This window comes from Terasakiella sp. SH-1 (assembly GCF_004564135.1).
Lineage (GTDB): Bacteria > Pseudomonadota > Alphaproteobacteria > Rhodospirillales > Terasakiellaceae > Terasakiella.
Window position 1 is genome coordinate 2,020,514 of record NZ_CP038255.1, and the last position, 57,671, is coordinate 2,078,184.

42 protein-coding genes (1 of these 42 cut by a window edge) are annotated in these 57,671 nt (G+C 47.7%); 29 read left to right on the top strand and 13 right to left on the bottom strand.

Features of this window, described 5'->3' with window-relative positions; genetic code table 11:
• The first annotated feature begins 589 nt into the window (after positions 1 to 589).
• The 4 genes from E4K71_RS09350 (at position 590) to E4K71_RS09365 (ending at position 5,929) form a co-directional block, all read left to right on the top strand.
• Positions 590 to 1,678 (top strand): tripartite tricarboxylate transporter substrate-binding protein, encoded by a 1,089-nt coding sequence (locus E4K71_RS09350; RefSeq protein WP_206201889.1) that lies wholly within the window; start codon positions 590 to 592, stop codon positions 1,676 to 1,678.
• Between the two features lie 135 nt (positions 1,679 to 1,813).
• Complete coding sequence (locus E4K71_RS09355; protein WP_135078917.1) at positions 1,814 to 3,793, top strand: tripartite tricarboxylate transporter permease; 1,980 nt, start codon at positions 1,814 to 1,816, stop codon at positions 3,791 to 3,793.
• Between the two features lie 13 nt (positions 3,794 to 3,806).
• Positions 3,807 to 4,901, top strand: coding sequence for a 4-oxalomesaconate tautomerase (locus tag E4K71_RS09360; protein ID WP_135078919.1), 1,095 nt, complete (start codon positions 3,807 to 3,809; stop codon positions 4,899 to 4,901).
• 74 nt (positions 4,902 to 4,975) lie between these two features.
• Entirely contained in the window at positions 4,976 to 5,929 is a 954-nt protein-coding gene (locus tag E4K71_RS09365; RefSeq protein WP_167730414.1) for an AbrB family transcriptional regulator, read from the top strand.
• A 48-nt stretch (positions 5,930 to 5,977) separates the two neighbouring features.
• Here E4K71_RS09365 and tcuB read toward each other — a convergent pair whose 3' ends face one another.
• The gene (tcuB, locus tag E4K71_RS09370; RefSeq protein WP_135078923.1) at positions 5,978 to 7,090 is read right to left on the bottom strand and encodes a tricarballylate utilization 4Fe-4S protein TcuB; all 1,113 of its coding nucleotides are present in this window, start codon (positions 7,088 to 7,090) and stop codon (positions 5,978 to 5,980) included.
• Complete coding sequence (gene tcuA, locus E4K71_RS09375) at positions 7,074 to 8,465, bottom strand: FAD-dependent tricarballylate dehydrogenase TcuA (protein ID WP_135078925.1); 1,392 nt, start codon at positions 8,463 to 8,465, stop codon at positions 7,074 to 7,076. Before tcuA ends, tcuB begins: the two co-directional genes overlap by 17 nt.
• Before the next feature lie 118 nt (positions 8,466 to 8,583).
• On the opposite strand from tcuA, the gene E4K71_RS09380 reads away from it, so the two are divergent.
• Positions 8,584 to 9,252 carry a GntR family transcriptional regulator gene (locus tag E4K71_RS09380; protein WP_206201890.1) on the top strand — a complete coding sequence of 223 codons (669 nt, stop codon included), beginning with the start codon at positions 8,584 to 8,586 and terminating at the stop codon, positions 9,250 to 9,252.
• A gap of 111 nt (positions 9,253 to 9,363) precedes the next feature.
• Positions 9,364 to 10,347 carry a zinc-dependent alcohol dehydrogenase family protein gene (locus E4K71_RS09385; protein WP_135078929.1) on the top strand — a complete coding sequence of 328 codons (984 nt, stop codon included), beginning with the start codon at positions 9,364 to 9,366 and terminating at the stop codon, positions 10,345 to 10,347.
• A gap of 64 nt (positions 10,348 to 10,411) precedes the next feature.
• Here the strand turns inward: E4K71_RS09385 and E4K71_RS09390 are convergent, their stop codons facing one another.
• The 5 genes from E4K71_RS09390 to E4K71_RS09410 all read right to left on the bottom strand — a co-directional run bounded on the left by E4K71_RS09390 (position 10,412) and on the right by E4K71_RS09410 (position 15,272).
• Positions 10,412 to 11,434: a transketolase C-terminal domain-containing protein gene (locus tag E4K71_RS09390; protein ID WP_240796782.1), complete on the bottom strand. Its 1,023-nt coding sequence runs from the start codon at positions 11,432 to 11,434 to the stop codon at positions 10,412 to 10,414.
• The gene (locus E4K71_RS09395; RefSeq protein ID WP_135078931.1) at positions 11,434 to 12,285 is read right to left on the bottom strand and encodes a transketolase; all 852 of its coding nucleotides are present in this window, start codon (positions 12,283 to 12,285) and stop codon (positions 11,434 to 11,436) included. Before E4K71_RS09395 ends, E4K71_RS09390 begins: the two co-directional genes overlap by 1 nt.
• A 99-nt stretch (positions 12,286 to 12,384) precedes the next feature.
• Positions 12,385 to 13,653, bottom strand: coding sequence for a TRAP transporter large permease (locus E4K71_RS09400; protein WP_135078933.1), 1,269 nt, complete (start codon positions 13,651 to 13,653; stop codon positions 12,385 to 12,387).
• A gap of 27 nt (positions 13,654 to 13,680) precedes the next feature.
• On the bottom strand, positions 13,681 to 14,262 hold the full coding sequence (locus E4K71_RS09405) for a TRAP transporter small permease (protein WP_135078935.1): 582 nt from the start codon (positions 14,260 to 14,262) through the stop codon (positions 13,681 to 13,683).
• Between the two features lie 11 nt (positions 14,263 to 14,273).
• The gene (locus tag E4K71_RS09410) at positions 14,274 to 15,272 is read right to left on the bottom strand and encodes a TRAP transporter substrate-binding protein (RefSeq protein ID WP_206201891.1); all 999 of its coding nucleotides are present in this window, start codon (positions 15,270 to 15,272) and stop codon (positions 14,274 to 14,276) included.
• A gap of 258 nt (positions 15,273 to 15,530) precedes the next feature.
• On the opposite strand from E4K71_RS09410, the gene E4K71_RS09415 reads away from it, so the two are divergent.
• From E4K71_RS09415 to pyk, 9 genes are all read left to right on the top strand, one after another.
• A complete protein-coding gene (locus tag E4K71_RS09415; RefSeq protein WP_135078937.1) occupies positions 15,531 to 16,484 on the top strand; it encodes a LysR substrate-binding domain-containing protein in 954 nt (317 codons plus the stop codon).
• A gap of 121 nt (positions 16,485 to 16,605) precedes the next feature.
• A complete protein-coding gene (locus tag E4K71_RS09420; RefSeq protein ID WP_135078939.1) occupies positions 16,606 to 17,460 on the top strand; it encodes a transketolase in 855 nt (284 codons plus the stop codon).
• Positions 17,457 to 18,479, top strand: a complete 1,023-nt coding sequence (locus tag E4K71_RS09425) for a transketolase family protein (RefSeq protein WP_135078941.1) — start codon at positions 17,457 to 17,459, stop codon at positions 18,477 to 18,479. Before E4K71_RS09420 ends, E4K71_RS09425 begins: the two co-directional genes overlap by 4 nt.
• A 13-nt stretch (positions 18,480 to 18,492) precedes the next feature.
• On the top strand, positions 18,493 to 19,398 hold the full coding sequence (ltnD, locus tag E4K71_RS09430; protein ID WP_135078943.1) for an L-threonate dehydrogenase: 906 nt from the start codon (positions 18,493 to 18,495) through the stop codon (positions 19,396 to 19,398).
• Positions 19,399 to 19,413: 15 nt separating this feature from the next.
• Positions 19,414 to 20,376, top strand: a complete 963-nt coding sequence (locus tag E4K71_RS09435; RefSeq protein ID WP_135078945.1) for a D-2-hydroxyacid dehydrogenase — start codon at positions 19,414 to 19,416, stop codon at positions 20,374 to 20,376.
• Complete coding sequence (locus tag E4K71_RS09440; RefSeq protein WP_135078947.1) at positions 20,366 to 21,631, top strand: glycerate kinase; 1,266 nt, start codon at positions 20,366 to 20,368, stop codon at positions 21,629 to 21,631. Before E4K71_RS09435 ends, E4K71_RS09440 begins: the two co-directional genes overlap by 11 nt.
• Before the next feature lie 30 nt (positions 21,632 to 21,661).
• Complete coding sequence (locus E4K71_RS09445; protein WP_135078949.1) at positions 21,662 to 23,785, top strand: methyl-accepting chemotaxis protein; 2,124 nt, start codon at positions 21,662 to 21,664, stop codon at positions 23,783 to 23,785.
• A 35-nt stretch (positions 23,786 to 23,820) separates the two neighbouring features.
• Positions 23,821 to 24,111, top strand: coding sequence for a putative quinol monooxygenase (locus tag E4K71_RS09450; protein ID WP_135078951.1), 291 nt, complete (start codon positions 23,821 to 23,823; stop codon positions 24,109 to 24,111).
• Between the two features lie 3 nt (positions 24,112 to 24,114).
• Positions 24,115 to 25,536, top strand: coding sequence for a pyruvate kinase (pyk, locus tag E4K71_RS09455; RefSeq protein ID WP_135078953.1), 1,422 nt, complete (start codon positions 24,115 to 24,117; stop codon positions 25,534 to 25,536).
• A gap of 349 nt (positions 25,537 to 25,885) precedes the next feature.
• Here pyk and E4K71_RS09460 read toward each other — a convergent pair whose 3' ends face one another.
• Entirely contained in the window at positions 25,886 to 27,868 is a 1,983-nt protein-coding gene (locus E4K71_RS09460; protein WP_135078955.1) for a 4Fe-4S binding protein, read from the bottom strand.
• Between the two features lie 150 nt (positions 27,869 to 28,018).
• Here E4K71_RS09460 and E4K71_RS09465 point away from each other — a divergent pair, with 150 nt between their 5' ends.
• The 9 genes from E4K71_RS09465 to E4K71_RS09505 all read left to right on the top strand — a co-directional run bounded on the left by E4K71_RS09465 (position 28,019) and on the right by E4K71_RS09505 (position 37,747).
• Positions 28,019 to 28,528, top strand: coding sequence for a DUF3305 domain-containing protein (locus E4K71_RS09465; protein ID WP_167730416.1), 510 nt, complete (start codon positions 28,019 to 28,021; stop codon positions 28,526 to 28,528).
• Complete coding sequence (locus E4K71_RS09470; protein ID WP_135078959.1) at positions 28,525 to 29,046, top strand: DUF3306 domain-containing protein; 522 nt, start codon at positions 28,525 to 28,527, stop codon at positions 29,044 to 29,046. The genes E4K71_RS09465 and E4K71_RS09470 overlap by 4 nt, the downstream gene beginning before the upstream one ends.
• Positions 29,047 to 29,177: 131 nt before the next feature.
• On the top strand, positions 29,178 to 29,786 hold the full coding sequence (locus tag E4K71_RS09475; protein WP_206201892.1) for a molecular chaperone TorD family protein: 609 nt from the start codon (positions 29,178 to 29,180) through the stop codon (positions 29,784 to 29,786).
• A gap of 41 nt (positions 29,787 to 29,827) precedes the next feature.
• Entirely contained in the window at positions 29,828 to 30,028 is a 201-nt protein-coding gene (locus E4K71_RS09480) for a twin-arginine translocation signal domain-containing protein (protein WP_135078961.1), read from the top strand.
• 25 nt (positions 30,029 to 30,053) lie between these two features.
• Complete coding sequence (locus tag E4K71_RS09485; protein ID WP_135078963.1) at positions 30,054 to 32,927, top strand: formate dehydrogenase subunit alpha; 2,874 nt, start codon at positions 30,054 to 30,056, stop codon at positions 32,925 to 32,927.
• A 14-nt stretch (positions 32,928 to 32,941) separates the two neighbouring features.
• Positions 32,942 to 33,541, top strand: a complete 600-nt coding sequence (fdh3B, locus tag E4K71_RS09490) for a formate dehydrogenase FDH3 subunit beta (protein ID WP_135078965.1) — start codon at positions 32,942 to 32,944, stop codon at positions 33,539 to 33,541.
• Positions 33,542 to 33,623: 82 nt separating this feature from the next.
• The gene (locus E4K71_RS09495; protein ID WP_135078967.1) at positions 33,624 to 34,658 is read left to right on the top strand and encodes a formate dehydrogenase subunit gamma; all 1,035 of its coding nucleotides are present in this window, start codon (positions 33,624 to 33,626) and stop codon (positions 34,656 to 34,658) included.
• Complete coding sequence (gene fdhD, locus E4K71_RS09500) at positions 34,655 to 35,536, top strand: formate dehydrogenase accessory sulfurtransferase FdhD (protein WP_240796783.1); 882 nt, start codon at positions 34,655 to 34,657, stop codon at positions 35,534 to 35,536. Before E4K71_RS09495 ends, fdhD begins: the two co-directional genes overlap by 4 nt.
• A 72-nt stretch (positions 35,537 to 35,608) precedes the next feature.
• Entirely contained in the window at positions 35,609 to 37,747 is a 2,139-nt protein-coding gene (locus tag E4K71_RS09505; protein ID WP_167730418.1) for a NahK/ErcS family hybrid sensor histidine kinase/response regulator, read from the top strand.
• Here E4K71_RS09505 and E4K71_RS09510 read toward each other — a convergent pair.
• The 3 genes from E4K71_RS09510 to E4K71_RS09520 form a co-directional block, all read right to left on the bottom strand.
• The gene (locus E4K71_RS09510) at positions 37,744 to 38,388 is read right to left on the bottom strand and encodes a response regulator transcription factor (RefSeq protein ID WP_135078971.1); all 645 of its coding nucleotides are present in this window, start codon (positions 38,386 to 38,388) and stop codon (positions 37,744 to 37,746) included. The genes E4K71_RS09505 and E4K71_RS09510 overlap by 4 nt on opposite strands.
• A gap of 131 nt (positions 38,389 to 38,519) precedes the next feature.
• Complete coding sequence (locus tag E4K71_RS09515) at positions 38,520 to 39,875, bottom strand: HAMP domain-containing sensor histidine kinase (RefSeq protein ID WP_135078973.1); 1,356 nt, start codon at positions 39,873 to 39,875, stop codon at positions 38,520 to 38,522.
• 11 nt (positions 39,876 to 39,886) lie between these two features.
• Positions 39,887 to 40,585 (bottom strand): response regulator transcription factor, encoded by a 699-nt coding sequence (locus E4K71_RS09520; protein WP_135078975.1) that lies wholly within the window; start codon positions 40,583 to 40,585, stop codon positions 39,887 to 39,889.
• Positions 40,586 to 40,917: 332 nt separating this feature from the next.
• Between E4K71_RS09520 and E4K71_RS09525 the strand changes: the two genes are divergently transcribed.
• Genes E4K71_RS09525 through E4K71_RS09545 form a run of 5 tightly spaced genes read left to right on the top strand, consistent with a single transcriptional unit; the run spans position 40,918 to position 52,533 of the window.
• Positions 40,918 to 46,701 carry a DUF4347 domain-containing protein gene (locus E4K71_RS09525; RefSeq protein WP_135078977.1) on the top strand — a complete coding sequence of 1,928 codons (5,784 nt, stop codon included), beginning with the start codon at positions 40,918 to 40,920 and terminating at the stop codon, positions 46,699 to 46,701.
• A gap of 15 nt (positions 46,702 to 46,716) precedes the next feature.
• Positions 46,717 to 48,417 carry a TolC family protein gene (locus tag E4K71_RS09530; protein ID WP_135078979.1) on the top strand — a complete coding sequence of 567 codons (1,701 nt, stop codon included), beginning with the start codon at positions 46,717 to 46,719 and terminating at the stop codon, positions 48,415 to 48,417.
• A complete protein-coding gene (locus E4K71_RS09535; RefSeq protein WP_135078981.1) occupies positions 48,392 to 49,132 on the top strand; it encodes an efflux RND transporter periplasmic adaptor subunit in 741 nt (246 codons plus the stop codon). Before E4K71_RS09530 ends, E4K71_RS09535 begins: the two co-directional genes overlap by 26 nt.
• Positions 49,129 to 50,433: an HlyD family efflux transporter periplasmic adaptor subunit gene (locus E4K71_RS09540; protein ID WP_135078983.1), complete on the top strand. Its 1,305-nt coding sequence runs from the start codon at positions 49,129 to 49,131 to the stop codon at positions 50,431 to 50,433. The genes E4K71_RS09535 and E4K71_RS09540 overlap by 4 nt, the downstream gene beginning before the upstream one ends.
• A gap of 3 nt (positions 50,434 to 50,436) precedes the next feature.
• Positions 50,437 to 52,533, top strand: a complete 2,097-nt coding sequence (locus E4K71_RS09545) for a biotin/lipoyl-binding protein (protein WP_135078985.1) — start codon at positions 50,437 to 50,439, stop codon at positions 52,531 to 52,533.
• Position 52,534: 1 nt separating this feature from the next.
• Here E4K71_RS09545 and E4K71_RS09550 read toward each other — a convergent pair whose 3' ends face one another.
• Together E4K71_RS09550 and E4K71_RS09555 are read right to left on the bottom strand one after the other, a co-directional pair.
• Positions 52,535 to 53,389, bottom strand: coding sequence for a hypothetical protein (locus E4K71_RS09550; protein WP_135078987.1), 855 nt, complete (start codon positions 53,387 to 53,389; stop codon positions 52,535 to 52,537).
• Between the two features lie 28 nt (positions 53,390 to 53,417).
• A protein-coding gene (locus tag E4K71_RS09555) for a transporter substrate-binding domain-containing protein (protein WP_135078989.1) crosses the window boundary here: on the bottom strand, positions 53,418 to 57,671 show its 3' portion. It continues 1,560 nt past the right edge of the window; 4,254 of the gene's 5,814 nt are visible here — the last part of the coding sequence; its start codon lies beyond the right edge, outside the window; the stop codon is at positions 53,418 to 53,420.

Below are 57,671 nucleotides of genomic sequence, written 5' to 3' on the forward strand. Positions count from 1 at the left end.
GTCTGTTGGGCACAGTATAGGGAAACGGGAAAAAAGGAGGTAATGCTGGCTCAACAGCCAAGTCATCGCATTTGAGCATGACTGATTTTGGCATCCCCCACATCGCGCAATAGCATGACCTGCTTTGAAAATTTCTGCTATGATACCTAGGGTCTGGACCGATTAGTTTATTGTGTTTGGTTTGTAAAAAATGCCGCAAGGCAAGAAAATGACTTGCAGGAAGAGTATTCTCTTTCAAAAGTTATTGACGTGGCCCTTGCGTCATTTTCTACAAATCCCGGAGGGACGGGCTAAAAATAAAGGTGGCTCGCGTTATAAAACTCTTGCAGTGGAAGGCACTGCGGCGAGTTTCATGCCTAATCCACCTTTATTTTTAGCTCCGCCAAACTCAGTAAACTAATCGGTCCAGACCCTAAACTGAAAGAAAACGATCAAAACTGAAAGCTGACTGAAAGGTAGCGCACGTAATGTCTCCTTAAGGACGGGTTGAACAACCTGTTTGGAGCGGGAGAAAGCCGGGGATCACTTCAAGAATCCCCCAAAAAGAAAAAGCCACTCTCGACAGTGTTTCTTAATGGAGGTTTTAGTAATGTTTCCGAAGACGTTTAAAAAGTTTTCTATGATGCTAGCAGGTATCGCTGGCGCTGCAACAATCGCAGGGGCGGCTGAGGCTGCTGATTTTTCCGGCAAGCGTATCGAATGGATCATCCCTTTTAAAGAAGGTGGCGGGTCAGACCGCTGGGCACGTTTTTACGCGCCACTTCTCAGTGAAGCCCTGCCCGGCAAGCCTGTCGTTGTTGTGAAAAATGTCCCAGGTGGTGGGTCGACAAAAGGGGCAAACCAGTTTGCCATGCGTGCCAAGACAGATGGTACACAAATTCTGGGCACATCCGGTTCCACACAGTTCCCTTACCTGTTAGGTGATAAGCGCGTCCAGTATGATTATAAAGACTGGAACGTCGTTCTGGCTTCTGCAACAGGCGGTGTGTTCTACGTAAACCCGAAACTGGGCGTTACATCAGCCAAAGATATCGGCAAACTGCGCAGTCAGGATCTGAAATATGGTTCACAACGCGCAACCTCACTGGATCTGATCCCGATCCTGTCCATGAAAATGCTCGACATTGATGTGAAAGTCGTCTTCGGCATGAAAGGTCGCGGCGCGGGCCGTCTGGCGTTTGAACGCGGCGAAGTCAACACCGATTATCAAACCTCTTCTGCTTACCTGAAAAAATCCATGCCTTTGGTGAAAGAGGGTAAAGCCGTTCCCCTGATGGCATGGGGCGCACTGGATGAAAACGGTCATGTTGTACGTGATCCAAACTTCCCCAACCTGCCAAGCTTCCCTGAAGTCTATGAAATGGTTCATGGTGAAAAGCCATCCGGTGAAGAATGGGATGCGTGGAAAGCCTTTTTCACAGCAGGTTTCCCTGGTCAAAAAATGGTCTTCCTGCCTAAAGGTGCCTCACAAGACGTGATCGACACCTACACAGAAGCCTTCCGCAAAATCGTAACAGCCCCGGATTTTGCACAAAAAGCACAAAAGACATTGGGCACATACCCGCAATCAACGGGTAAAGATGCACAAGCTGTCAAAGATATCGCAACGACTGTACCTGCCAAGGCACAAAACTTTGTACGCGGCTGGCTGACTGACGCTTACCAAGTCAAATTCTAACCAGACTTCGGGCGGGTTCACCACGGCGTGTTCCCGCCCGAATTGTATCTAAATCAAACTTTTAAAAAGTATTACTGAGCGTTTCCCCCTCAAACGCGCAAACGCTCCGACTCACCTTATTTTTAGGATTTCACCATGTTAGACGCTTTAATGATGGCCTTAACGACCGTCGCAAGCGGCACCCATTTACTTTACCTTGTCGGTGGCGTTTTGCTCGGTCTGACCGTAGGCATTTTCCCAGGGTTAGGCGGTATTGTCGGCCTGTCCCTCTGTCTTCCCTTCCTGTACGGAATGGACCCTATTTCCGCCCTTGCCATGTTGATTGGCCTGGTCGCAGTTATCCCGACATCTGATACCTTTACCTCTGTCTTGATGGGTATTCCCGGTTCTTCGGCCTCCCAAGCCACCGTTCTGGATGGCTTTCCACTGGCAAAAAAAGGCCACGCGGCCCGCGCTCTTGGCGCGGCTTTCACAGCATCACTTTTCGGCGGTCTGTTCGGGGCTGTTGTTCTGACAGGTTTTGTCCTGATCGCCCGCCCGGTGATCCTTGCCTTTGGTTCTGCTGAACTCTTCATGCTGGCTGTTCTTGGCCTGTCCATGGTCGGTGTTCTGGCAGGTAACAGCCTGTCAAAAGGTTTAGCGGCCTGTGGCATGGGCTTGTTACTTGGTTCCATCGGTGGTGCCCCTGCCACAGGTGAATACCGCATGACCATGGATGTGTTTTACCTGATGGATGGTCTCAAGCTGGTGATCGTTGGCCTTGGTATCTTTGCGATCCCTGAGATTATCGATCTTGCGCGTCAAAACCGGGCAATTTCCAAGTCTGCCTCTCTTGGGTCTGGCTGGCTTGATGGAGCCAAAGACATGATCCGTCACAAATGGCTGTGCCTGCGTTGTGCCGTTGCGGGCTGTCTTGTCGGTGCCCTGCCCGGCCTTGGTGGTTCCGTTGTGGACTGGATTGCCTATGGTCACGCCGTTCAATCCACCAAAGACAAATCCAACTTTGGTAAAGGTGAAATCCGTGGTGTTCTCGCCCCGGAAAGTGCCAATAACGCCAAAGAAGGCGGTGGCCTGATCCCCACCTTGTTATTTGGGATTCCGGGCTCTGGCTCCATGGCAGTTTTCATTGGCGGCATGATCCTGATCGGTATGGAACCCGGCCCAGCCCTTGTTGGGAGCGAACTGAACATCACCTACACAATCGTTTGGTCTTTGGCCTTGGCAAACGTGGTTGGGGCGGGCCTGTGTCTTTTCCTTTCCCCGGCTGTGGCACGCCTGACAACCATTCCTTATTCCTATCTTGCACCGTTCATGATCACGGTCATTTGTTTTGCCGCTTTTCAGGCCACACGTGACCTGAATGACCTGCTCGCCCTGCTGGGTGTCAGCTTGCTCGGTATCGCGATGAAACGTTTTGGCTGGCCGCGTCCGGCTTTCCTGATCGGTTTCGTTCTGGCAGGTACGGCAGAAACTTATCTCTATCAAGCCATTCAGTTCTATGGTTGGGAATTCCTGAGCCGGCCCGGCGTCATGATCATCGGTGGTTTGATTGCCCTGTCTCTGTGGGTCAGCATGCGCAAGAAACCGGAAAACCCCGTCGAAGAAGAAGACGAAAAAGTATCCCATGCGACAAACCTGAAACCACAAGCGATCTTTGCCGGTCTGGTCGTGCTGTTCTTCGCCTTTGGTTTGCTGGATGCCACCAATCAGTCATTCCTTGGTGGTGTGTTTAGCGGTGGCGTCTCTGCCGTCATGCTGATCTTTAGTGGGATTGTTTTCTACAAACTTGCCACCAATCAGGTCGATGACCCGGCCAACTACGATCACGAACATGTCGGTGAGCATGTCGGCATGGAAGATGTGCAAAGCACCAGCCATTACCTGTTCTGGTTTGTCGGCTTCATCGCCGGGATCGCCCTGCTTGGCTTCCTGCCAGCCCTTGCGATTTTCATGTCCGCCTATCTGCGTACCAAGGCCAAAGCTTCCTGGGGGCGTGTCGCCCTGTTGGTTGCCTGCACATTAGGTGGCCTGAGCGCCCTTGCCCATATCATGGTTCTGGATTTCCCGCGTGGATACCTCCAGCACCTGATCGAACTGCCCTGGCCGATTGGATAAGGAGAATCATATCATGACAAAACAACGTGCTATCCCCTGCGTACTTATGCGCGGGGGGACTTCGAAAGCTCCTTTTTTCAAGCTGGGCGACCTGCCCCAAAAAGAAGAACGCCGTGATGCCATCTTACTTGCAGCCATGGGATCGCCAGACCCACTGCAAATCAATGGGGTTGGCGGGGCGCAGGCTGTCACCAGCAAGGTTGCCATGATTTCCCCCTCCCCTGTTGAAGGGGTTGATGTGGATTATCTATTCGCCCAAGTCTCCATTGATCAGGGGGTTGTCGATACCAGTCCTTCCTGTGGCAACATTCTGTCCGGTGTCGGCCCCTTTGCCATTGAAGAAGGGCTGGTGATGCCCAAAGACGGGGAAACCATGGTGCGCATTCGCAATGTCAATACCGACAGCCGCATTGATGCCGTGATCCAAACCCCCGATGGACAAGTTGAATATGATGGGGAGGCATCCATTGACGGTGTACCGGGAACAGCCGCCCCAATCATGTTGCGTTTCATGGGGGTTGATGGTTCAAAAACCGGGGCCATTCTGCCCACAGGTAAAGTCAAGGAAGAAATCAACGGTATTGAGGTCACTTGCCTTGATGTTGCCGTCCCCATGGTGATGATGCGGGCAACCGATTTTGGCCTGAAAGGGAATGAAACCAAGGCAGAACTGGATGGAAATGCCGACCTGCTGGAAAAAATCGAAGCCATTCGCCGGATTGCAGGGGAACGTATGGGACTGGGCGATGTCACCAACAAAGTCATCCCTAAAATTGGCCTCCTGTCACAACCGACACAAGGCGGGGCAATTACCTCGCGCTATTTTGTTCCCCAAAACTGTCACCCGACCCATGCGGTTACAGGGGCACAATGTGTTGCTGTTTGCGCTGTCATGAAAGGCAGTATCGCAGAAGGTTTCAGTCAGGTGGAGCGCCGTGATGTGGAAAACATCATCATTGAGCATCCATCAGGCAAGATTGATGTGGAACTGTCCGTAACCGGTCATAACACTGACATGCGCTTCAATTATGCAGGTATTCTGCGCACAGCACGCCGCCTTTTCCAGGGTGAAGTCCTTGTCTCAGAAGATATCTGGAGCAAACACTGATCAAGCACCATCTGCAAAAACTCCCGGCTCTTTTACTGGGATGTGTCGGCGGTTCCTCCTTTGCCTGTATGGGGGTGCCGCTGGCATGGCTTTTAGGGGCAATGACCATCTGCCTGATTGCCACTTTTGCAGGAATGAAACTAAGCAAACCCGGCGCCATCACCCTTGCCATGCGCGCCATTTTAGGCGTTGCTGTGGGCAGTGCCTTCACACCAGAACTGAATGAGCGCCTGATCGGGCTATCTTTCAGTCTGGCTTTCTTGTTGCCTTATTGCCTGATCACAGCCTTATGTGGCTATTATTTTTTCAAAAAAATCGGCCGATTTGATAGGCCAACCGCCTTTTATTCTGCCATGCCCGGCGGCTTTCAGGATATGGTGGCCTTTGGTGAAGAGGCCGGGGCAAAACTCCAGCCCCTTGCCCTTGTCCATGCCACCCGCATTATCATACTTGTCTTCACCCTGCCCTTTTTAGTCAGCTGGATTGAAGGTTTTTCCGTTGATCGAAACGCCCCTTATACCTGGCCTGCCCATCAGGATTTAGCCATCCTGTTTGCCTGCGGTGCGGGCGGCTGGTTTATTGCCAAAATGCTACGTATCAGCGGGGCGGCCATCGTCGGCCCCATGATTGCCAGCGGTATTGTCCATTATCTTGGCATCACCGAGGCAACAGCCCCCCGGCTTTTCATGGAACTGGCCCAGCTTATCATCGGTGTCCATATCGGCTGTCAATATCAAGGCATGAAGCTGAAAGAAATGGGCTATGTCATGGCCTTGTCTTTGGCGTATTTATGTGTACTGGGCATTATTACGGTCTTTTTTGTTTTCTGTGCCTCTTTTTTTGCTACAGCCGATCCAATCGCCGCTCTTCTGGCCTTTTCACCGGGGGGACAGGCCGAAATGAACCTGATTGCCTTTGCCATGGATATAGATATGACCTACGTCGCCCTGCATCACCTGATACGTATGGTCATTGTCATTGTTGGTGCCCAAGTGATGTTTAAACTCCTGACATCTTTTATCAAATAAAAAGAAAGAGGCCCCTTTCCAATAGATAGGAAAGAGGGCCTTGTTTCTTTATTCAGTACCGACAACAGGCTTATGACGTTGTTTTTCCACAGCAAATGCGATCAAAGCGATCAGGCGATAAAAGCCATGGACAAATTTGCCATAAGGCATAGATAAAAACAGCGTCATGACAATACCAAGATGAAGACTCAAAACCGGACCGACATAGACTGTCTTGCTGACAAACATCAAAACCAATCCGCTCAGGCTTGTAAAAAACAACAGCATCAGAAATGTCACATCCATCCCCTTGTTGCTTTTGCCTTTCACATCAGCAGTCGCGCCAACTTTAATCCCCAACAATCCTGCCGGACCAATCAACAGGCCAAGCCCACCCAGCGTGCCAAGAATTTTGGGCAAGGTGATAAAGTCATACGGCGCTTCCATGGCAAACCCATAGTGCATAACCGTCCCCACAGAGGTTGCTGCAAAACACAGCATAAATCCCCAGAATGTCAACTGATGGAACCAACGCCGTGCCATGGATGGGGTTTCATTGGGATAAGAACAGCCTTGTCCGTTCCCACCATCCAGGTATTTCAAGGTCAGGGCATCTTTCACCCCTTGCAAGACACGTCCCCAGTCCAGTGCCAGCGGATTGCCAAGCTGCATGGTTTTCCAGAATTTTATCACAGACATCAACAAGGCCAACGCGACAAATCCGCCAACAAGGCCAAAGATTGCGGCCAGATCATTATGGGAAAGAACACCATAAAAACCATTTTCATGGGCCAGCATGAAATTCTCCCCCGCTTTCATAGACGTCATCAGGAAAAAGCCTGCAATAACCAGAATGGAAAGAAGGCTGACCCACAGGCCATTATTGGCAAACAATTTCCCCATAAAACCCGGCCATGCAAAAATACCGTAATTTTCCTGGCGCAATTCAGCCATTGCTGCGGGGACATTCAAGTTAAACTCGTGAGGGGGGGCATATTGGCAATTGTGATAACAAGCCCCACAATTGTGACACAGGTTCGCCATGTAATCGAGATTATCGGCATTAAATTCAAGGCGAAGTTCCATAGCCTGAAACACGGCACAATGACCTTCACAATAGCGACACGCATTACAAATCGTTAGTACACGTGCGGCTTCTTCTACTTTATCTGTTAAGCGCATGGTCTGCTGCCTCACTTCCTGCAATTCTTCCAAAAATATTTCCGATCGTCATGCCAATTCCGGCCAGATAGCCTTGGCCCAACACGTTGCCAGCCATAATCTCACCAGCAGCAAAAACGTTAGGAGCAAGACGACCATCAGCCATTTTCATCTGTGCCTGATCGGTGACTTCCACCCCAAGATAGGTAAAGGTAATTCCCGGACGCAGGCAGTAGGCCCGAAATGGCGCTTTATCAATAGTTCGCGCCCAATTGGTTTTATTCACCTCAAGGCCATCTGTATGCACGCCATCCAGTTCAGTATGATCAAACTCACCGGGCTGTACGGCCGCGTTATAGTCATTAATCGTTGTCTCTAAGACTGTTGGGTCAAGGCCAATTTTGCGGGCGAGTTCAGGAATGGTATCGGCTGTTTCTGCCGGGAAAACAGGCGGCATGAAAGAGCCAATCGCCTTGTCATCAATAATCACATGGGCCACCTGGTCAGGCTGACCGGCAACCAAACGCCCCCAGATGGCATATCGTTTCGGCCAGAAGTCTTCACCTTCATCATAAAAACGTTCTGCATTCTTATTGACCACCACGCCCAGAGATACGCAATCCACACGGGTGCAAATGCCACCGTCATATTTAGGCGCACGCCCATCAATCGCCACAGCATGACATTGATCCGGCTCACCAATTTTTTGTGCACCATTATTCAGCAAAAGCTTCAACAACCCGCCTTTGTTATAAGGGGTACCGCGAATAAGGAAATTTTCAGCAATCTCCCCCCAGCCTTCTTTCAGCCATTCAATATTGGCTTCAAAACCACCGGCTGCGGCCACAAAAGATTTGGCAGCAAAGATACGGCCATCAGAAATGGTCACATTCTTGAAATGCCCGTCCTCAAACTCAATATCTTCGACCATGGCATCATAATGGATTTCGATCCCCAGCTTTTCAGCATGACGATAGAGCGCATTGAGCAACTGCTTGCCCCCGCCCATGAAAAAGGCATTGGTACGCCCTAAATGCAGGGTTCCCCCCAATGGGGGCTGAAACTGCACGCCGCGTTCTTCAAGCCAGCCAACAGCCTCCGTCGATTTACGAAGGGTCATACGAGCCAGATGCTCGTTTGTCTTGCCCTTGGTAACGCGCATCAAATCATCCCAATATTCCTCTTCATCATAGGTTCCGCTGAGAACCGACAGTGGCCCAACATGCATGGGGCGAAGGTTGCGGGTATGACGGGTGTTACCGCCCCGATGTGTTCTGGGTGCCCCTTCCAACACACAGGTACGGGCACCTTTTTCAGCGGCAACAATCGCGGCAATGATACCAGCCTGTCCGCCACCTGCGACGAGAACGTCAAATTCTTTCTGGTCTGTAGACATTGAAGAAAATCCTTAATGTATATTATTGCGTACTTTTGTATACAATTGTTCTTTACCTTGCCTACACGTTTGTTTTATGTCAAGGTCCAGACAAGAAAAAATAATGAAAGCGTGCCTAATGACTAAGGATTCCAAGGAAAACCAGCCCCGTGGTGAAGTTGCCTATCAGAAACTTCTCAGCGCGATTCAACATGGGGAACTCAAACCGGGAACACGAATCAGGGAGGTCGAAGTTGCCGAAAAATTCGGAATTAGCCGCACGCCTGTACGTGATGCCATCCGTCGACTGGAAAGTGATGGGCTGCTGATCCATATCCCCCGTCAAGGGGCGGTTATCAAAAAACTTGACCACCGTGAAGTCATCGAACTTTATGAAATTCGTGAAGTGCTGGAAGGCACCGCAGCCCGTTATGCCGCCCGTCATGCCTCCGAACTGGAAATATTGGAACTGGAAGACCTCAATGAAATCATGTTGAAGCATCATGATGACCCGGTCAAAGTGGCCGAAGCCAACAAGCTGTTTCACAAGTCCCTTTATCGGTCTGCCAACAACCGTTATTTGATTGATGCCTTGAATAATCTGGCAAATTCCATGGCCTTACTTGGGGGCACAACATTAAAAGTCGATGACCGCACCGATACGGCCTATCAGGAACATCAAGAAATTATCGCAGGGATCAGAGAACCAGATGCCGAACGTGCCGATCGCGCCGCACGCAACCATATCCGCAGTGCCCAACGCATCCGCATCCGCCTGTTCCGCGAAGCCCAACAGGATGACGCCTGAACAATTATATACATTTTATAAAAACTGATTTCACTTATAAGCCATTTATATATTTTTTAAATAACATATCTTCAAAGGCAAGCAACACTTTACCCCTTTAGGAGATATCTTATGAAAGCCGTCACATTAAACGCCTATGGTGAAAATGCAGAATTTCAGGTCAGCGAAATGGCACAACCAGAAACCAAAGCTGGTCATGTACTGATTCGCATTGCCGCCAGCAGCGTAAATACCGTCGACACGATGATCAAAAACATGGGCAAAGACTTACCACTTTCCCCAGACCTGCCTGCTGTTCTGGGTATGGATTTCGCTGGAACCGTTGAAGCCATTGGCGAAGGGGTGACTGATTTTTCAATTGGTGATGAGGTCTTTGGTTGTGCTGGTGGACTGGCCGACCTTCAAGGGGCCTTGGCTGAATATATGGTTGCCGATGCCAAACTCATTGCCAAAAAACCGAAAAACCTGACCATGCGCGAAGCTGCGGCCCTCCCCCTTGTTGGGATTACCGCTTATGAAGGGCTGCAACGTGCCCAAGTCACCTCAGGCCAAAAAGTGCTGGTGCATGGCGGGGCTGGCGGTGTTGGCCATGTAGCTGTTCAACTGGCCAAACATTTTGGTGCCCAGGTTTATTCTACGGGGTCAACCAAACAGCAAGAGATCCTGACAGGCTATGGCGCCACGGCCATTGATTATACGACAGAAGCGGTCTCAGATTATGTCGCCCAACATACAGATGGTGCTGGTTTTGATGTGGTCTTTGACTCAGTTGGCGGTGCGAATATGACCAATTCTTTTGAAGCTGCGGCTTTAAACGGGCATGTTGCCTCTACCGTTTCATTGGTTGAACTGGATCTGAGCACAGCCCATTTTAAAGGACTTTCACTTCATGTGGTCTTCATGCTTATCCCCATGCTTTATGACCATAAACGCGAAGAACACGGTGCCATTTTGGCAAAACTTGCCGAAATCGCAGAAGCAGGAGCCCTTACCCCTCTCGTTGATGAACGCAAATTCACCATGGATAATGTAGACGAAGCCTATACTCTGCTCAGCACTGGTCAGGCCATTGGTAAAGTTGTTATCGAAATCTAAAATCTGTTCCCTACCAATTGCAATAAAGAGGCAAGGCGATCTATTCACCTTGCCTCTTCCTACATTAAAGCCACGCTTTAATTTGTGTACAAATCGCCTCAACAGACAAGCCATATCGGTTATGCAAAGTCTGAAGGGTTCCAGCATCGACAAAAAGGTCAGGTATACCAATTTTGCGAAAACCATTGGGCATCACTTGATTTTCCATAAGGGCAGAAGCAACCGCATCACCCAGCCCGCCAATAACCGTATGGTTTTCAGCCGTGACAACCATGCGCCCTGATTTGCGACATGCCTCGACAATTGTTTCCGTATCAAGCGGTTTAATGGTCGGGACATGCAAAACAGCACAATCAATGTTCTCTTTTTCCAAAGCTTGCGCGGCCAAAAGGGCACGGGTTGTCATTAAGCCTGTGGAAATGAAAAGAACATCATTCCCCTCACGGATCATTTTGGCTTTTCCAAGCTCAAACTCATAGCCATAGTCATCAAGGATGACAGGGGCATGAAAGCGCGGGATGCGCATATAGACCGGACCTTTATATTCAGCAATTGCCCTGGTTGCCTGTTCCGTATCCAGCGCATCGCATGGGTCAACGATTGTAAAATCGGGAATGGCACGAAAGGCAGCAATGTCTTCCGCCGCCATATGGGTGGGGCCATACCCGGTTGTAAGGCCCGGTACCGCACCAATGATTTTCACATCCAATTGTTCTTCAACAACGGCCTGATAAATAAAGTCATAGGCACGACGCGATGCAAAAGCAGCATAGGTGGTGGCAAAAACCGTATCCCCTTCCCGCGCCATACCGGCTGCTGCACAGGCCATGGCTTGTTCAGAAATACCCATTTGATGGAAACGGTCCGGAAATTCTTCAACAAATTGATTAAGGTCCGTCACGTTATAAAGGTCAGCAGTTACCGCAACGACATTTTCACGCTGACGCGCAATTTCACATAGGGCACGACCAAGGGGGGCTGGTCTTGTCGGCAAGCCTTCAGATTCAAATTCTTCCAGCGACATGGTGGACAGGCCCGGCCCTGGGATGCGTTTTTGGTAAACGGATTGTTGTCTTGCGGGTCTCATTATTCGCTCCTGTAACCTAGTTCTTCATAAGCCTTGGCAAAATCATCTGGTGTCCAGGCTGTCATATGTGTTTGTTTTTCGCGATGTTCGATAAAGGACACGCCCTTGCCCATTTGCGTATCACAAATAATCATGCGGGGTTTATCGACAGTGGAGTTGCGGGCATTGTCAAAAGCTTCGCAAAGGGCATCCAGATCGTTGCCATCTATGCGCTGCACCGACCAGCCAAAGGCTTCCCATTTTTCGAACATAGGCTCCGGATCACTGACTTCACGTGACGGGCCGTCATTCTGCATATTATTGTTATCCAGAATGCCAATGATATTACTTAGTTTCTGCGTACCGGCAATCATCGCAGCTTCCCAGGTTGAGCCTTCGTTCATCTCCCCATCAGAAACCACACAATAGACAAAGGAGTCTTTCTTTTGTCGGCGCATGGAAATCGCAGACCCCACAGCAATGCCCAAACCATGCCCCAAAGACCCGCCTGAAATTTCAATACCGGGTGTATAGGCCGGTTGCGCTGAAATCGGAAAACGGCTGTCATCAAGTCCATACGTCCCGATTTCATCTTCCGGTAGGACGCCAGCTTCAATCAACGCACCATACTGCGCACATCCAAGATGCCCTGGTGACAGGAAGAAGCGGTCACGCCCATCCCATTCCAGATCATTCACCTTATAGTTCAGTGCGTAAAAATAAACGACAGCCAGCCAATCTGCCATAGCAAGCGTTTGACCAATATAGCCTTTTCCCGGTGTTTCCAGAATTCTGAGGCCATTAATGCGTATTCGCCTTGCACGTTCTTTGAGCGATACATTCGAAAGCTCATGTTGTTTTTGTTCAGACATTCATTTTACTCCATTATTGTACTTATTGAGCGCACTTCCCCTGCCTGTAGAAAATCTGAGAACAGATTTCCTACAGTTTCTAGCTCGGAAAAATCAGGGTTAGAGGAATATGGTTGTAACTGCGGGGAAATAACTGACCAGTCCTAATACGGCCAAGGCAACCAGATAAAATGGCATGAGATACAAGACCACTTTCCCCATAGGTACCCGTTCAATTGCGACCGAAACAAACAAGGTTGTTCCAACAGGCGGGGTGTAAAGGCCAATCGCCAGATTGACGACCATCATGACACCAAGCTGGACTTCGTTTAGTCCTACCTGGGTTGCGACCCCTAAAAAGATCGGTGCCAAAAGAAGAACCGCTGCAGGCAAGTCCAAAAAGGTCCCAATCATGATCATCACAAGGTTCATCGCCAAAATAATGAGCCAGGGTGATTCAAGGGTTGTCAGCAACCATGTTGCAAGATTTTCCGGAACACTTTCCGCAGATAAAATCCATTGCAGAACACTTGACCCCATAATGACCATCATAATCACACCAGTCATCATGCCGGTTGTCAGGATACAGCGCGCAATGATTTGAAAATTCAAGTCACGATAAATAGCAAAACCAACCAACAAGGCATAACAAACAGCAAAAACACTGATCTCAGTCGGCGTTACCACACCACCACGGGCCATGACAACAACAAGAACAGGCATTAATAAAGCTGGAAATGCATGAAGAAGCTGGGATTTGAAGGCACTAAACCCACCCGGAAGCGGGGAACGTTGCAAATTCAGTCGACGACCAATTGTATAGGTCAAAACAAACATACTAACCGTCAGCATGACACCCGGCACAATCCCGGCAAGGAAAAGCTTAGGAATTGATGCTTCCGTCACCAAACCATACAAAATCAGCGGAATGGATGGTGGGATCAGAACTGAGATTGTCGAAGAAGCTGCGTTAACTGCAGCTGAATAGCCATCAGGATAGTTTTCTTTTTTCTGTACAGGGATCAACGCATTACCGACGGCAGACGCATCCGCCACGGCAGAACCGGATACCCCGCCAAAAAAGAGAGAACCAAGTACACTCACTTGTGACAGGCCACCCTTCATGCGCCCGACAAGAAGCTTGGTAAATGAGATAAGATATTCCCCAAAGCGCCCAGACATCATCAGGTCGCCAGCTAAAATAAAAAAGGGAATTGCCAACATCGGGAAACTTTGTGTTGGATCGTAAAGTGAAATAATGGTTTGGCCTAGCAGGTATGATTTATCCGACGCAATCATGGAAGCGCCACCTGCAACAAAAAGGGCATGGGCAACCGGTGTTGCCAGTAATAACAAACCAATAAAGAATAATGCAGCGAGTGCAGACATTCGAACCTCCCGTTCGATAGAGGGAGCCTAAAGCTCTTCTTTTTTATTGCTTACAATAACTTCGTCTTCGAGACCTTCTACACTTACGGGAAGGACTTCCCCCATGTAGAGGCGGTAAAGGGTGGTGAGTGCCGTAATCGCCAAGAGGCTATAGCCCACAACGAGTGAGGCATAACTAACAGCCTGAGAGACACCGATCAGGGTAAAATAGGTCCCCCGTTCAAACATGGTCACTTCATATCCGTACCAAACGACAATCACACATGCCGCAATAACAATTAACTGTACGACCCCCTTAAGGGCTTTGGCTACGCTATCAGGCAACAAGGAGACAAACAGTTCGACACCAATATGTCGATTGTGTTGTGCCGCCAGAACCGCACCTGCCATAATAAACCAGGGAAAGACCAGTTGAATGACTTGCTCAGACCAGACAAGGCTACTGTCCGTTGTATATCGTAAAAAAGCATTCAAAAACGTGGGAATCAGCATGGCCGCAAAAACACCCCACAAAACGACAGCGCTCGCATAACGAATAACTGTGTCGGTAAGGGTAACTACGGGACCCAATGGCCCCGTAGCTTTGTTTGCGCTAAGTAAATGGCGCATCGCAATTACCCCTATTTGCCAGAGGCTGCAGCAGCAGCTTTCTGGATTTGCGGGACGATATCACCGATTTGCTTGGCCCATTTGTCATACACACCAGCCGTTGCTTTCTTAAAGGCAGCAGAGTCAACTTCGTTGAGTTTTGCACCTTCTTCTTTCAATGTCTGCTCCAGTTGAACATCATTGATCAGGAAAAGACCGCGGTTATACCATGTGGCTGCATCCGCAGCGTCTTGGATGATCTTTTTGTCAGCATCAGACAGCGCATCAAACCAACGTTTAGAAGCCAGTACAGGCGTCATTTCGTATTTGTGGTTTGACTTGGCAATGTAGGGTGTCAGCTCGTGAAGCTTGGAAGAATAGATGTTTGCCAGCGGGTTTTCCTGACCTTCAAACACGCCACTTTGCAAGGCAGCTGGAAGCTCAGAGAATGCTAGAGGAGCCGGGTTTGCACCAAGTGCCTGGAATGCATCAATTGTCACTTGAGACTGCGGTGTACGAATTTTCATACCCTTGATATCAGCAGGTGTTTTGATCGGCTTGGATGTGTGGGTAATTTTACGGATACCGTTGTCCCACCATGCCAGTACTTTGTAGCCTTTAGCTTCCAGTTTCTTAGCAAGGTCGTCGCCGATCGGGCCATCCAGCACTTCCCAGGCAGCAGGCAGATTATCGAACAGGTAAGGGAGGCCGAAGGCGTTCAAATCAGGGAGGATTTCAGCAACCGGACCGTCGGAGTTAACGGTAATGTGCATGGAGCCTACACGCACAGATTTCAGCATCTGGCGGTCATCACCAAGTGTTGCAGAATGCGCAACCTTGACAGAATGCTCACCACGAGAGCGCTGTGCAACAAGAAGTCCAAACATTTCTGCTGCTGTAACTTTTGGATTGCCCGGCTTACCATTTGTACCAACAACAATTTCGTCAGCAAAAGCAGGCATGATAGAGGAAAGTGCAATGCCCGCGCCAATAGCTGTGGCCATTACCGCTTTTTTAAACGGCTTTTTCATAAGAAATCTCCTAAAATCTTAAAACGTGATTAATTCCCAACGCGTTGGTTACACCATTCAACGATAAGCTTGGATCAAGTTTATCAATAATAATAGCAGCAAAATATTTTCAACTGCGTGTGGCTTCCCTGTAAACACTTTTGTTTTTTTCGTGCTTTGCGTCACAAACAATAACACCAAAAACCCTGAGGCTTTTCAAATTCGAATAAGTAAAGTAAAGTTTAGCAAATCTTAACAAGTAAAGAGAGGAACTCCAAAATGTCTCGCCTTCCTCCCATGAATGCTATTACCTATTTCGAAGCTGTCGCACGCCATTCACGCATTACGAAAGCAGCAGAAGAACTGCTGGTGACACCTTCCGCAATCAGCCAACAAATCAAAATTCTTGAAGAATCACTAGGCGTTAGCCTCTTTCGGCGCGTCAAAAGAAGGTTGATCTTAACAGAAGAAGGTGAACGTCTTTATACCTCAGCCTCCCAAGCTTTGGACCTGATCAAGCAGGCAGAACGAACCATTGGGCGTAGCTCAGGCTATCGAAAACTAACCATCCGGGTGTCGCCCACTTTTGGCACCAGATGGCTTATGCCTCGTCTCCACAAGTTTGTGCATGCACACCCAACCATTGATTTACATGTGGATGCAACGACAGACCTCACTGATTTTGAAAGAGAAAATGTCGACCTGGAAATTCGCTATGGACGGGAAAACAGAGTCGGCCTGACATCCGAACTGCTTGCAAAAGACACTGTTTTGCCCATGTGTTCGCCTAAGTATCTCTCAGAACATGATGCATCTAATATTCACAAATGCCTCTCAAATGTACGCTTTATTCATTCTGTGAAAGCATTAGTTTCATGGGAAGAATGGCTATCAAAAAATCATATTGAAGATATTGATACGAATGCGGGTCTTAGATTTGATCGTTCCGTAATGGCCCTGCAACTCGCACAAGATAGCGCAGGCGTTACATTGGAAAGTACCAATAATGCCTTTCACGAACTGGAATCCCAATTGCTGGTTCCCATGTTCCCCAAGATGGAACCCATTGAATTTGAAGCTTATTGGCTCATTTGTCCAAGCCGCCATTTAAAAAGGCGCGCTGTTCAGGAGTTTCGCGGCTGGCTTTTGGCAGAAATCGCAGACCATGAAAAAAAGCTGAAAAACCTGCACAAAAAAATACTCACCCACCCCCCGGAAAGAAAAGATGATTAGTTTTTCTTAACAAATCATTATTCTTTCGAAATTGTATTGCACAGGCATGTTTGGTCTCATAGTTGGCGAGCACCTCCTGTTCGTCAGGAGAAGAACAACCAGATCAACTAAAGGCTTCAAGATGTCTTCATCCCAAACAAGTCACCCATCAAATGTCAGTCTGGAAGAACGCGCCTATAACATTCGCCGCTATGCATTGCGCATGGGCGAAGTTCAGGGTCAAGGTTATGTCGGGCAAGCGCTCGGCTTTGCAGACGTTCTTGCCACGACCTATTTTCACGCTATTAAAAACCGCCCGGAAGACCCGCTTTGGGAAGGCCGTGATCGTGTTTATCTTTCCATCGGTCACTATGCGATTGCCCTTTATGCGGCCTTAATCGAAGCCGGCGTTCTTCCAGAAGAAGAACTGGAGACTTACGGGTCTGATGACAGCCGTTTGCCCATGTCTGGAATGGCAGCCTATACCCCCGGTATGGAAATCACCGGTGGCTCCCTTGGTCACGGCCTTGGTATTGCCGTTGGTGCCTGCATGGGTCTCAAGCTGAAAAAGGCTGATAACTTTATTTACAACCTGCTTTCTGATGGTGAACTTGGTGAAGGTTCCACTTGGGAAGCGGCCATGGCAGCCAGCCACCACAAACTGGATAATCTGATTGCCATTGTTGATTTCAATAACCTGCAAGCTGATGGTGCCTCAACTGAGATCATGAGTTCCGAACCAGTTGACGCGAAATTTGAATCCTTTGGCTGGTATACACAGCGTGTGGACGGCAATGACATGGAGGCCCTTGTTCAGGCTTTCGATAATGCCCGTAACCACACGGAAGAAAAACCCCGTGTCATCATTTGCGATACCCTGGTGGGTAAAGGTGTTCCGTTCCTGGAGCAACGCGACAAAAACCACTTTATCCGTGTTGAAGCGGATGAATGGCAACTCGCACTTGAAGCACTTGATAACGGGAGAGCAAACCAATGAAATTCGATAAATGGACACCACGGCTACCAGACCCAAGCAAGCCGAAACTAAAAACATCTGCAATGATTGCCTCATTGGGGGCTGAAGGTCTGGAAACAGTTTCTGCACCATTTGGGCATGCCCTGAATGAAGTGGCTGCAAAGAATGACAAAGTTGTCGGCATGACCGCTGACCTTGGCAAATATACAGACCTGCATATTTTTGCACAGAAAAACCCTGATCGCTATTTCCAGATGGGCATGGCAGAACAGAACCTGATGATGAGTGCCGCCGGTATGGCGCGTGAAGGATTTCAGGTTTGGGCAACCACTTATGCGGTGTTTGCGTCTCGTCGTGCCTATGACTTTATTTGTCTGGCCATTGCCGAAGAAGATCTGGATGTCAAAATCGTCTGTGCCCTCCCCGGCCTGACAACAGGTTACGGCCCAAGCCACCAGGCTTCTGAAGATATTGCCATGTTCCGTGGCTGTCCAAACCTGACCATCATTGATCCATGTGATGCAACCGATGTCATGCAGGCAACACATGCTATTGCTGAACATCGCGGCCCGGTCTATATGCGCCTGCCACGTGGTAAAGTGCCAAATGTTCTGGGTGAGTATGATTATGAATTCAAACTCGGCAAAGCCCAAGTGGTTCGCGGTGGTAATGATGTGCTGTTTATTTCAACCGGCCTAATGACCATGCGGACACTGGATGCGGCAAAAGAACTTGCAAAAGATAATGTCGATTGCGCTGTTCTTCACGTACCGACCATCAAGCCGCTGGATACAGACACGATCATTAAAGAAGCCCAGCAATCAGGGCGCATGGTTGTGGTGGCAGAAAACCACACGGTCAATGGTGGCCTGGGCGAAGCTGTTGCTCGCACGTTGCTTGAAAACGATCTGGCACCGAAGTTCCGTCATATCGGTCTTCCTGATGAGTTCCTCGGGGCTGGTGCCCTGCCGACACTGCATGATCAGTATGGTTTATCTACCGACAAGGTATGTCAGCAAGTTAAAGGCTGGTTAGGCTAAAAGGAGCAATAGGATGAAAGTAGGATTTATCGGTCTTGGCGCCATGGGAATGGGCATGGCGCAAAATATTCTGAAAGCCGGTCACGAGGTCACAGGTTTCGATATTTCAGATGTTGCCCGTCAGGCATTAGATGAAATTGGCGGCACAGGTGTCGCTGATGCACAGGATGCGGCCAAAAATGCAGACCTCCTTGTTGTGATGGTGGTCAATGCTTCTCAGGCTAGAAACGTATTGTTTGAACGCGGGGCAGCTGATGCCCTGCCCACAGGCAGTATTGTCCTGATGTGCCCAACGATTGAGCCAGAAGATGCACGTGATATCGGCCACCAACTGGAAGAAAAGGGCCTTCGCGTTCTAGACTCCCCGGTCAGCGGAGGCAAAACTGGTGCTGATTCTGGCGGATTAAGCCTGATGCTTTCCGGCACAACAGAAACATTGGAAGAGGCACGCCCCGTATTGGATGCCATCTCCAACAAAATCTACCATGTGGGTGAAGAAGTCGGGCTTGGGTCAACTTATAAAGTCGTTCATCAGCTTGCAGCAGGTGCGCACCTTGCTATCATGGGTGAACTCATGACTTTTGGTGTTCGTGCAGGCTGTAAAGCAGAAACACTTTATGAGATCGTCAGCAATTCTGCGGGTTCTTCGTGGATGTTTAATGATCGTGTGCCCTATCTGCTGAAAAACGATTATGCCCCGCGTAGCGCCATTGATATTTTTGTTAAAGACATGAGCCTTGTTTTGAAAACAGGTGAAAATGTCCGCATGCCCCTGCCCATGGCGGCGGCTGCCCAACAACTGTTTCTGGCGGCATCGGGTTCTGGCTATGGCCGTTTAAATGACGCTGCTGTCGTAAAAGTTTATGAAGACCTGACTGGCGCAAATGTCGCTGAAAACAAGTCTGGTAGAGAAGACTAAAAAGGAGATTTTTTGATGCGTATTGTTTTTTTGGATCGCGCAACAATTGGCCCAAGTGTGGAAGTCATCCGCCCCAAATTTGACCATGACTGGGTAGAATATGACCGCACAAACCCTGAACAGGTGGCCGAACGAATTGCAGAAGCCGATATTGTCATCACCAACAAGGCCCCCATCGGCCCAAAGGAATTGGAAGCAGCCCCGCGACTGAAAATGATTTCCGTTGCTGCAACGGGCTATGACGTTATTAATGTGGATGCCTGTAAGGCACGCAATGTCATCGTTTCCAACGTTCGTGGCTATGCGATCAACACAGTTCCAGAACATGCCTTCTCCCTTATCTTATCCCTGCGTCGTTCTGTTTCGGCCTATCATCAGGATGTCATGAAAGGTGAATGGCAAAAAGCAGCTCAATTCTGTTTCTTCAACCACCCGATTGACGATCTGCGCAACAGTCGCCTTGGTGTGATTGGTGAAGGTGTCATCGGCCAATCCGTTGCCAATATCGCGAAAAACGGCTTCGGTATGGAAGTTGTCTTTCTCGATCATGATTACGTCAGTGATGAAGCCCGTGCCAAAGACACATTTGTTTCCATGGACGAACTGCTGGAAACATCCGATGTGATTTCCCTGCACTGTCCGCTGATGCCTGCAACGGCTGGCATGTTTGGCCTTGAGCAATTCAAGAAGATGAAGTCCTCAGCCATTCTGGTCAATACATCACGCGGTGGACTGGTTCAGGAAGAAGCGCTGGTAACAGCCCTTCAGGAAGGAATGATCGGTGGTGCTGGTATTGATGTTCTGGCAGTGGAACCCCCTGCAGATGATCACCCCTATTTTGGCCTGATGGATCAGCCGAACTTTATTCTGACACCACATGTTGCCTGGGCGAGTAAAGAAGCCATGCAGACCCTGTGGAATCAGGTTATTGAACATGTTGAAAACTTCGAAAAAGGAAGCCCTTCAAATGTCCTCTGACAACAAAGAGCTTCTCCATCGCCTGTTTCGGGCAGCCGTTTCCTCGGCTGTCCCGGATCAAGTCATCAAGCAGCACCTTCCAGAACCGCCCAAAGGGCGCACCATCGTACTGGGGGCTGGTAAAGCCTCTGCGGCGATGGCACGGGCCTTTGAACAGGCATGGGAACACCCACTGGAAGGGCTGGTTGTTACCCGCTATGGCTATGAAGTCCCCTGTGACCATATTGAAATCATTCAGGCATCACACCCCGTACCGGATGAAGCCAGCGAAATCGCAGCCACCCGCATTCTGGAATATGCAGAAACGGCAGGGCCTGATGATCTGGTCATTTTCCTGATCTCTGGTGGCGGGTCTGCATTGCTGGTAAAACCCGCAGGCCCTCTTACACTTGAGGATAAGCAGGATATCAATCAACAATTGCTCAGCTGTGGGGCAACGATTGATGAAATGAACTGTGTACGCAAACATCTCTCTGCCATTAAGGGCGGACGTCTGGCTCAAGCAGCCGCACCGGCTAAAGTCGTTACCTTAACCATTTCTGATGTTCCCGGTGATGACCCCGCAGTCATTGCGTCTGGACCAACAGTTCCGGACCCAACAACGCGTCAAGATGCCTTGGCATTGTTGGAACGTTATGACATCCAATTGCCCGACCACGTTATGAACTGGTTGCAAGATGATGCCTGCGAAACACCGAAAGAAAACGACCCTGCCTTTCAAAATGTCGACCTCCGTATGGTCGCGACCCCACAAATGGCCTTGCTGGCTGCTGCCAAAGAACTCAATGCCTTTTCAGCGACCCCATACATTCTTGGGGATTCGATCGAAGGTGAAGCTCGTGATGTAGCACTGGTTCATGCCGGGATTGCCAAACAAGTCGTCAAATGGGACCAGCCTTTTGAAGTGCCCTGCGTGCTGTTATCTGGTGGCGAAACCACTGTAACCCTGCGCGGTCAAGGTCGAGGCGGGCGAAATGTTGAATTCCTGCTGGCCCTGGCAATCGCCCTGGATGGTCAAAAAGGTGTCTATGCTATTGCTGGTGATACAGATGGTGTGGACGGCGCAGAAGAAATCGCCGGAGCCATTATTACGCCCGATACATTGGAACGCGCACGCGCCCTGGGGTTAAACCCGCAGGCTGAACTGGATAACAACAATGCCCATGAATTCTTTGAAAAACTTGGTGATCAGGTCATTACAGGGCCGACACTGACCAATGTGAACGATTTCCGCGCCATCCTAATAGAAAAATAATAACGGCGCTTGGGAGGGGAAGAATAAATCATGAAACTGAAGTTTAAAGTGCCCATTGTGGCCGTGCTATTTTGCGCTATTTCATGCGTGAGTGTCGGAACGCTTTCTTACATTCAAAGTAAGGATGCCATGGAAGTCAGCACCCTGAAACGGCTTCAAGATATTGCTTTTACAAAAGCAAGAGAACTGAAACGAAATATGGAAGAGGCAAGAAGCAGCCTTAATGGCCTTGCCGGTACGGTTGCCAGTTTCAGGGCCATTGAAGCCCTGCAAATGGCCTATTCCGTTGACCAGAAACAAGAGATTCAGAAAATTTATGCTGACCCTGCCAAAAAACCGAAAGAAAGGGCTGCAATATCAGGGACAGGTCTGAAAGACATGTATTCCTGGCGCCATAGCGGCTTGCATTCAACATTTGAGGTCGCCTGGCGAACAGCTGAATTATCGGATATCTACATTGTCTCTGCACAGGGTGAATTCATTTACTCTGTCACGAAGTCCGATGCCTTTCTCAAAACGCTTGATGATTTAGCCGACACACCCCTTGCAAAAATCGCCAAGGATGCCTTTAAGCTTAAGCAGAATGAAGCGACTTTTGTCAATTTCACCCCGTATGACAGCGGCTATGACAAGGTTTCTGCTTTTTGGGCACAACCTGTTTATCCTCAGTTTATAAACAAGAACACCAAGCCAATCGCCGTTGTTATTTACAGGATGTCCTCAGCACAGGTTTCTAAAATGCTGAGTGATAAGGAAGATGACGGTAGCCTGCAGGATAATTTTCTGATCGCCAGTGATGGGAAGTTACGGTCTAACCGGCTCAAAAAGGATGGCCCCCTTGCCCTTTCTTATAAGCTCGAAGACAACCTTGTTAAGGAAATGACGGAGCAGAAGAAAGGCAACCTGACGTTCAACGTCCCAACAGGCAAGGAAATTGCAGCTTACGAAGGTTTTATTGCTGAAAACATCCCTTACTTTGTCATTGCTGCGCAGACAGAAGAACAAGCCCTGGCTGCTATTCATAAAATGGGAAGGTCCATATTGCTGGTCGGCCTGTTCTCCATGCTGGTTATTGCAATCACAATGGTATACCTCGGCCTGCGCCTGACCCGCCCGATTGAAGCATTGGCAGGTGCTGTCGACCAACTGGCACACAATGATTTTAGTATTGAAGTCCCTGGTGTTGATCGCGCAGATGAAATTGCCGATATCGCAAAATCAATTGATGTCTTTAAAGAAAATTCAATCCGGATGCGTCAGCTGGAAACGGAACATGAAGAAGCGGAAAAAAGAACAGCCCTTGAGAAAAAGCAGTTAATGGATGAACTTGCCGGTAAATTTGAACAAGAAGTCGGCTCCCTGATTAAAAGCTTATCAGCACAGGTTGGAAATGTACGCGATCAGGTCGAAGACATTTCCAGTCAGGCAGATAAAATTCAGTCCGAAGCGCAAGTGGTTAATCAGGTTTCTGATCATTCCAGCACCAGTGTAGATGCGGTTTCTGCTGCAACTGAGGAACTGGTCGCCACCGTTCAGGAAATCGGCCATCAAATTTCACGAACAAGTGAAGCCTCTCAAAAAGCAAGTCTGGAAGCCCAGCGTGGTGAAGAACAAGTCAAGGCACTGGCAAATATGGCCTCAGAAGTTGGCAATGTCATTATCCTCATTCAGGATATTGCAGAACAGACAAACCTTCTGGCCCTGAACGCCACAATTGAAGCTCAACGTGCCGGTGAGGCAGGCAAAGGCTTTGCCGTCGTTGCCTCTGAAGTGAAGAAACTTGCCAGTCAAACCGCAGATGCAACAGATGGTATTCGAAAAAATATCACCAAAATTCAACAAGCCAGTGACGATGTTGTCGGTGTGATCAGCTTGATATCAAAAACGGTTCAATCCCTGGATGAAATGAATGCAACTGTGGCTTCCGCTATTGAAGAACAGGCCGCCACAACGCAAGAAATTTCACGCAATACACAAGAGACTGCAACCAGCGCCCAACAAGTCTCAGACGGTATGTCACAAGTGACCTTAGCCTCTGAAAAAACAGCCAAAAATGTTGGAAACGTATTGGGCCGCTGTGGTGATCTCACAGACTCAACTGCCGTGCTGGAACGTGAAGTTTCCAGTTTTGTCGAACGTGTTCGCGCAAGCTAAAAACAGGACCTAGCGTCCAATTGAGGAGAGTAAAAATGTTTGCCGTACTGGTAGATTTTATCATTGCAGATGGCATGGAAGACAAATTCCATGATGCAATTCAGGCCCATGCAAAGAATTCGCGTGAAAAAGAAACCGGATGCCTTCTTTTTGATGCCTGCGTCAATCCTGAAAGCCCACATGAAGTCTTTTTATATGAGCTTTATACAGATGAGGCCGCCTTTAAGGCCCATCAGGCTTCCGAACATTTTGCCCAATTTGAAGAACGCGCGGGTGCCTGGATCACCTCTAAAACTGTACGTCTATTTACGAAGCTGGAGAGCTGAGACATGAGCAATTTATCGTCTAAACAAGTTAAAATCGTTGCCACCCTTGGACCGTCGTCTTCCTCTGTTGAAAAGATTTTGGACCTTGCAAAGGCGGGGGCCAATGTCTTTCGTCTCAATTTCTCACATGGCGACTATGAAGAACACGCAGCACGCATTGAGGCTGTTCGTCAGGCTGAAAAAGAACTTGGTCGGCCTTTGGGCTTATTCATGGACTTGCAAGGCCCAAAGTTTCGCCTTGGGACTTTTGGAGATAAGAAAGTCCACTTAAAAGCAGGTGATGTTTTCCGCTTTGATCTGTGTGATGAGCCGGGGACAACAGAACGTGTTTACCTCCCCCACCCTGAAATTATTCACGCCTTGTCCGTCGGCAACCGCCTGCTGATTGACGATGGGAAAATGATTATGGAAGTCACTGAAATCGGTGATGGATACGTTATGACACGTGCACAGGTCGATGGCTATTTATCAGACAGAAAAGGTGTCAGCCTTCCAGATGCTGAGATCAAGGTATCAGCCATGACAGACAAGGATAAACGAGATCTGGCCTTTGGTTTGGAGCAAGGCATTGGAAGTGTCGCGCTTTCTTTTGTTCAACGCCCCGAAGACCTGCAAGAACTCAGAGAAATTGCAAAAAAAAGAATACAGGTTATCGCCAAAATCGAAAAACCAAATGCGGTTGACCACCTGGCCTCCATTATTGAAGAAACCGATGCCGTCATGGTTGCCCGTGGTGATCTTGGGGTTGAGCTTCCCCCGGAAAAAGTCCCGGCTATTCAGAAAAAAATCATCTCCTATGCCCGAAACCGTGGTCGTCCTGTCATTGTGGCAACACAAATGCTGGAAACCATGATCCATACCCCAACGCCAACACGGGCCGAAGCCTCTGACGTGGCAACAGCGGTGTACGATGGCGTGGATGCGGTCATGCTTTCCGCAGAAACCGCCGCCGGTGATTATCCGGTTGAGGCCGTATCCTTAATGTCGCGTATTATTCGTGAAGTCGAAGCGGATCCTTTACACCGTTCCCTAATGGATGCGTCGCGTAACAAAACAGAAAACACAAAAACAGATGCTATTAGTGCTGCGGCCCGTCAGGTCGCCTCAACCATCGAGGCAAAGGCCGTCATTTGTTATTCCACCTCAGGAAAAACCGCATTAAGGGCTGCACGCGAACGCCCGGAAGCCCCTGTCATCGCCCTCACCCACGACACACAGATTGCAAGATCACTTTGTCTGGGATGGGGCATTTCAGCAATCGTCTGTAACGATGCAACCGATGTGCGCGAAATGGTCCAGATCGCCCTTAAGGTCGTTCAGGATAAAGGGTTTGTTGAAACAGGCGATAGCGTTGTCATCACCGCTGGTGTCCCCTTTGGTAGTGCAGGTACAACCAATATTTTACGTATTGCCGAGGTTGAGTAAAAAACTTGAAATTCAGCAAGAACCTCTGGTCATCTAGCTCCAGAACTCTTGCTGGAATGCCCCTGTGTCAGGATATCCGGTGCCTCCTCATCCTGACACAGGGTCCCTCATAAAAATTCTTTCAATGTCAAATTGCGTGCGTGGAAGGGCGATATGGCATTGATTGAAATCCGGGGGGAAGAATGTTTGAGCCTTCCCCCTGGAGCCCTAATTAAAATGGCTTTCAGGCCATTTTAACCGCTTAGCTCCCTGTGTTGTATCGTCTCCCTAGAACCGAGAACACAGGCAACTTGCCCCTCGGGCTTGACCCGTGATCCCGAGGGGCCTTTTTTTTATTCAACACGACACCCTAATTCAGATAATCATCTGTTGTGCGGGGTTTGGGGCGTTGGCCAAAGTCAAACGGATCGCGTTGTTTTGCTATAGCGCTCACTCGACAATCTTCACATTTACGCAAGTTATCCAGCATTTCCGGATTTGAGAACTGGGGCATATTGGATAGTTTGTCCACTACTTTATCGACAGAACTTTGCGTGCCAAATGTTTTCCCACATTCCGGGCAAACGGCTGGCTGATCTTCCTTCAAGACCGCAGGGCTTGCCGCCATCTTATCCAGATTAAGTTGTGGTACAAGCCCAATGGCTTTTTCCGGACAAGTTGAGGCACAGATGCCACATTGTACGCAATCTTGTTCTAAAAAGGAAAGAATCGGTGCATCGTTATTGGCACGAAGGGCCGTTGTCGGACAGGCCCCCACACAAGACATACACATGGAACAAGCTGCGACATCCACCTGCACCTGACCATAAGGTGCCCCTTTTTCCAAGGCGATTGTTTGCTCAGAACTATTGTTGAGATGAGAGAAGACCATATGAGCCCGTTGACGTTTATGACCAACGGCAAGCCCTTCCATCGCCTCTATGGCGTTAGCGAACGACATGGTACTCAATTCACTGGTGATAAAATCGGGTGTAACGTGATCAATCACTTTGAAACGATTATCATCCTGTTCAAAGCCTTTCAGCAAAGATTGAGCAAAAGCGATTTCGTGACGTGTGGTCGGTGCCGTTTCATAATGGGATGCGGGGGCCAGAATAACAACGCCACTTGCCCCATAAGCCAAAGCAGCCAGAAGAAGACTGTGATCAAAAATCGAAACAGATTGTACAGCAAACGGAATAACCTGCGCCGGAAGACCATCCCCGACCTGCCCCAAAACATTTAAGGCTTCTTCACCCGTTTGTGTGTCATGGATCAACAAAACAGGGGCTGAACCACCCGCTTTTTTATAAATGGACAAAAGCTTCTGCATACGGCGATGCATATGTTCCTGTGACGGCATGGCATAGGCAATAGCCCCTGTGGGGCAAACAGCAGAACAATCTCCACAGCTTGCACAAAGATAAGGGTCAATCGCCACATAATCGCCCGCAGACTGAATGGCAGAAGATCCGCATGAATCAATACAATTTTGACACCCGGCAATACGATTGCGCGAATGGGCACATCTGGCTTCATCAACCTGCGCATAACGTGGCTTGGAAAATTCCCCGATCATATCGGAAAGTTCAAACAGGGCCTTAAATTGCCCAGCCTTATCCGTTGAAGCCACTTTTACATAGCCGTCCACCTTATGGTTTGAGGGCAACAATGGGTTTCCATCACTTAAATCCAAAATCAAATCAAACTGTTCTGTAATCTGATTTTGCGTTTCTGTGAATGTCAGCCCCCCTTTAGATGAAGGATGAAGCGGGGCAAAAAGGTCAAAGGTGACTTCAAACTGCCCTAAATGGCCTGATGCCTGTACAGTACGGCCTGTAAAAATAGGAAGATCACAGACTTGAGGGGCAAGGACATCTGTACTGTGATTTAAAACAACAACAGGAGAAAGCCGACCACGCAACATTTGGGCAGCGTCCATCACCACATCACCTGCACCATAAATCAAAATAGTCCCTTCTGACTTGAGCGGAACCGTTTCCACAAGATCAGGGCTCAGGGTAGCTTCGGCCAGCAGGGCTGCGATCTTGGCAGATGCTTTTTTACCTTCTGTTCCCCATCCGGCTTTTTCCCGGATATCCACATAGGAAACGCTAGGGGCATGTTCACCCATCTCTACGCGTAATTCTTCAAAAAGCGGGGCTTCACGGCCACAGGCAACCAGCAAGTCACCTTCTTGTAAGGCTTTTTGGAATTCAGGCTGTTGGGAACGACATAATTGAGAGTGAACAAAGGGTTCGTCTTGATCAAATGTTTTTGCAATGGCCTTGGCATCCAATTCCATGCTGCCTTCACAGGAACATAATAAAACGCGTTTTTCATTCAATTTCATCTGTGCTCACTCCCTTGATCATTGCTTCATTAATATAGGGAGTGAGCAGGGGCGACGAGATAATAATTTTCATCTCCTACTAAAGATGGACTATCGTCCCCATGTAAGATGAGGTTGAATCAAGCAGGTTTTAGCAGGCGGATTAAGAACATGCAGATACAAGAAACAATGCCTCTTGGGGTATTGGTCGAAAGACGCAAGATTGACCACCCATGGCAGGAATTTGCCTGGCATGTTTTTGGTGTTTTACCCGGTGCGCGCGATGATGCCGATTGGGAAACCATCAGCATGGAAGAAAAACAAGCCGTCTATCTGGCGAAAACCATGAATGTTGATCTTTATCAACGTGAAACCGAAGGCTATAAAAATAATCTGGAAAGTGGACAACCCGCCATCTTTGTTGTGCTGCGCCAAGGTGAGGAAGAAGACGAGCATGAAGTCGACCCCTTCCTGATCACCGCCTGCCCCTATGAAGCGGCAGACTACCTGGAAAGCGGTGAAGAAATCGTAGAGGCCGTCCCCATGCCGGATGGGGTGCGTATCTGGGTGGAAAATTTTGTGCGTGAACATCACGTGGAACAGAAATTCAAAAAACGCCGCCTGCGTCGACAGGAAGACGGACTTGCACGACGCATCCCTGTACGGGGAGGACGCGCATGAGTCGTGAAGGTTTTTTAAGTCGCTGGTCACGGCGCAAAACAGAAACAGAAACAAAAGAAGAGGTCCACCCTGTTGAAGCGCCTGCTGTTCAATGTGTTGAAGAAACTGCTGAAGCTCAGTCCCTTGCACCGATAGAGGAAATTCCGGCTGAAGAGCAAGAAGCCATTGTTGCAGACCTGCCCGATATTGAAAGCCTGACAGAAGAGTCTGATTTCAGTGCCTTCATGAAACAGGGGGTGCCGGAAGAATTGCAGAAACTGGCGTTACGTAAGCTTTGGAAATCAAGCCCGATCTTTGCCAATTTGGACGGGCTGAATGATTATGATGAAGATTTTTCCATCATCACGCCCTTGGCCGAAGGCGTGGCCGAAGAGCTTCAAAAGCTCATGAAAGAAAACAGCCGCACAGAACCTGAGCTGGAAGAAGAGGGCGAGAGGGAACCCAATGAACCCGCTGAAGCAGTCGAAGAACCAAACGAAGAAGACGACCATGACGTTGGCGAAGGCGAAGACGGCTGATTCCCCTATAAAAAGAGCTGACATTGAAATATTATTACAGCCATCTCCTACCATAGGGGGAGATCATTTTAAACGCATGCACCGTATCATAGAAAAATCCGGTAATTTCGCTGGGTTTTGGGAGGGAAAGAATGTCAGAAACTGTTGTTGCCACCTGTTCTCTTGAGGAAGAACAACGTGCAAGGGCTGGAATGTATGGGCTGATTGCCCGTCTTTTAAGTGCATTTCCAAATGCTGACTCATTAAAAGAAATCTCTGACTTTCCTGCAGATGACACCCCCATTGGCACCGCCATTGGGGAATTGTCTGAAATGGCAGGAAAGACATCTGTTGATGACGTTGAGCAGGAATACAACGATCTGTTTATCGGTGTCGCTGAAGGTGAACTGATTCCTTTTGCATCTCATTATCTCACGGGATTTTTGAATGAAAAGCCACTGTCTGATGTACGTGACGACCTCAACCGTCTGGGCATTGAACGTGTGGACGATATCAAAGAACCGGAAGACCATATCGCATTTCTGTTTGATGTCATGCTGGGACTGATTACCAAGCAATTTGGTGATGACTGTACACCAGAAGAAGAACAGGCATTCTTTGAAAAACATATCGCGCCCTGGGCCGAACAATTTTTCAGCGATTTGGAAAAAGCAGAAAGTGCCAGGTTCTATGCTCCCGTAGGGAAACTGGGACGGTGTTTTCTGGATGTAGAAACCAAGGGGTTCAGGATCGCAGCATAATTGGTGATCTAACCCCTTTTTTGTTTTTAAGGAGTCTAGGAATGGACCAAAAGGAAGACAAGGCCGACATGGGACGCCGTGGTTTTCTGAAAGTTGCCACAGTCGGTGCCGCAGCCGGTGCTGCTGTGATTGCAACTTCGAAAACAGCACAAGCTGCCGACCTGTCTGCTGATGCAGACAAGGCAAGCGGTTACGCTGAAACGGATCATGTTGCCAAGTATTACGAATTGGCTAATTTCTAAATAATCTACCTATGGGGAGAAAACGATGCTGACAAAAGTCAACAGCGGGGTTGCGAATGGCCCCCGTCTGTCGAAAGCATTGTCGGGCGTTATTGGTGAGGCGATTAATCGTCGTACCTTCTTCAAACGTACCGGTCTGACAGCTGCGGGTATTGCAGCTGCTTCGACAGTCTCTTTGGTTCGCACGAAAAAAGCACAAGCTGCTGTAAGTGCGGATGCCGGAGACGTTAAAAAGGTAACTTCCGTCTGTACTCACTGTTCTGTGGGCTGTGGTGTTATCGCAGAAGTGAAAAACGGTGTCTGGGTTGGTCAGGAAGCTGACTTTGACAGCCCGATTAACCTGGGTGGCCACTGTGCCAAAGGGGCCTCTGTTCGCGAGCACGCCATTGGGGAGCGCCGCGTTAAATATCCAATGAAGCTGGAAGGCGGCAAATGGAAGCGCATGAGCTGGGAAGATGCCATCAACGAAGTTGGTGATCGTCTTGGCAAAATCCGTGAAAGCTTAGGCCCGGATTCAGTTTACTGGCTGGGTAGTGCGAAACATAACAACGAGCAGGCCTACCTGTTCCGTAAATTCGCAGCCTTCTGGGGTACAAACAACGTTGACCACCAGGCGCGTATTTGTCACTCCACCACAGTAGCAGGTGTGGCAAACACCTGGGGCTATGGGGCGATGACCAACAGCTTCAACGACATCCATAATTCCAAAGCGATGTTCCTGATCGGGTCCAACCCGGCAGAAGCCCACCCGGTTGCCGTTCAGCATATCCTGAAAGCCAAAGAAAAGAACAATGCGCCCTTGATCGTGTGTGACCCGCGTTTCACACGTACAGCTGCGCATGCAGACGAATATGTTCGTTTTCGGTCTGGTTCTGACGTGGCTTTGATCTGGGGTATCATCTGGCATATCTTCAAAAATAAATGGGAAGATACAAAGTTCATCCAGCAACGTGTTTACGGTATCGAAGATATCCGCACAGAAGTTGCCAAATGGACACCGGAAGAAACTGAACGTGTCACAGGCGTTCCCGGTAAACAGCTGGAACGCGTTGCCCGCCTGATGGCGAAAAACCGTCCGGGCACTGTTGTTTGGTGTATGGGTGGTACGCAGCACACCAATGGTAACAACAACACACGTGCTTACTGTATCCTTCAGCTTGTTCTTGGTAACATGGGCGTATCAGGCGGCGGAACAAACATTTTCCGTGGTCACGATAACGTACAGGGCGCAACTGATATGTGCGTACTGTCTCACTCTCTACCGGGTTATTATGGCCTGAAGACAGGTTCTTGGAAGCACTGGTCACGCGTTTGGGGTGTAGATTACGATTACATGTTGTCTCGCTTTAAAACGAAGAAGCTAATGGAATCCAAAGGTATTCCTGTTTCTCGTTGGATTGACGGTGTTCTTATTCCTAAGGACAAGATCGATCAGCCTGAGAACGTTAAAGGTATGGTCTTCTGGGGTCACGCACCGAACTCTCAAACCCGTTTGCCTGAAATGAAAAAGGCAATGGAACAGCTTGATACAATGGTGATCATTGACCCGTATCCGACTGTTTCTGCTGTCCTTTCTGATCGTACAGACGGTGTTTACCTGCTGCCCGCAGCAACACAGTTTGAAACATACGGTTCTGTAACGGCATCTAACCGTTCCCTACAATGGCGTGACAAAATCGTTGAGCCCCTGTTTGAATCAAAGCCTGATCACGAGATCATGTACCTCTTTGCGAAGAAATTCGGTTTCGACGCTGAGATGTTCAAGCAGATCAAAGTGAACGGCACTGAGCCATTTATCGAAGACATCACACGTGAATTTAACGGTGGTATGTGGACAATCGGTTATACTGGTCAATCACCAGAGCGTATCCGTAAACACATGAAATATCGTCACACGTTTGACAAGACCACATTGAAAGCCAATGGCGGCCCATGTGATGGTGAAACATTCGGTCTACCATGGCCATGTTGGGGTACACCTGAAATGGGTCACCCAGGTACACACATCCTTTATGATCCATCCAAGCCAGTGGCTGAAGGTGGTTTGAACTTCCGTGCCCGTTTTGGTGTGGAACATGAAGGTAACAACCTATTGGCTGAAGGCTCTTACCCAGTTAATTCTGAAATCAAAGATGGATATCCTGAATTTACCATGGCCATGCTGAAAAAGCTTGGCTGGGATAAAGATCTGACAGCTGAAGAACGTGCCGCAATTGAGAAAGTTGCAGGTGACAAGACAAACTGGAAAACCGACCTTTCCGGCGGTATCCAGCGTGTGGCCATTAAACATGGCTGTTCACCGTTCGGTAATGCAAAAGCGCGTGCAAAAGTCTGGACCTTCCCGGATCCGGTTCCACTGCATCGCGAGCCGTTATATGCACCGGATCGTAGCCTTGTTAAAGACTATCCGACATATAAGGATAAGCAGGCTTATCGTCTTCCGACCATGTATGAATCCATTCAGAAAAATGATTTCTCTAAAGAGTTCCCAATCATTTTGACATCTGGTCGACTGGTTGAATATGAAGGCGGTGGTGAGGAAACACGTTCCAACCCATGGCTGGCTGAACTGCAACAGGACATGTTTGCTGAGATTAACCCGTTTGATGCCAACAACGCCAATATCCGCGCTGATGACATGATCTGGGTCCATTCTCCAGAAGGCGGCAAGGTCAAGGTGAAAGCCTTGATTACAGAACGCGTCGGTCGTGGCGTTGTCTTCATGCCGTTCCATTTCGGTGGTGTTTTCCAAGGCAAAGACCTGCGTAGCAAATATCCGGAACATGCCGATCCTTATGTGATCGGGGAATCTTCTAACACTTGTGGCACATACGGCTACGACTCGGTTACCCAAATGCAGGAAACCAAAGTCACCCTGTGTCGTATTGAGCGAGCTTAAGGAGCGCAAAGATTATGGCAAGAATGAAGTTTCTTTGTGATACGGAACGTTGCACTGAATGTAACGGTTGTGTCACAGCATGTAAGAACGAACATGAAGTGCCTTGGGGCGTAAACCGTCGCCGTGTTGTCACCCTTAATGATGGTGAACCTGGTGAGCGTAGCCTTTCGGTTTCATGTATGCACTGTTCAGATGCGCCTTGTATGGCGGTTTGTCCGGTGGATGCGTTCTATCAGACGGGCGATGGTGTGGTTCTTCACTCCAAAGACATCTGTATTGGTTGTGGGTATTGCCTGTTTGCGTGTCCGTTTGGCGCGCCACAGTTCCCGCAGGACGGTTTCTTTGGTTCACGGGGCAAAATGGACAAATGTACATTCTGCTCAGGTGGCCCTGAAGAAGATCATTCCGATACGGAATATAAAAAGTATGGCAGCAACCGTTTGGCGGAAGGCAAACTCCCTGCATGTGCAGAGATGTGTTCCACCAAGGCATTGTTGGCAGGTGACGGCGACAAAGTTTCCGACATCTACCGCGATCGTGCTGCCGGGCGTGGTTTCGGCTCCGGTGCATGGGGCTGGGGGACTGCGTACGGTCTGAAAAACAAAGAAGGCTGATGGAAAAAAGGGAGGGCCGTTTTTCTAGCTGCGGCCTTCCCACCTTCTTTCACCTTTCATTAACAAAAAGAGGGGGTCTCTCATGAGGTCCAAACTTTTGAACAAACTGTTTTTCGCTATCTTAGCGGTTCTTATCGGTACAGCTGTACTGAGCTCAGGCATGCCTGAAGCTCAAGCACAAAATGTATCTGTCAATCCGGGCCTGTCCGGTCTTGGCAGTTCGTCTGATATCTGGCGTGAGATCAAGCAAGGCAAGCAGGGCAACACCTCCTTGCCAGATAAAAGTAAAGGCTTTCTGATCCGTAATAACGGTGAAGAATGGCGAAATGTGCGCAACAACATGGTATTTATCTATGGTGCCATGGGAATGGTGGGCATGATTGCTGCTTTGGCCCTCTTTTATCTTGTGCGTGGTCGCATCAATCTGGACGATGAACTTTCAGGTCGAAAAATCCTGCGTTTCAAGGCAATTGAACGGTATAACCATTGGACAATGGCAGCGAGCTTTATCCTGCTTGGTTTATCGGGATTGAATATGCTTTATGGCCGTGCGGTTCTTTTACCACTGCTTGGCCCTGAAGGGTTTTCAGCTCTCGCAGGTGTTGGTAAATTCATTCACAACAACATTGCGTGGTTGTTTATGATTTCCCTGTGCCTGACGTTTATCTTTTGGGCGCGTGACAACCTGTGGGACCGCTATGATTTGAACTGGATTTTAAAAGGGGGTGGCCTGTTCTCCAAAGGGGTACACCCACCATCTGCGAAATTCAATTTTGGTGAAAAAACAATGTTCTGGCTGGTGATCCTTGGCGGCGCTGCTGTCAGCTTCACTGGTTTGACACTCTTATTCCCGTACTTGTTCGGCACATTACCATTTATGCAATTGATGCAAATTATCCACGCAGTTCTTGCATTGGTGATGGTTATTGCCATTTTCGGCCATATCTATATCGGTACCATTGGTATGGAAGGCGCGATTGACGGCATGAAAACCGGATATGTGGACGAAACCTGGGCAAAAGAACATCACGCCGCCTGGGCGGAAAGCCACGGTATTAAAGTTGAGCATAAAGATTCTGATGAAGAACATGTTGCTCAAGGAGGTATTGCAGAATGAACATCTATAACCCTGATCGAGAGATGATGCTTGATGACTATATCATTAAGCCAGACCCTTCTAGCGCGTTGACCACCTCTGAAGTTCAGGGTGTAGACAGTTTTGGCAATCCCTTAGTGGTTCCTGTTGTGGAAGAGCGTCCCTTGACGCTTTTCCTCAACAACCGCGAAATTGTGACCTTGATGACGGTGGGGGATTACCCCGAACTTTTAGGTGTTGGCTACCTTGTTAACCAAAACATGCTCAAAGATGATGATATCATCACAGACGTTGAATATCACGATGACCTTGATGTGATCGTGGTCAGAACAGAACGTGTCACCAATTATGAAGAAAAGCTCAAACGTAAGGTCCTGACATCCGGTTGCGGAATGGGGACTGTTTTTGGCGATATCATGGATAAGCTTGACGAGGTGGTTTTAGAGGAAGGTGTGAGCATTCATGCCTCCTGGATTGAACCACTGTTAAAAAAGATCAAGACGACACCAAGCCTCTATCGCAAGGCAGGTTCCATTCACGGCTGCGTGCTGTGTCAGGGGAACAGGCCACTTGTGTATATTGAAGACGTGGGTCGCCATAACGCCTTGGATAAAATTGCAGGGTATCTCTACCTCAACGGTCTAAAAGGGTCCGATTACTATATGTACACCACGGGGCGTATGACGTCTGAAATGGTGATGAAATCAGTTTCCATGGGGGTTTCCCTACTGATTTCACGATCCGGGGCAACAAAATGGGGCGTGGAGCTTGCTAAAAAAGCAGGGCTCACATTGATCAGCCGTGCACGTGGCAAGCGTTTCATCGCCTTAAGTGGCTTACAACGTATCAATTTTGACCTGAATGACCTTGATGAACAAATGAGCCGTACAGCCCAGTGAGACAGGCTTCTGGCCTTCTTTAAAGCAGACATGTATACTGACGTCCCCATTTTCCAGATAAGGACGTGTGTTTTGACCCTGCGTTTGGTCATCTTTTATTATTTCCTGGCGTTTATTGCGTTCAGCCTGCCGGTGCAGGCCCAGACCTACGATAAAGGTCCCTATGAAGATGCCCACAGTGAAGAGCAAATAAGCAACCCCCGCGCTGATTTCTGGCGACAGGTGCGCGATGGCATGCCAGGGCGTGTCAATATCCCGGACAAGGATAAAAGCGTGCTGATCCAGCAGGGCGGCAATGATTGGCTTTCCACACGTTCTAATGTTGTTGCAAATTACGGTCGCCAAGTCATCGCTGTTGGCTTAGCGCTCAGTCTCCTTTTTCTTTTTTTAACGGGCCGGATCAAAATCTTAAGCGGGCCTGTCGGATGGGTCCTTGACCGACTGATGCCTTTTCAAAAACCTGCCCACTGGGTTTCAGCCGTTTGTTTTGTCCTGTTGGGGATGACCGGTCTTAATATTCTTTATGGGAAACGGGTCCTTGCCCCCATGATGGGGCGTGAATTTTTCTCAGATTTTTCCTTGCTGGGAAAAGCCATCCATAATCAGGCCAGCTGGGTTTTCATGGCAGCCATTGCCATTGTGATGATTTTACGCGCACGTGAACATTTACCGGGGTTTGTGCGCCAACGCGTATCACGCAAAAAGGCGATGGAATGGACAAAAGTGGGCAAAAGCGAAAAGGTCCTGTTCTGGTTTGCCGTCCTTGGCACCCTGATTGTTGCCTATTCCGGGGCGACACTGTTAATCCCTCATGGGACAAATGAGCTACGCCAGATGCAGCTCTTTCAGCTCATGCATTCTTTTTCCGCACTTACCTTGACCGGATTGATTGTCGGCAATGTGTATCTGATTTCTGTTGGGATTAAGGAAAATGCCCGCAAACTGTTGGAGGCCAAGGAAATATTGGAAGAAGAAGTTCAAAAACGTACCCACGAACTGGAAAATGAAATTCAGGAACGTCGCCAAATTGAAGTGGAACTCAATGAGGCCAAAGAAGTTGCTGAATTGGCAAACCGCTCTAAAGACAAGTTTTTGGCAACGGCAAGCCATGACCTCTTGCAGCCTTTAACCGCTGCACGCCTGATGATTGCGACATTGCGCATGCGTGAGATGCGCCACAAAAATCATAAGATTGTTGAACAGGTCCATCAATCCTTACGCGGTACAGAAGAACTGCTGACTGATTTACTGGATATTTCCCGCTTAGGGGCAAGTACGACGGAACCCAGGATTTCTGATTTTCCAGCCCAACAGCTTTTGGGCAATATTGAACATGAGTTTCGCCCTGTTGCCCGACAAAAAGGGCTTTCTTTGAAGGTTCATTGCCCAGACGTACACCTAAAATCGGATTATCAGCTTTTAAATCGTGTGATCCGGAACTTCTTAAGCAATGCGGTTCGTTATACATCATCAGGGGGTATTCTGATCGGTGCACGAAATCGCAAGGGTCATATACGCATTGAAGTTTGGGATACGGGAACAGGTATTCCGAAAGACCAATTAACAAAAGTATTTGAAGAATTTCACCGCATTGATGGACAAGCAATCGACCAAAAAACCAAAGAAAATGGCGTTGGTCTTGGTTTGGCAATTGTGGATCGGATTGCCACTATTTTGGGACACAATATTTTGGTGCGCTCGGTTGAAGGTAAAGGCTCGGTCTTTTCCATTGATGTCACACATGGCAGTGAAGTGGCGCAATTAGGGCAAGTCCAAAAGCTTGAAACAAGTGACCTGGGGGGCGTGGTTGTGGCCCTTGTCGATAATGACCAAAATGTGCTGTCTGCAATGAAAACCTACCTGGAAGAATGGGGCTGTAGCGTTCTTGCCGGGTCTTCGGGCGATGAATTAATTGAACAGCTCAGTTGGTCCTCTTTCTCCCCGGACCTTATTTTAGCTGATTACCATCTGGATGCAGGTGTTTTAGGACCAGATGTCGCAGAACGTGTACATCGTATTTATGGAAGTGATGTGCCTGTGATTATCATCTCAGCAGACTCAACACAAGACATCCGAGATAGCCTGATTGAACAAGGCTACAAGTTCATGAGCAAGCCTGTCCGCCCTGCCAAAATGCGGGCCTTAATGGCGCATCTGGTCAATCAGGATGATCATTTCTCCCAACTCGCCCGAAAGTCTATTGGAGCTTAGGGATTAACCTTAAACCCCATCTCTTTTGCTGCAATAACCGCTTGAGTGCGATTAAACACATCCAGTTTACGCAACAAGGCCGTGACATGGGATTTGACTGTGGACTCTTTGATATTGAGTTCAAAGGCAATCACTTTATTGGACATGCCTGCACTCATCAGTTCCAGCACCCGTAACTCGCTGGGTGTCAATCGTCCCAACTTATCTTCAAATTCAGATTTACGCTGGCGATCTTCTTCCGGGCGCGGTTGCGTGGCTTCTTCGGTGGGCCAGTAGCGCCCGCCATTCAGTACGCTGGAAATCGCTTCTTTCATAATTTCAGGGGCTGCGGTTTTGGGAATAAAGCCGACAGCACCATATTGGGCTGCGCTGCGGACAGTCTCGATATCCTCAGAGGCAGAAACAATCACAATGGGAACAGACGGCACATGTGTCCGTAAGGTCACAAGCCCGGAAAACCCCGTCGTCCCCGGCATGGACAGGTCCAGCAAAATCAAGTCCAAATCATCATCGGTGAGCTTCTGTGCCTCGTTAAATGTGCTGGCTTCGCTGATGGAGAAGTCTTCTTCAATATCAGACATGGTGTCTTTTAAAGCGACTCTGAAAAGAGGATGATCATCAGCGATTAGAACTCGTATCATCTCTACCCTCTAACAACAATAGGATTTGGAATTTTGATTATTTCCCCAGAAATATATAGGGGTTTTCATCTGTATCCTACTAAAACTTCCTCATTTTAGAATTATTTCAGCTCCCACATACCATTGCATACCTAAACAGGCAACCTCAAGCGAAAGACCGTCTCCCCCGTCTGATCCAGTTCTATAGAACCGCCATATTGTTCTGCGATTTTTTTAACAAAATAGAGACCTAATCCAGCCCCCGGTGTGTTTGCACTTTTTTCTGGACGGTAGAATTTTTCAAAAATTTTCTTTGCATCACTCTCACTGATTTCATCGCCTTCATTATGAAATTCAATGGATATGTGGCTGCTGCCTTCTGCAAACAATTTCACATGAACACTATCTTCGTTTGTTGAATATTTAAGGGCATTGGCAATCAGGCTGGAAAAAGCGATTGCATACAGTTCCTCATTCCCCTGAACAATCAAATCCGTTTCACATTGATTTTGAAACGGAACTTTATATTCCGCACACAGGTTTTTCAAAATATATCCAGGGGCAACCGGATCAAAGGTAGGGTCATCCAGTTGTGGGTCGATCCATTCCGCCGTCAGGCAATTGTTCACAAGGTTGCTCAATCGCATGGACACTTTTTTAATACGATTGACTTCATCATGACTGATTGTCTGCTTTTCATCTGTTTCCATCCCGATCACTTCTGCTGAGGCATGGATGCTGCTCAGCGGCTTTTTGAATTCATGGGAAATCATGGAAAAGAAATTTTTCTGATGGGCCAGCGCCTTTTCAGCCGTCTCTTTTGCGATAGAAAGTTCACCAATTTTTTCATTGAGCTGATTGCGGAAACGCTCTGACGTCATGATGATGAAGCCTGATGTATAGGCAAGCTGCGTCACAATAACCCAGTAATATAACAATTGTTCATCAAACTTCTTTGACGACAGATATGCCCCTTCAAAAGCAGGGGTCTCTAAACCTGTGTAAAGACGGATCAGATTGATAAAAATTAACCCGCTGAACACAACACCAACAGCTTTTCTGGCGAACTCATCCTTTCCGGCCCCCTTGATCAAGGTATGAGAGATCAAAGAGCTGAGGATAATCATCGCAAAAGCAGTCATACTTATCCGATAACCAATAAAATCAATGGTCTTGGGGATCAGGATAAAGACAAATCCACAGAAGGCAATACTACCAACCAGCAGCTTCCAATTCGGTTTTTTATCAACGAACTGACAAGCCCCCAGATAAAAAACACCATAAGCGATATAGTAGGTAATGTTGCCCGCATTTGCAGAAAAAGCAACGGGTAGAAAAATCCGACTTATAACTAAAAGTGCAGCCAGAACCAGTAAGGCACTGGCAAGAGACCAGTATCCAACCCCCGGTGATTTAGGAAACATCCGGTAAAAAAAGTAAAGAACAAGAGCGGATACAACATTTGTTGCAGCCAAAAGTATAGATAAAGCACGCAGGTCTAAATCCATTTTATCTACCTTTATATATTATGTAATTTTTCGCCGATCACTGTGATTGGTTTGACAAAGACATAGCCCTTTCCACGTACAGACTTAATCGGTGGCGCTTTGGTCTGCGGTGTGAACTTGCGACGTAGCCTTGAGATGATCATATCAAGGCTCCTGTCATCAAAATCGAGTATTTTGCGCCCAATCCCCTTATACAAGTCTTCACGCTCTACCGGAGAACCACTCTTTTCAGAGAGGATAGAAAGAATATTATATTCTGCGGCTGTTAAATCACAGGTTTCATTATCCGGTGACGTAAGCGTCCATTTCGTCAGGTCGAACACCCAACTTGCATCCTGAATATTTTTATCTTTGCGCACAAGATTGTGAATGACAGCAATCAGCTCTTTGATATTTACAGGCTTTGGCAGATAGTAATCGGCCCCCAGGTTAAGCCCGATCACCCGATCTTCGACCTCCCCTTTCGCCGTTAAAAGAATAACCGGATAGGTTCGATCCTTGTTTAACTGTTGAAGAATATCCAATCCACACCCATCCGGCAGTGTAATATCAAGGATCAGAAGATCAGGAATATCTTCTGCAAGGAAAGAATTGAGGTCAGAAAATGTTCTTGCTTGACGTACTGATATATCATTTTTCTCAAGCATTCTGGAGACAGGAATCAGAAAATCATCATCATCGTCCAGAAAAATAAGATCAAGCTTATCCATTTATTTTAGTCCCGAAAGCGCCCGGTATACCTTTATTGTTTGGCCCCCAATTTTTGGTCGTATATTTTCACAAAAATGACCTGCAAAAGCAGAGAATAAAAATATTTTTCACAACTATAACAGAGGCTTTCTACATATTTTATATGGAATTAAAGGCCGCTGCAATGTCATAAAATGATACAAAACTTTTCTTTACTTCTGGTTTCAATTTTTCATATCAAATAATGCTTTGGCGAGTTGTTCTATAAGAGGCAAACAAACCATGTACTGCCTTGTTTGTGAGTGACGGGCCAAACTTGTCTCGTTGATTATAAAACATTGAAGCCGTCGTGATGGATAAATCTCTTTTTGCAATTACACCTCTTGAAACCCGTTTTATGTTCGACGGTGCAATGGCCGCAGATTTGGTTGAAACCACAACTCAGCTCAACGTATCTGAAATCCAAACAAAAGATGAAAATATAGATACGGGCACCAAGAGCGACAAAACTGTCGTGTTTGTCGATGAAACGGTTGAAAATTACCAATCCTTAATTGATGCTATTGATCCAACTGCAAGTGTCTATCTGATTACCAAGAACAATGACGGTTTTGAACAAATGGCCAAAACTTTGGACGGCCAAAGCGATATCGCTTCGATCCATATTTTAGGCCACGGTGATGAAGGAACCATTTTACTCGGCACCTCAACACTTGATCAAAACACCTTGGAACAATATGAGAATTCTCTACAGGCCATTGGACAAAGCCTTATTGAAGATGGTGATATCCTGTTTTACGGCTGTCATGTCGGGGCAGGTGAAAATACACAAACCTTTGTGGATCAAATTGCCACTCTAACAAATGCTGATATTGCGGTTTCAGATGATATCACCGGGCGTGATGGGGATTGGGAGCTGGAAGTCACAAGCGGACTGGTGGAAGCAGAAAGCCTGAATATAGATGGTTATGATGGTAATCTGGCGAACACGACAAAAACGCTGAATTTTACGACACAGCTCAATTCATCCCAACGTGTCATGGACACCGTTCAAAGTCAGGTACAATCAACCACAGGGCAAAATATTACCTTCAGCAACCTGTCTGTGCCAACGGGTTATGAACTGGTCGCCTATAATCAAAACACGTCAAGCTGGGATGCGATTAGCGAAGGTCAGGTCTTTAGCGCGGCAGGTCATTATGACGGTGACAGCGGTGTAGGACTGACCGTTAAATACGGCTTGCGCGGGACATTCAACAGTATCGGTACAGTCACGGCCACATGGGATACCACCAGTGGGTCAGATACAGGCGATTACACCATCAATGTGGAGATGATCAGCAATACCAACATCTCTGTCTCCGGTATTACGAATGCCTCCACAGGCGGACTGACAGCAGCCGACCAACTGACGAGCAATTTAAATACCCTGACGAACCCCATGACCTCTGTCGCGACTGGTGCAACGAACCGCCCGGTTTTACAAGGTTATGCGGTGGCCCCTGGTAACAGTGTCACGGTCTTTATTGATGGTGTGGATGTGGGGACAACCACGGCAGATGTGAATAGTGTCTGGACATTCACCCCCACGTTTGATCTTGCCCACGGTTCTCACACTGTTTATGTGCGCGACAATACCCAATCCGGCACACCGCGTTCTGCTGATATGGAATTGCTGATTGATATTCCACCCGTTATCGCCACCTCCGCCTTGACCTATGTGGAAGGCCAAGGGGCAAAAAACATTCTCAGCGATATTACGCTTTCACAAGGTTCCGACTATGGCGGGGGAAGCATTAAACTAACCCTTGCAACCAGCAATGAAAGCCTGTCTTACGCAAGTGTCTCTAATGCCACAGACAATGGTGTTGTTTCAGTATCAGGCACTGATATCTTGCTGGGAACAGGAAGTGGAACAAATGTCATCGGCCAAGTCGTCACGCTTGGGCAAACCATCACATGGGCCTTTAATACAGATGCCAGCGTCAGTGATGCGACTGTCAACAATCTGTTTGATCTGGTTCAATATACCAATGTAGACCGACACCCATCCACATCACTCAGCTTGGGCATATCGGCTTATAGTCGCTGGAATGCCGCAGATATTGAAACATTAACGATCACCACCACACGGGTGAATAACGCGTTAGATTTACAGGCTTCGACGGCTGGTGGAAACCAAAAGTCAGATATTACTATTCCAACGGCAGCTTGGCTGTACAGTGATGCGGAAAATGATTCCGCCACCAAGTTCCGTATAAACTCTTTACCCGATAATGGTATTTTAAAGCTGGATGGTGTCGCTGTTACACAATTTCAGGAAATCACCGCAGCTGATATTGCTGCAAACAAACTGACCTTCACCCCAACAGGGTATTGGACGGGAAGCACAAGTTTTTCATGGGATGGGCATGACGGTACGGAATGGAGTACGACGCCAACAACCATGACCATTACGGTAAGTCGCGCTGAACAAACACCCATTTTGACGGTATCGGCGGGTAAAGCCTATACCACGGCTGGGGGTAATGTTGTGGTTGATCCAGGCGTGATGCTCGTGGACCCCAACGCAGGCACAGGTTCTGCCAAAAGTCTCACCGCCGTATATGCCGCCATTAATGATGCGCAAACCGGTGATGCCTTAAGTGTGGATAGTACATTGGCGACAACATTGGGGATCACGGCAAGCTGGGATGCCTCAACCAACATGCTGACCATGACCAGCGCAGGTCTGACAGCGGCGCAATATCAATCCCTGTTGCGTACCGTGACACTTAGCACCACTGGCGGGGCACAGGAACGTAATGTGGTTTTCTCCCTCACAGCTTATAACCCAACCCCGACTTATACCTATACCACGCCCAGCGGTATGAATGGCGGACAGGTTCTTGGTGTTGATGATACGCACAACGTGACATGGGTGGCATGGGATGCCGCAACCCTCGCGCAACAAAGCTATGCCTTTAAACTTAATGAATACACGAGCAATTGGTTTAGTGCTGTACTGGGATCGGCTGACAAGAACTATCAATGGTCCAGCGACGCGGTTTCCACAAGTTCTGTTGCCAGTGCCATTGCAGATTTATTCGGTATCGACAAAACCCAGACATTAAGTAATTTCAGTAGCACCTATGTGGATACGTCTGTGTCATATAGCTGGGGGACCGATCCTGCATTGTCCCCAAGCTTATATGGAACATATCCAACTAAATTTAAATATGTTCTTGAAAACCTGCCGACAAACGGAACCTTGGCACTTGGCTTGGGCGGCTTTACCATAAAACCCTTCAACCTTGGTGTTGATGTGAGCTTTACAGGGCGAAATGGCACCAATATTGTAAGAGAATGGACCTATGGCAGTGGCGATACAGAAGCGGACGCTGCAACAGACTTTAATACGATGTATGCAAATTTGCAGACACTGTTGGGCAAATATAACCTCTCTCTTGGAAGTGAGTTTCCAACCGCCTTTTCCACCACAGCAACGGGATGGGCACGAAACCTTTATGTTGCGGGGCACGACTACACGACACCAACACGTTACAGCTATCTAACGGTCGGTTCTGATGGCGTCATTCACGGGGATGGCAGTTATGCTATAGGTCAAAGCCTCAGTCCAAGTGATGTTGTTGCCAATAGCTATGTTGTCTTAGGCTTTAAAGGCGTCACACCAACAAACGCCCATACCACAACCAATACCCCCGTTCTGCCTACGGCAGATGGGACGCAGGGCTATCGTGGCGTGTTATTCAGTGGGTCCAACAGCGCACCAACCATCACCGCTTTTTCCAAGTCCGGCACAGAAGGGCAAACCTTAAGTTTTGTAACAAGTGATTTCAGTTCAAAATTCACAGACCCGGAAAATGACAGTATGGGGAATGTGACCATTACAGCCTTACCCAATGCATCGCACGGTACGCTGTCTCTCAATGGTACAGCTGTTTCAGCCGGACAGGTTATTTCTGTTCTTGACCTTCCGAACCTGACCTTCACGCCTGCCTCAAACTTCTCTGGTGCAGCAACATTTAACTGGCAGGCTTCTGATGGCACAACCCTATCAAACGTAGGGACCGCCACACTTAATATCGCAGCCGTCAACCACGCCCCTACCCTTGTTGATAACCGTACCAATAATCTGACGTCTATTGATGAAGATATCGGCAGCGGTGCAGGCAATACAGGCACGCTAGTCAGCGATATGATCACCAACGGGGCCATCGCAGATACCGATGTCGGCACCGCGCCAGAAGCCATCGCCTTAACCGCTGTCGATAACACCAATGGCAAATGGCAATATAATACGGGCAGTGGCTGGAGCGATGTAACAGGGACAACGGGTCAGAACGTTGTACTCAGCTCAATGCTGTTACTGGATGAAAATGCCCGGATGCGTTTTGTCCCCAATGCAGATTATAACGGCACAGCATCCCTTAATTTCCGCCCATGGGATAAAACACAGGGCAGCAGCGGCTCAACAACATCCAGCACAAACAGCTCAATTGGAACACGCACAGCAGATAACGGCAGCGCCAGCATCACGGTCAACCCGGTTAACGATGCCCCGACGTTAAGTTCCAATGCCTCTTCACTGGCGGCAAAAATGGAAAACAACACGTCTGCCTCAACACGTTCAGTGAATGATTTCATCAGCGCCTTTATCAGTGATGTCGATACGAACCCCAAAACAGGCATGGCCATTACAGGCGTGACCAATGCTGCAAACGGAAACTGGCGTTATTCAACGAACGGCGGAACAAGCTGGACCTCAATTACAAGTGTGAGCAATGCTCAAGCCTTGGCTTTACGTTCCTCCGATCTTTTAGACTTTATTCCAGATAATGAAAATGGGGGGACAGCAACCCTGACATGGCGAGGGTGGGATCAATCAGATAGCACAACAGCTGGCAGTACTGTGGATTTATCCGCCAATACCTCCTATGGCGACACCAATGCCTATTCCAGTGCCACACATACCACATCCATCAGCATTATTCCCGTCAACACAGCCCCCACGCTTGGTTCAGGGACGGGAGGTCCTGATTTCGCAGGCCGGCGCATTCCAATAACCGGTGTCAGCGTTGGTGATCCGGATGCAGGCAGTGCCGTGATTGAACTCTCTTTAAGCACTCAAAACGGTAAAATTAACCTAGGTGGTACCAATGGGCTAACTGTCACCTCAGGCGCAAATGGCTCAAGAACTGTGACTGTGCGCGGGACAATTTCAGATTTGAATGCTGCTCTTACAGGCTTAACCTTTGACTCAGCCAAAGGCTTTGTTGGAGCCTCTACGATTACAGCACAAGTATCTGATTTGGGGAATACTGGGGTTGGCGGAACCTTAACAGCAAATGGCAGCATTGAAGTCCTGACCCGTGCGTTACCCGCTCCACCTTCACCACCAGCACCTGCTCCCGCACCGCCGACTGCACCCACATTACCGGGCGGTCCCCTTACAACACCACCTTCAAACGACACGCCGACAGCAACGGTACATGCTGTGGTTGCCAATGCACCTCTGTTTATTCAGGGACGCCAAGCAGGTGGCGATGTTCAACAGGTGGATGCAAACCGCAATAGCTTTCAGGTACCTGTTGCTGTTCCGACCTTAAGCGCCGTACGTGATGGCAGCCTGTTTGTAAACAAAGGTATTCCATCCCTTGACCTGTCAAACCGCAATCTCGTCTATAACGTACCGATTGACGCATTTGGTCATTCCAAACAGGCATCAGATGTTCAACTTTCAGCCAAACTGGCCGATGGTACCAGCCTGCCCTCATGGTTATCCTTTGATACCACATCCGGCACATTTGTTGGCGAGGTCCCAGATGGTGTAAATGGGGAACTTGCAATTGTTGTAACGGCGCGTGACCAGTCTGGCAGTCAGGTCAGTACCTTATTCAAGATCAATACCGATGGCGCAAACACAGCTGGCAATTTAGGCGAGCCCTTGCCACAGCAAGCCCCGTTACAGATAGATGTTCCACAAGTTGAACAATCTAACAACCAGACATCTCTTGAAAAGAAACAGGCCAAAAGCGAACAACAGGATAAGCAAAAACCAAATGGACGGGCCAGCTTATCCCAACAGCTCCAAAAAGCCGCACTTTTTAACAAATTCTCCAATCAAGCTGCTTAAGCAGGAAATCACCTAATGTCGAAGAAACCCTTTAGAGCCCTACTTCTCGCCTCTTGTTGTGCATCATTTCTAGGGGCATGTAGCATAACCCCGACACCAATGACCCAAGCCGACTTTTCCAGCCGGGCCAAGCTTGATCTGGCACGTATGTTCTCAAATTCCCCAAAACTGGAAAAGGCCCTGACATTAGACGATGTGGTCACGCGGGTTCTGGAACATAATCTGGATGCACGTGCGCGCATGATGGAAGAAGCTATCGCACTGGGACAAACACAGCTTGATAACTGGTCACTTTTGCCCAAGCTCACAACAAAAGCGGGCTATTCTAACCGTTCGACCTATAATAAGACCAAATCCACCACATCAGAAGATTACTCTTATTCTTCGGAAAAGTCCCACCGCACAGCTGATTTAACACTGACATGGAATATTCTTGATTTTGGGGTCAGTTATTATAACGCCAAACAAAATGCAGACCGAGCCTTGATCGCCGAAGAGCGCCGACACAAAGTGATTAACAACCTGATTAAGGAAGCCCAGTTCAGCTTCTGGCGGATGGCTGTTGCCCAGGAATTAAAAGACCATGTCGCCAATGGCATTCAAGAAGCAGAAGAAACCCTTGAAAACCTGAAAAAGGCAGGGGCTTCCGGCCTTCAAAGTCAGATGGAATCTTTGCGCATGCGCAAAACCTTACTGGAAAGCCTGCGCCAGCTTGAAGCGATCAATCAGGAACTGTCTTCTGCCAAACCGGGGCTGGCCGCTTTAATCAATGTCCCGCCAACAACAGACTTTCGTGTTGAACTGCCAAACGGTGGTAAATTGAAAGCCCCTGTGTTTGAAATGCCCATTGAAACCATGGAAGAAGCAGCCTTTATCAACAACCCGGATATTCGGGAACAGGAATATCAAACCCGGATTTCCATCAATGCGACCCGTAAAGAAATCTTGCGCATTCTACCGGGGCTGAATTTCAGCTATGCACGCAATTACGATGATGATCGCTATATGGACAGCAACCGCTGGTCTGATTTTTCAGCACAGATTACAGGAAATATCTTTGACATTGTCAGCGCACCAGACCGTCTGGAATATAGCGATGCCAACAAAGAATTGGCCGATGCAAAACGCCTGGCTATCCGTATGGCCGTATTGGCTCAGGTTCATGTGGCAAACTCGGAATTTATAAATTCCACCAAACAATTTGAACGTGCTGATGAATTATGGCTCATCGAAAAAGAACTGGCTGACCATTCCAACAACCGGGCACAGAATGACGCGGAAAACCAGATTAACAGAGTTGTGAACCAGACGTCGGCCATTGCCGCAGAACTTCGCCGTTATCAACATTTTGCCCAAATGCAGTCAGCCCTTGCCAGCTTGAAGTCCACAATCGGCATTCATGCGGTCAGCAAAGTTGAAAAAAATGTAGCAACACCAGCACAAACACCCCCACCTATTTCTGAGCATGCAACGGTTATACCTCAACCAGAAACCAAGCCTGTCAAAGCAATGAAAAAAGTCGTTGTCGAGGAAGAAAAACAGGCACAACCGTCCATGCTGATTTCACATAAACTGGACTTTCAGGTTCAGAAAAGCACCCAATATGCAGAAGTCGAACTAGTGAAAACACCAAGATCCGAAGAACTATCTGCGGTGAAAACGACACCAATTAAGGTTTATCACAAATTAAGTGATTTCTACAAAACCCATGATTAAGCTTTCTGTTTTCTTCGCCACCTTCATGGTGTCGATTGCTTCTGTCTATGCAGAAGAAACTGTTGTACGCCTTGTTCCCCATCAGGAAACCGTCCTGTCCGCCGCAATGGAAGGCCGCATTATCACCCTCCCCTTCAAGGAAGGAGAGGCGTTCAAAAAAGGGGACTTATTGCTGGGTTTTGATTGTATTTACGAAAAAAGCCAATTGGAAAAGGCGCAAGCTGTTTCCAAAGCAGCAAACAAAAAACATCAGGTTGTCGCAGGGCTAAAGAAATTTAAAACCACAACCGACCTTGAAATCGAATTGGCCGCTCTGGAAGCTGCAAAAGCAAAAGCCGATGAAAAAATGATGATTGCAACTGTTCGCAAATGTAGCCTTCATGCACCGTTTGACGGAAAAGTTTCCACACTTGATGTTCAACCTCATCAGTTTGCGACACCCGGAACAAAGCTCATGCGCATCATTGATGATACAGCTTTGAACGTTGAATTTTTTGCCTCCTCACATCTCACCCCCTATTTGAATGTGGGACAGGAATTTACCCTGCACATCGTCGAAACAGGTACGCAACACCAAAGTCGCATCATCAGGCTTGGTGCCGATATCGACCCTGTTAGTCACAGTATCAAGGTCGTTGCCACCATTATCGGAGAAAAGCAGGGGCTCATGGCCGGGATGTCGGGACAGATCTCCCTTTTAAAGGCCAAACCATGAATTCTGATGTCTGCCTTCACCTGCTTGAGCGAATACAGCAAGCTCAAAGCGAAAAGGAAGCCGCCTTTATCGCACTCAATGAAACCTACAACCTCAGCCCCTATCGTCAGGCAATACAATGTGCCCCCCATGGCGATGTCGAAGCAGTTTCCGGCAGTGCAACACTTGAAAGCCATGCCCCTTTTATTCAATATCTCAAAAAACTATGCCGCCATCTCATAGAGAAGAAACAGGAAAAAGCTGTTATTGGCCGGGATGACCTCCCCAAAGCCCTATGGCCTGAATGGGGGGAATGGATGGCTGAACGCCTATTATGGGTGCCGATTTATGAAAGAAGGACATTCCTTGGGGCCTGTCTGTTTATTCGTGACCTGGATTGGTCAGAACAGGAAACGGCTTTTTTACAGCTTATCAGCCAAACCCTTTTCCACCGTCTTGCCCTCTTTCAGCAAAAAAAAGGGACATTTCAGTTTTCCTCTCATTTTTTAAAGAAGAAAAAGAAACTCCTCTCTATTGGGGTCCTTATGTTTCTGGTTGGCTTTATTCCCGTTCCTTTAAGCGTATTGTGCCCAGCAGAAGTTGTTCCCTATAAGCCCCAAATGGTCCGTGCTGCACTAGATGGCATCATCAAAACCATCCATGTTCAACCCAACCAGCAAGTCAGCAAAGGAACGCTGCTCTTGGAACTGGATGATGAAGGCTTACAAAATAAAGTGAAAATTGCAAAACAAGCCTTACAAACGGCAGAAACAGAGTTGGAACAGATTATCCAACAATCTTTTTTTGACCCCCGTGTAAAGGCCCAGCAAACATCCATAAAAGGGCGCATTGCCGAACATAAAACTGAAATCCACCACCTTGAAGACGTCCTGAACCGAACCAAGGTTTTTGCGACACAAAATGGCGTTGCTGTTTTAGGGGACCCGTCTTTGTTAATTGGACGTCCCGTCAGTATTGGCGAAAAGGTGATGTCCATTGCCGATGAAAACAAGGTTGAAATTCAGGCTTATATGTCTGTCGGGGAAGCCATAGACCTGAAACCGGGTAATGACGTCTCCCTTTTCTTGAATATAGACCCGACGCAGAACATCGCTGGCAAAGTACGTTATGCTGCCTATAAGGCATATCCACAAGCTGATGGCACCATGGCCTATGGAGTCCGAGCCAGTTTGAATAAAAAACAGGAAATACCACGCTTAGGCTTAAAGGGAACAGCCCGTATCCAAAGCGGGCGTGTTAGCCTTTTTTATTGGATTTTCAGACGCCCCCTTGGTGTGATCCGCCAAACAATCGGTCTTTAATCCATGCTGCCGGCTTTGCGCGAAGACATTTCCCTGCATGAAGGGCCTCTTGAAGACAACGGTGCCCAAAGCTGGATGCTCCATGACCCAGTGACCAACCGGTATTATAAAATCAGCTGGGTCGGTCTTGAGGTTCTTTCCAGATGGGCCTTGGGCAATGCAGATGCAATTACAAAGGCCGTTAATCAGGAAACCCCCTTATCCATTACCGAAGAACATGTAGGTGCCGTGGCACAAATGCTGATGAAAAACAGCCTTGTTCAATGCCATCATGCAAAAGCCAGCAAGCATTTACTCAGCCTTTATGAGAAAAGCCGTTCAAGCTGGACCCAATGGGCATTGCACCATTATCTGTTTTTTCGCATACCTCTCATCAATCCAGACGGTTTTTTGGAAAAAACCTGTGGGATTGGTCATTTCATTTTCTCACGTTTTTTTAATGTCCTCTCCTGTCTTGCCTGCTTGATTGGACTTGTTTTACTTGTACCGCGCTGGGATGAATTTGGGGCAACCTTTATCGACACAATGAGTTGGCAAGGACTTGCAGGATATGGCCTGACCTATTTGGTTGTCAAAGTGGTGCATGAATTCGGCCATGGGTACGCCTTAAAGCTATCGGGTAAACGGGTTCCGGCCATGGGGGTTGCGTTTTTGGTCTTATGGCCTGTTCTTTACACCGATACAAACCAAAGCTGGGAAGTGAAAAGCAAGAAACAAAAACTTAATATTGCCTTTGCCGGGATTCAAACGGAACTTGTAATCGCTGCCTGGGCGACTTTGGTATGGAACCTGCTCCCCGAAGGGGGGCTAAAAAGCAGCGCCTTTTTATTGGCAACCGTGACGTGGGTCTCTTCTTTTGCGTTAAACCTCAGCCCCTTTATGCGTTTTGATGGGTATTTTCTATTAATGGATGGTTTGGGCATTCATAACCTTCATGAACGCTCTTTTGCCTTGGCCCGCTGGAAAATACGCACATGGCTTTTAGCATCACAGGAAGCCCCTCCTGAGAAGTTTTCAAGCACCACACAAAAAGGACTGATCCTTTTTGCTTTTCTCACCTGGCTTTACAGATTGTTCCTGTTTTTGGGGATTGCCTTTATGGTCTACCACTTTTTCATCAAACTGGTGGGGATATTCCTTTTTGCTGTTGAGATTATCTGGTTCATCTTAAAACCCATCTGGAAAGAAATAACCATGTGGCATCATCAACGTGATATTTTATTCACATATCGAGCTAAAATCCGCATGGCTGTGATTATCTCTGGCTTATGCCTTTTTTTAGTCATCCCATGGCAAACCAGCCAAAATATCCCTGCCCTTCTTGAAACCGATAGCTTCACGTCCCACTATGCTCCTGTCTCAGGGCAATTGATCAAACTGAATGTTACTGAGGGGCTGGAAGTCAAACAGGGGGATGTTTTAGCTGTCTTTAACAGCCCGGAAATTGAAACTGAACTGTCAAAGCTTCATGCAAAAATCGAGCATCTGAAACAGGAACGCAACACAGCCCAAATAGACACACGCCAATCAGCAAGACGGGCAACATTAGACCAGCAAATCAATGAACTCTCTCTTAAACTCAATGGATTAGAGAAAAAAAAGGAACGCACCTCCATTTTAAGCACCGAACAGGGGGTAATCACGGATTTAGATACGGACCTTCAGGAAGGACAATGGATAAAGGAAAAGGATTTTCTCTTTAGCCTGCGTGCGAAAGAAAAAGCCAAAGTTTCCGCCTATATTGAGGAACATTTTATCTACCAAATCAAAAAACAAGAAACTGCCATCTTTTATGCCGATGACCCTGCCCACAAGCCACTGCCCTGCCAAATCAAACAGATTGATCATTCTGCGATCATCAGCCTCAACAAGCCCCTTCTTGCCAGCACTTACGGTGGCCCAATTGCAACCCGCATCCATGAAGAACGCCTTATTCCCAATACAGCAACATACCAATTGCACTGCATCCCCCTTAACCAAGACAAACCAATCAGACGAGAAATCACAGGGCGTTTACATGTAAAGACTGAACCTGAAAGCCTGTTCACTCAGGGGTGGACAATAATCATAAACACCTTGATCCGTGAAAGCGGTATGTGAATCAGACCGGCTCTACAACGTTCACGGTTATATAACTTACTTGCCTTTCAACAATGCTGCGTTTTTCTACTTTGCGGCCTAAATAGACAAATTCCATTAATGAATTGAAGTCTGCTGCCACCTCAGTCTTCTCTTTGATCGGCCCAACTTCTAAATAAAGTTCCTTTGCTTCTTCAAATGTCTGATACAGGGAACCATTGCGGCGTATTGTTTCCACTGCATTCTTGGCTCTTCTCACAAGCTCCTCATATACATCACGACTGAGATCGGATTTTCGTTTTCCCAATAAATCCATAGCTGCCTTAATACCTTCTGTCTTAGCAAGGACGAGGCTCAATTTATCTAGAACCGCAAGATTTCCGCGATCCTTTTCATACAGGGCTCTTAAAACTCTAAGTCTTATTTCTGGGGGCAAAATAGAAAAAGTTGCGCCGACTTCTGCATGGTTCCCAAATTTATATGACTTTTCCCTGGTGAAGAAATGAACAAATAACAACGTAAAAATGTCTCGAACATGGTCATGTAAACTGGCGATATCTTGGTCGGAAAATGACCTCAAATCATGTGTATGCGTCGCTATATTCCCCAACACTCTTAGACTTTCAAATGCCTTTGCAAACCGCTTATCAGGGGTATCCACACGAGATATTATGTCTTTTGCCTCTTTATCATATTGAAAGGCCCCCAGCGTTAGATTTTCCCCCTCCCCTTTATTCACCAACTTGCGAAGTAGAAGCTCACCATACTTCCTCAAACTGGCTGCAATCCCACTGTTAGGTCGCCCGACAACATAAATCGCATCATACAAGACATCTTTGATCATCTGTTCATACAGGTCATTGTCAAACTTCGACATTTCCCCCTCCCCCTTAGAGTCTGCCCTATCAAAGGCCCTGTTTCACCTTAAAGCCAATGCATGATATGTCATCGCGGCGTTCTTCACCTGCTTCATACTCATGAAAAACTTTGTAGATGTTCTTTTCCTGATCCTCCATTGGTCGGTGTAAGGAATCAAGGATCGCCCGTTTCAAACGTTTCTTACCAAAGCTGCGTCTTCTCTCCCCACCAATTTGGTCAATCATACCATCAGAAGTCATATAGTAGCTTATATCAGCGGAACTACGGACTTCATGTAAGTCAAAGGCTCTGTCAAATGGGGTGGCTCTATAGCCAATACCAATCTTATCTCCTTTGATGATCTCAATCTCATCGCCACTGCACGCCCAAAGTTCAAACCTCGCACCAGCAAACTGCATTGTGTTTTGATGGTTATGGATCAAGCACATCCCACATTCAAAACCGTCATCGGATGCCCCCTTGTCATCCACCTGGCTCAAGACACCTTTGACCAGTTGGTTCATACGTGACAATAAGATGGAAGGGTCTGCCCTAGGTAACTCAATCAACGCCTGATCCAATGCCCCCGTAACCACCATCGTCATAAAGGCCCCGGGAACACCATGACCTGTACAGTCAACAAGTGTCATCAATGCCCCTTGATCTGTCTCCCGCAACAAGCAAATATCACCACCAACAATATCTTTGGGCTCCCAAATCAAGAAGAAATCAGCAAAAACGTTTGAAAATTCCTGATCCGTCGGCAGGACTGATCGTTGAATACGACTGGCATATGAAATACTTTCCTGAATGAGCTTCATTGATTGCGCAATGATCTCTTCATTCTTCTTTCGCTGTGTAATATCTGTATAGGTAACAACAAGGCGACCATCTGATGTTTTAATGCTATGGGTATCAAATATCCGATCATCCCCGTAAGAAACATCTCCGCGGTTCTCACCGTTCCACAGAAAATCGACCCTTTTTTGCGCAATTTCCTCTGGCTCACCTTCCTCATCATATTGACCACGAGACGCAAGAATAAAGGCGATATCATAGAGATCCATACCGGGCACCAACAATTCCTCATTCAGGTTTAAGGTACTTGGATAATGTTTATTCCAGGCGACCAGTTTTTTATTTTCATCAAACATGACAACGGCTTGTACGACATTTGACAAAATATCTTGCAACTGATTTCGACTGGATTGAAGTTCTTGTTCGGCTTCTTTTCGGCTGGAAATATCACGAACGATACCTGTGAAGATATGCTCGCCTTCAATAACGGATTCACCAACAGCCAGATCCATTGGAAATTCAGTGCCATCTTTATGACGCCCGACAACTTCACGGTTATTATCCACCACATTGCGAGTGTGCCCTGATAGGTAATCAGATAAGAACATATCATGCTGAAATGCTATATTATCTGGCATTAACATCTTAATATTATGACCAACAACTTCATCTTCCGTAAAACCAAAAATACGTTCTGCGGCTGGACTGAAACTTTGCACAATTCCTTTTGAATTAATGACAATAATACCATCAACAGCATTTTGAATAATCGCCCGTATACGGCCTTCGCTGTCACGCACTTTCTGTTCTGCTAATTTACGTTCTGTAATATCTGTCCTGATCGAAACATAGCGCTCAGGCTTTCCCTCTTCGTCTGTAAATGGAATAATCGACGCGGCAAGCCAGATGTGACTACCATCTTTATTTTGGTTGCACAGTTCACCGTGCCACACTTTACCAGACGTAATTGTTGCCCACATGTCTTCGTAAAACGCACGATCATGAAGACCCGATTTCAGAAAGCGATGGTTCTGGCCCATCATTTCTTCGCGTGAATATCCTGTAACCTTGATAAAGCGATCATTCACATAAATGATATTTCCATCTGCATCTGTTGAACTCACAATCGCATGTTTATCCAGCGCAAATTTTTGAAAGTTCAGCTCTCTGGTACGGTCTTGAACTTCAATTTCCAGATTATCCCGCGCTCGACGTAAGGACTTGTTTGCACTTTGCCCAATCCAGACGGAAAGCCCCGTTAAGGTCAGGGCAACAACGACAGTAATCCCCAAAATCACCAGCACGGTTGTGCTCAAAGTCGAAAAAGTGGACATGGCTTCTGCTTCATCCATCTCCGTTGTCATGCCGACATCCAGCTTTGCATCCCAAAGCCATGCCCCTAAAACAGTCACCCCCCGATAATCGCGATAACCCTGTACATTCACACCTTGATCCCCAGCAATTGCACTACGCGCCATATAAGTCAAAGGGAGCGCCCTCACGTCTTCAGGAAGTTTTGAATGCTCCAAAAGATTATGGCCGGGATCTCCAACACGTAAGTTCAAGATCGCATTTATCCCTTTTTCCAGCAGCCCTATTTTCTGAAGCTCAAAATCAAAACGGCTGTCTGTTACAAGAATAGCTTTTCTGTCAAAAACATACGTTTCCCCACTTTCACCAAGCTGACCTAACTGTGCAATACGAGTGAAGTCTTCTGTCGGGTCATATCGTAATGTTAAGACGGCAATCACCTTTTTATTTTCATCAAAAATTGGTGCAGCCAAAAACATTGTGGGTTCTTGGGTAAAGTCTATGCCGATCGCTCCAGAAATGCGCACATCAGATGCAATCGGTGGTATAAACTGTGTTTCCCCCTGAAAAGCCTGTTCCAATCGACGGTCCCTGAATTTACTGATGAGATTCAACGTTCCCAGATTGTTATCGCGCTGTGACCCGATACTTATTTTATCTGGTGAAATAATGAAAAACCCCTGGACTTCGCGTCCTTTGGAATGGGCTGCAAACCAGTCTCGAATAGATTTAAGCGACTGACTTTGACTGAGCACACTCGCTTTAGGCTCAACCAGCAAGAGCGCCTTCACATATTCCAGAAGTTCCGGATCATTTGCTATTCTTTCCAGATAACGCGTTTCAGCCCTTAACCAGGTACGTAATGCCTCATGAGTTGTATTTAAAACCGTTTGTAATTGATCCCCAACTGATCGGCGCGTGTCTTGTTCAGCTTTTTGAGCAGTCACCCAAGCAGCCAGAATAACAACAGCAAGAAAGACACCGACAACAAGAATACCTGTCCCTTTGACCTCATGAGATTCGTAGCCTTTAGAGCCATCACGTTTCGCCATGTAGGCTATTGCAAAACGAACACCCCACAATAAGAGGACCAAACCAATCGAGGTCCCTCCAATAATGAGGACCAAATTCATTGTATCGACACCAGAGCCATAAGTTGCATTTATTTTTGCCTCTTCAACAATCCAACGATTGCGAATAGAGGAGATTTCTTCGCTTGTGGTATTATTAATCGCTTTTTGTAAAAGGCTTTGCAGCATCGGCCAATCTTTACGCACCCCAATGCGCAAATTGTTCGAAAACATCGGGTCTTCAACAGTTGCAACAACCCTCAGGTTTGTCAGGAATAGTTTTTTGATCAAGTTATCTTGTACGGCAAGACCACCAACCGTCGCATCGGCCATACCGGAAGAAACAAGCTTTAAACATTGGCTTTGGTTTTGTGCCAACAATAAGGAAATATGAGGATAATCCCGTTCAAAAATTTCCTGATAGAAAAACCCTTCTGGCACACAGACTAAACGCCCCGCCAGGTCTTTAAATGACTTCACATCAAAGCCTTCCTGAGTGACCACCATTGGTGGATTATCAACATAAGGCTCTGTGAAGAGAATATACTCATCACGTGCTGGCGTTTTAACAATGTTCAGCATCACGTCCAGGGCTTTATTCCGTATCATAGCCAGAAATTCTGACCAGCGTGGCCCGGAGATATATTCAATTGAAAATCCTATTTTCTCAGCGAGTAAATCCATATAATCAATTGAAAACCCTTTGGGCTTTCCATCATCATTAAAGTTGAAAGGTGCCCAACTCATTTCATTATGAACACGCAGGACCGGATGCTCATTGACCCATTTCTGTTCCTCTGGCGTCAGTTTCAAACGTTTTACATTTGACTTTGAATCGAAGCTCTCAATCTCCAGCCATTTATGACGAATGTCACGCTTTGTCTGATCTGTCATCGCATACAGGGTTTTGTTCAAAATCGAGACCATTTCAGGCCAATCTTTGCGTACGCCAATATGCTGTAAGTCATGTTTATAAGGGGTTCGCCCAGACACCCTCATATTAGATAAACCAAGCTTTTCAATCAGGTAGCTTCCCACAGCCATATTGGAAATATAGGCATCAGCCTCACCAAAGGAGACAGCCTCCAAAGCGTCTTGCGTGCTTTCAACAACGAATAAGTT

Excerpts from the sequence above, each read along its gene's own strand:
- E4K71_RS09350 (WP_206201889.1), top strand. The coding sequence starts at position 590 with ATGTTTCCGAAGACGTTTAAAAAGTTTTCTATGATGCTAGCAGGTATC.
- E4K71_RS09355 (WP_135078917.1), top strand. The coding sequence starts at position 1,814 with ATGTTAGACGCTTTAATGATGGCCTTAACGACCGTCGCAAGCGGCACC.
- E4K71_RS09360 (WP_135078919.1), top strand. The coding sequence starts at position 3,807 with ATGACAAAACAACGTGCTATCCCCTGCGTACTTATGCGCGGGGGGACT.
- tcuB (WP_135078923.1), bottom strand. The coding sequence starts at position 7,090 with ATGCGCTTAACAGATAAAGTAGAAGAAGCCGCACGTGTACTAACGATT.
- tcuA (WP_135078925.1), bottom strand. The coding sequence starts at position 8,465 with ATGTCTACAGACCAGAAAGAATTTGACGTTCTCGTCGCAGGTGGCGGA.
- E4K71_RS09380 (WP_206201890.1), top strand. The coding sequence starts at position 8,584 with ATGACTAAGGATTCCAAGGAAAACCAGCCCCGTGGTGAAGTTGCCTAT.
- E4K71_RS09385 (WP_135078929.1), top strand. The coding sequence starts at position 9,364 with ATGAAAGCCGTCACATTAAACGCCTATGGTGAAAATGCAGAATTTCAG.
- E4K71_RS09390 (WP_240796782.1), bottom strand. The coding sequence starts at position 11,434 with ATGAGACCCGCAAGACAACAATCCGTTTACCAAAAACGCATCCCAGGG.
- E4K71_RS09395 (WP_135078931.1), bottom strand. The coding sequence starts at position 12,285 with ATGTCTGAACAAAAACAACATGAGCTTTCGAATGTATCGCTCAAAGAA.
- E4K71_RS09400 (WP_135078933.1), bottom strand. The coding sequence starts at position 13,653 with ATGTCTGCACTCGCTGCATTATTCTTTATTGGTTTGTTATTACTGGCA.
- E4K71_RS09405 (WP_135078935.1), bottom strand. The coding sequence starts at position 14,262 with ATGCGCCATTTACTTAGCGCAAACAAAGCTACGGGGCCATTGGGTCCC.
- E4K71_RS09410 (WP_206201891.1), bottom strand. The coding sequence starts at position 15,272 with ATGAAAAAGCCGTTTAAAAAAGCGGTAATGGCCACAGCTATTGGCGCG.
- E4K71_RS09415 (WP_135078937.1), top strand. The coding sequence starts at position 15,531 with ATGTCTCGCCTTCCTCCCATGAATGCTATTACCTATTTCGAAGCTGTC.
- E4K71_RS09420 (WP_135078939.1), top strand. The coding sequence starts at position 16,606 with ATGTCTTCATCCCAAACAAGTCACCCATCAAATGTCAGTCTGGAAGAA.
- E4K71_RS09425 (WP_135078941.1), top strand. The coding sequence starts at position 17,457 with ATGAAATTCGATAAATGGACACCACGGCTACCAGACCCAAGCAAGCCG.
- ltnD (WP_135078943.1), top strand. The coding sequence starts at position 18,493 with ATGAAAGTAGGATTTATCGGTCTTGGCGCCATGGGAATGGGCATGGCG.
- E4K71_RS09435 (WP_135078945.1), top strand. The coding sequence starts at position 19,414 with ATGCGTATTGTTTTTTTGGATCGCGCAACAATTGGCCCAAGTGTGGAA.
- E4K71_RS09440 (WP_135078947.1), top strand. The coding sequence starts at position 20,366 with ATGTCCTCTGACAACAAAGAGCTTCTCCATCGCCTGTTTCGGGCAGCC.
- E4K71_RS09445 (WP_135078949.1), top strand. The coding sequence starts at position 21,662 with ATGAAACTGAAGTTTAAAGTGCCCATTGTGGCCGTGCTATTTTGCGCT.
- E4K71_RS09450 (WP_135078951.1), top strand. The coding sequence starts at position 23,821 with ATGTTTGCCGTACTGGTAGATTTTATCATTGCAGATGGCATGGAAGAC.
- pyk (WP_135078953.1), top strand. The coding sequence starts at position 24,115 with ATGAGCAATTTATCGTCTAAACAAGTTAAAATCGTTGCCACCCTTGGA.
- E4K71_RS09460 (WP_135078955.1), bottom strand. The coding sequence starts at position 27,868 with ATGAAATTGAATGAAAAACGCGTTTTATTATGTTCCTGTGAAGGCAGC.
- E4K71_RS09465 (WP_167730416.1), top strand. The coding sequence starts at position 28,019 with ATGCAGATACAAGAAACAATGCCTCTTGGGGTATTGGTCGAAAGACGC.
- E4K71_RS09470 (WP_135078959.1), top strand. The coding sequence starts at position 28,525 with ATGAGTCGTGAAGGTTTTTTAAGTCGCTGGTCACGGCGCAAAACAGAA.
- E4K71_RS09475 (WP_206201892.1), top strand. The coding sequence starts at position 29,178 with ATGTCAGAAACTGTTGTTGCCACCTGTTCTCTTGAGGAAGAACAACGT.
- E4K71_RS09480 (WP_135078961.1), top strand. The coding sequence starts at position 29,828 with ATGGACCAAAAGGAAGACAAGGCCGACATGGGACGCCGTGGTTTTCTG.
- E4K71_RS09485 (WP_135078963.1), top strand. The coding sequence starts at position 30,054 with ATGCTGACAAAAGTCAACAGCGGGGTTGCGAATGGCCCCCGTCTGTCG.
- fdh3B (WP_135078965.1), top strand. The coding sequence starts at position 32,942 with ATGGCAAGAATGAAGTTTCTTTGTGATACGGAACGTTGCACTGAATGT.
- E4K71_RS09495 (WP_135078967.1), top strand. The coding sequence starts at position 33,624 with ATGAGGTCCAAACTTTTGAACAAACTGTTTTTCGCTATCTTAGCGGTT.
- fdhD (WP_240796783.1), top strand. The coding sequence starts at position 34,655 with ATGAACATCTATAACCCTGATCGAGAGATGATGCTTGATGACTATATC.
- E4K71_RS09510 (WP_135078971.1), bottom strand. The coding sequence starts at position 38,388 with ATGATACGAGTTCTAATCGCTGATGATCATCCTCTTTTCAGAGTCGCT.
- E4K71_RS09515 (WP_135078973.1), bottom strand. The coding sequence starts at position 39,875 with ATGGATTTAGACCTGCGTGCTTTATCTATACTTTTGGCTGCAACAAAT.
- E4K71_RS09520 (WP_135078975.1), bottom strand. The coding sequence starts at position 40,585 with ATGGATAAGCTTGATCTTATTTTTCTGGACGATGATGATGATTTTCTG.
- E4K71_RS09525 (WP_135078977.1), top strand. The coding sequence starts at position 40,918 with ATGGATAAATCTCTTTTTGCAATTACACCTCTTGAAACCCGTTTTATG.
- E4K71_RS09530 (WP_135078979.1), top strand. The coding sequence starts at position 46,717 with ATGTCGAAGAAACCCTTTAGAGCCCTACTTCTCGCCTCTTGTTGTGCA.
- E4K71_RS09540 (WP_135078983.1), top strand. The coding sequence starts at position 49,129 with ATGAATTCTGATGTCTGCCTTCACCTGCTTGAGCGAATACAGCAAGCT.
- E4K71_RS09545 (WP_135078985.1), top strand. The coding sequence starts at position 50,437 with ATGCTGCCGGCTTTGCGCGAAGACATTTCCCTGCATGAAGGGCCTCTT.
- E4K71_RS09550 (WP_135078987.1), bottom strand. The coding sequence starts at position 53,389 with ATGTCGAAGTTTGACAATGACCTGTATGAACAGATGATCAAAGATGTC.